This is a genomic window from Algoriphagus sp. TR-M9 (genome assembly GCF_027594545.1).
GTDB classification, from domain to species: Bacteria; Bacteroidota; Bacteroidia; order Cytophagales; family Cyclobacteriaceae; genus Algoriphagus; species Algoriphagus halophytocola.
Genome location: NZ_CP115160.1, coordinates 1,564,731 through 1,622,401, shown reverse-complemented (window position 1 = coordinate 1,622,401; position 57,671 = coordinate 1,564,731). Strand labels below are relative to the sequence as shown.

The window sequence follows — 57,671 nt, the reverse complement described above, 5'->3', positions numbered from 1 at the left end:
CCTTTTGATTCGCTCCTCGACTTCTTCAAATTTACCCGCAGCCACCAGGTCTTTACGGAATAATTGGGATCCCATACCCACACATAATACGCCCACATCAAACCATGACTTAATGCTTTCCATAGTAGGTTCCACGCCTCCAGTCGGAATGATCTCCACTTGCGGCAATACCGCGTGAACCGGAGGAACAAAACCCGGAGTAAGTACATTTCCCGGGTATAATTTAACCAGCTCAGCACCCAATTCGTAAGCTTCCCATATCTCCGAAATAGAACCACAACCGGGAATCCATGGGAGTTCAAACTTTTTACAGTACTCACCCAATTTTGGATTCATCACCGGTGCCACGATAAATTCCGCTCCCATATCTAGAAACTTCTCGGCTTCCTCAGGATGATAAATGGTACCGGCACCCAGTGTTAGTCCTGGCATTTCATCAGCTAGCTTGCGCAAAGCCGGGAAGTTGCCCATTGCTTCCGGGCCTCTATTGACCATTTCTATGACTTTCACGCCAGATTGGTAGGCGATTTCCAGAAGCTTTAGACAGGTTTTTTCTTCTGGATGAAAAAAAATGGGCATCACGCCCGCCTCATCCATTTTCTTGATAAAAGGCGTTGGGTTTCTCATGGTATATTATTTTATGGATATCCGCTTTATCACCAGCACAGAGACCAAAAGCAAGGTAGGATATTTTAAGCTTAATAGTATAGGACACTTTGGACTTCGCTCACTTGTCTACTGACCAGAAAAGCAAAGAGTTTAAGGCAACTGGCATCCTTGCGGATAATCATGTTAGGTTTCTATCAGCAAAAATTTAGCATCGGCAGCACCTGCTCTCACAGATTTCGCATGCTGATACTCTGGACAGTTATACCAAGCAATTGCTTTTTCACGGGTTGGGAATTTCAGCATCACGAGCCGCTCATGATTCCATTCACCCTCTAATACGGTGACAGGATTTCCTCTTAGCACAAATTTGCCTCCGAAGGCTTGTACTGTGGCAGGGGTCAGCTCCTTGTAAGCATTATACTTTTCTGGATCGGAGATATCCACTTCTACGATTACGTAAGCAGGCATTATAAAATTGGTTTATTGATCAAATCCTATCCCGGCAGCTACTCGCGCTTTTGCCTGAGCTACCTTTCTTTTCTTGATTAATTCATTTAGGGTAATCCTGGAATCAATTACTGAAACTTCTCTTGAATTTACTAGAAAAAGACTGCTTTCCCCAATCTCAAACCTTCGCATCTCTCCTGTCAGCAGTGCGTTAAGACTGGAAAGGTTTTTAGAAAAAATGGAAATCTGAGAAGTCAGGTTGCTAAAATTATTCAGCTCAGCCTCCAGTTTAGTCCTCAATTGCAATTCTTTTAAATCCCTGGTATTCTGCTTGACATCGATCTTGGCTTTGGCCATGCCCAGCTCCCCACGGGATTTCCTCCAAAATAAAGGCGTATAAATACTCACACCCCATTTATAGTCACTTTCGAAAAAACTGGAATTCTCAAAGTCATTCAGGTTTTCTGTGAGAAAATTGTACTTCAGCTTGACCACCGGGATGATCTGCTGCGCTTTGAGTTTTCGCTCCACGGCTAAGGTAGCCAATTCCAGGTCTGCGATCTGCAAACTGGGATGAGTGGAAACCATTTGTCTCAATTCAGCTTCGTTTAAAATGATATCCTCCTCCACAGTAATGGCTTCCGGGTATATATTTTCCTCCAAAATCATGGGCTCCCCTGATTCATTCCAGAGAAATGTATTCAACTCCTGCACCGTCTGAAAAAGCGTGTTTCTGGCTGCTTCGGCTTTATATTGGCGATTGAGCAGCTGTGAATAGGATTCCACAGTATCTATTGCAGCTACATCTCCCAGCCTAAATGAGCCTTTCACCGCCTGAAACCGGGTTTCTGCTAATTCCACCGCCTCTTCTATCACTTGCTGATTGGCATAAGCCAAAGCCCAACGCCAGTACATATCTGTGGCTTGTAAGTACAACTCATTCAGGTATTGCCTCCTCTCGAATTCGGTAGATTCCTGATACAGCTGAGCTTGACGTAGCGCTGCTCTTCGCTTGTCCAAAATCAAGCCTTGACCCAAGTTCACCGAAGCACCTACAGCTATCAAACCATCATCCGGAGTACCATATTCTGGATTTAAATACTGACCGGAGTTTTGCTCAAATGACCCATTGAGTTCCACTCCCATCCACGTGGGAATATCCACACCGGCTTGTCTCTTTTCATAGTAATCCGTCCCTCCGTAATTCTTACGGTCTAGATTGCCATAAATCAGGGGATCAAAACCTCCTCTGGCTGTTCGTACGGCCATATCTCCCATTTGAAGCTGAAGCTGAGCCTGCTGGGCTATAGGGTGATTTTCTTTCACCCAAAGCATAAAAGTCTCAAAATCCAGCTGGGTATCAGACTGACCGAAAGCGCAAAAGGTCCCAGTATAGATCCAAATAAATACGAGTAAAAGCTTTTTCATTCTTTCTTTGCTCCTATTTTATCTTTTTCAAACTGGGTATAATAATCAGCCGGGAAGCCATTTAGTTGTCGCCAGATTTCGTACCATACCGGCACATTATTGAGAAGAGCAATTCCCTCAGCACCAGAACCCATCCTGAGCTCTTTTGGCCAAGGTTCCTCTTCAGGGTCCTCAGTCACCAAAATTCTATAGAGGTTATTGCCTCCTGTATGCTGATCTATGGCAACGATTTTGCCGCCAAAGGTACCATTGGAAATTCTAGGCCATCCCGAAAACACAATGGCCGGCCAGCCGTCAAAAATAAACCGGACTTTATTACCGATCTCAATCAATGGCAAATCTACCGGCTGCACATATAGCTCTACAGCCAGCTGGGCATTTTCAGGTATGATATTGACGATCTCCGCTCCCTCTTTGATCGTCTCACCTATACCCACTTGAACAGCCCTGGCCAGGTAGCCATCTTGCGGTGCCAGAATATAGCGGAATCCAGCCCTGGATTGATAGTTTGAATACTGGTTTTCCAGTTTGGTGATCGCTGCCTCAGAATCGTACTGGGAAGAGAGCGCCGTGTAAATTTCAGACTGAACTTTCGCTACCTTATCCTTGAATTCATTATCTATTGCATTCAGGTTTATCCTGGACGATATAAAGGAGTTTTGGCTACTGAGATAAGTATTTTCTGCTGCCATTAGATTGGCCTGTACCTCCTGAAACTTCAATCTTCTGGCTTCCAGATCAGTCAAGGACCTCAAGCCTTCTTTGTACAACTGCTCGGCACGCTCCAGCTGCGTTTTTCCTACTTCAAAATTCACTTTGGCCTGCTGAAACTTGATACTGTCTGACTGTACTTTCAGCTCAGCCATCTTCAGGGTGTTTTCTGCCTGTTCCAGTCTCAGCACATTGTTTTGTCTGATAGCCTGAAGCTGCGCCTGAAGCGCGGTCACCTTTTCCCGGTATGATTCCGCAGTCAGCTCCTTGGCCTCTACTTGCATCTGTGTCCTTGGCAGGAGCATGGTATCAAAGTACTCATCTTTGATTTCAGAAATCTGGAGAATAGTGTCGCCTCTGGCCACGAAATCACCTTCTGCCACATACCATTTTTCTATCCGACCTGCGATAATAGAATGAATGGTTTGCGGTCGCTGATCTGGCCTAAGTGCGGTGACTTCCCCCTGGGAGCGAATGGTCTGGGTCCAAGGAAGAAAAAGGGAAAAAATCACTACAACAAGTAAACCTGCGAGGATTTTGACTTTTTTCTTGTTTTCTCTGGATGGCAAAGTCAAATCCAGACTTTTCATCGAAGCAAAATCCCGAAGATCTTTTATTCTTTGGTTGGTTATATTCAGCATGGGATTAAGATTTCTTGGATTGATAAGCGCTATACTCAGAATACGTCCCTTGGAAGTCGATTTTTCCGTCCTGAACAGAAATTATTTTGTCTGCCTTTTTCAGGATTTCGTCCTGTACGGATACTATCAACAAGGTCCAAGGACCTTCAAACAGGTGTTTCAATACTTTCTGCTGACTCTTCAGGTCTATTCTTTCAAAAGTATTCTCTATCATAATCGCTCTAGGCGAGCCCACTAAAGCCCGGGCGATCAATATGGCTAAAGCCTCTCTCTTGAACAGCCCTTTGCCTTCTGGCTTTAACATGGTGTTTGCCCCTTCGGGTAATTGGTAGATAAAATCCGAAATGCCGACCAACTCTAGAATGGCTTTAAAATGTTCCTTTGGACAGTCCCTCCCCACCAAAATATTCTCCTTGATCGTGCCATGAAACAGCTGGTCCAACTCAAGGCAAGCACCAACGGTACCTCTGTATTTCTCCAGATTTATCAGGTCCAAGGCGAGACCATTGATATTGATCTTGCCCGAGTAATCTGAATACAGTCCGGACAACATCGCCAAAATTGCGCTCTTACCTCCTTTTCCGGTTAGCACGACTTTTTCACCTGCTTCTATCTGCAAAGTCACTCCGTCCAATAGTGGCTTAAGCATATCTGAAGGCTGAAACACCACATCTTCCATCTTAAACTGCAAGGAATTACTTTGGGAATTCACCTTCTTTTTGGTGTTTTCATAGTTTTCTAACTCCAAGTCAGAAATCTGGCCTAGTTTCTCTACCGCCACTAAGGTGTCGTAGACGGACTCCAGAGAAAGGATCAATTTCTCCACGGAATTCACCACCATAACTATAATCACCTCCGCTGCGACAAATTGCCCCAAACTTATCTGACTATCTATCAGCAATAAACTACCCGAAATCAGCAAGGACATCACGATGAGGACTTTAAACACGATCATGATTTTGTATTGGAAAATCAATACTGAAAAGTGCTTGCTTCTGAACTCCAGGTAGCGCTGAATCAGCTTGTCCACTTTCAAGATGGGCAATTTGGTGTTTCCTACGAGTTTGAAAGTATTTACCGCTCTGCCCACTTCTTCCAGCCAATAGGCAGTTTCGTACTTATAGGTAGACTCCTTCATCGCTGTCTCCATCCCTCTAGGCCCCGTAAAATAGAAAATCAAGGCCAGCAGCACGATCAACACAAAACTGAATATAATGAAGGTAGGGTGGTAAAATGAAAGTAACAGCAACCCAAAAGACACCTGCAAAATGGCTGTTGAAAATTCTATGAGGATTTTTGCTATTCCCTTTTGCAAAGCCACCACCTCAAAAAACCTATTGATGAATTCAGGTGCATAATTACCATGAAAAACCTCAGATTTGATCTTCGGAAGCCTGTAAGCTACCGAAAGTCCTACCTTGGAAAAGAGTCTTTGCTGCAGTTTCTCCGCGATTTGCAATTGCGAGATTTGCATGTATCCGCCAAAGGCCACCCCCATGCCTACAATAAGCACTAAAATAACCCAGGAGGTAGATACTCTCCCACCAAGGATGAAGTTAAAGATCGCCTGGATTCCCAAAGGAAGCGAAAGTGTCACTATTCCATTCAGCACCGCATAAAAGTAAATGGAATAGACAGGGCTTTTCTCTTCACCCAAAAGCCTGAAAAATCGCTTTAAAGGCGTGATTGTATTATTGATGGCCATTGTGAACGGTATTTATTATGAGTTGTCTAAAGAATTCTTTGCGCTTTTGCACATTCAATACGTTATCGGTCATTTCGGGTAAATGCTGCACGTTAAATGCCTGCAATATGCTTGATTCCACGACTGTAAATGCGAGCGTCACTGGAAATTGATAGGAAGGGCTAATTTCCGAAATCACTTCGGAAATCCTATCACCAAACTTATAAACATCGGTGAAAAATCCTTTTTTATGCTCTTCATCTACAGACTTGGTATAGTACACCTTAAAGGATTCATTGATTATGATTTTATAGAGACAGACCGGATCCAAAAACTCATTTTTCTTGAAAATCGGTCCATTCACCATCAAGTCCAAGCCCACATCGAGTTTGGCATCTGCAGACGCTAAGTTTGCAGTAGCATAGACAAAATTAATCTCCAGCCATGCCCAGTACCAGCCCGTAAGGTATAGCAGCAGCATGTGCTTATTGTCAAAATACCGGTAAATAGCGGCCTCACTTACATCTATTTTTTGAGACAGCTTTTTAAAAGTAAAATTCTCCAATCCTAACTCATCTATCAACTTGGCCCCTTCCTTTACTATGGAGCAACCTATGTCTGAACTGATCGGGTCCTTCAAGAATAGATTTTTGTTTACATCTATTTTGGTCTTGGCAATGATTCTTTCCATACTTAAAAATGGTTTACGACGCGATAACGAGGTAGGTAGTAAAATGGTTTAGCAAAACTCTCATTATTGTAAGTATTACTAACAACCTAAAAACCTATATTTCATCTATAATTAGTTAGAATCATAAAATTATATATCAGGTATATTTATTAAAACAGAATTATACCTTACTATTAAACACAAAAACCAATTAATATTTTAATATAAAATTTATATATCCATAGAAATTAAATCCTCAGCTCAGACAGGAATCTTGCAATTCGTACTGAATTTTTGATTTACGGCACTTTTTAGCTTACTATAAATCTGGTACCTTAACTGGCCAATGGCAAAACTCAACTCCTCATTTTTAAAGATCCAAGTACGTCCTTGGGTATTTTGGCCGCCCTTTGGCTTACTGATTGTTGCAGTGATTCTAAGCCTGGTCTTTCCTGAAGAATTTGTAACCAATGCCAGGGGTATCCAGCAGATTATCCTGGAATCTTTTTCTTTGGGCTTTAGCTGGGTTTCCTTATTGATGTGTGTATTAGCGGCTGGGGTCATGTTTTCTCCACTTGGCCGGAGAAAAATCGGTGGAGCAAAGGCCCAGCCCAGACTGAAACTAGTAAGTTGGTTTGCTATAGTTTTATGCACTACCATTGCCGTAGGTATATTATTTTGGGCTAGTGCAGAACCTCTTTCACATTATTTGTTCCCTCCAGAGTTTTTAGCTCTGAATGCCGCAAGTCCAGAAGCAAAAAACTTCGCATTGGGTGCTTTGTACTTTCATTGGGGATTTACTCCCTATGCGATTTACGCTGTTCCCGCTTTGGTTTTTGCTCTTATGCACTATTCATCTGGGAGAAAAAGGTTAAGTCTTGGCGTCATGCTCATTCCCTTGACGGGCAGGCTTACCAACACAAAATTAGAAACAGGTTTAGACCTATTCAGCCTTTTTGCCTTGGTCACGGGAATGTCTGCAGCGCTCGGGGCCGGCATTTTAAGTTTAAGCGGAGGTGTAATGGCTTTTTTTCCAAATTTGAACAGCACCTACCTCACAGCTGCGGTGACAGGTCTGATATTGATCACCTTCATCATCTCCGCCTCTACCGGAATAGATAAGGGTATAAAAAGCTTGTCTCTCTTCAATTTGGTTTTTTTTGTTCTGATAGCTGTGCTATTTATTCTACTCGGGGAAAAAAGCCTAATACTTGGCAATATCACCCAGGGGTTTAAAGCTTATACTGGCAATTTCCTAGATCTCAGCATGCAGCTTAGCGGAGCTGGATCTAAATGGACTTACGACTGGTCTACTTTCAATTTTGCCATGTGGATGGCCTGGGCCCCTATGACTGCACTTTTTCTAGGCAAAATAGCCATCGGCAGAACGGTGCGGGAGTTTTTACTGGTCAATTGGTTTTTTCCTGCACTTTTCTGCTTGGTCTGGATGGGGATTTTTGGCGGAACGACTTTGGATTTTGCATCAAGCAAACCAGCTGTTTACGAAAAACTATTGGAAACTGTAGGTCCTGAATCAATCATCTATCAGGTATTCGCAGACATGGGCTACTTTAGTCTTTTTGCCAGTTTTTATGTGTTGGGGATTTTCATTTCCTACGTGACCGCCGCCGACTCCAGTACGGAAGCACTGGCCAGCATCAGCATGAAAAAACAAAACAAGGATGCATTTCGCTCAGACACCAACCTGAAAGTACTTTGGGGTACATTGATAGGATTTCTAGCCTGGGTGATGGTGACCTTCTCTGGTATAGACGGAGTCAGAATTCTCTCTATAATTGGAGGCCTACCAGCATTGTTTTTCTTATTACTGGTAAGCGTTTCGCTTTTACTAATTTTATTTCAACCCAGTAAATACCTTAGAAATTAATACCCACGGTACTTCAGTTTGCTCATTCCGTACAAATAGAACACCTTTGAATACCTAAGCATAAGCGGAAGTAAACCTATATTCAAAACTCCCACAGTAACCAGATACATCCAAAGTTCTGGCTCATCCAATAGCACATTCAGCGCTACCATAGTGGCTATCACCAATGCAACCGAGAAAGCATAGCTCACATACATGGCACCATAATAAAAATCAGGCTCCGGCACCAAACTGGCCTGGCAAACCTCACATCTCGCATTAATTTCCGTAAGTTTTCTAAAACCTGCTTTGGGTACAGAAAACAAATCACCTTGGTGGCATTGGGGACATTTTGCCTTCAACATCGCCTTTACAGTACTTTTTTCACTCATGATATGGAGGTATGGAACCTTAGGATTGGGATAGGTTTGAGCCATTTACCGGTACAGCTCATCGAGATCGTAATCTTTGCCTATGCCCCATTGAAGCAGTTCCTCTGTCGTGTAATATTCTAGGGTATTTAAGTCTTTAACTTTAAAATTCGTTCCTCTTAACCGGGAAATAATTTCCAATTCACGGATTTCGCCCATGTTTGTCAATAGGTACTTTCTTCCCACTCTCAAGTTGTCTAAAGCTATTGGCATGGATCAGGATTTTTCTTGAATGATTACACCTGTTGCTTCAAAAGTGATTTCCCGCTTGGGCTCGGTGATTGCTTCCACTTCATCCTTACTTTTGCCTTGGTCTTCTGCAAAATGCCGAAGCGTCTCTACATCGGTTTCGGTAAGTGTGGCTACCCCGTCCAAAATAATCGGAAAACCTTGAGAAGTAGTAGGTACAAAAAACCCGTAATCCTTAAAGGTCACACGCATGGACTCTCCATTTGGCAGATCCAAAGTAAGCCAGCAGCCTTTTTTGGTGCAGACTTCGACGATTTCACCGGAGATTTTGCCTTCAAAAGACCCGGTTTCATTCACGATTTGAATCATCTGGGCAGTGCTGGTAACAGAAGATGAGTTCACTTCATCCCCATAATTCCCAGGAACCTCAGTGATTTCATTTTCGATAAGAGCTTGTTCTTTCTCAGTTTTATTTTCCTGACATCCAGTACCCAGCATTAATCCAAATGCGAGGTAAAGTAAGATTGATTTTTTCATCTGTTTAAAATTTGTCCTTTTAAGTGGCCACCCCGAACTGTCCGAATACAGACTTGAGCACTAAGATTAGACTCAAGTATTCTATTTCAACTCATCCAGTAGGCCAACCCTTGATTTTGTAAAAATACATCAGGAATCCTAGGCATGAAAGCGTATTCATACGATTTCGCTATATACTTCCAATTCAAAATCTATCCTTAAACCCCAGCTATTTTGCGAAAAAATCGATTGCGAAAAAGATTTTAAACAAATCTTTCAATAAACCTTCAATTTTTTTAACAATCCTGTAATTTTACAGGCAAATTAACCTATTGACCCTGCACATGCCTAGTACTACTAAATTCATCATTGATTTTGACAGCACATTTACCCAGGTAGAAGCCTTGGATATTTTGGGAGAAATCAGTTTGAATAATGATCCAGAAAGAGAACGTAAAGTTCAGGCCATCAAAGACATTACAGATCAGGGGATGGAAGGAAGCCTTTCATTTAGAGACAGCCTGATACAGCGAATCGAAATACTGGAAGCCAACAAATCCCAGATCGATGACCTGATAGTGGCCCTGAAAAAGAGAGTTTCCAAATCCTTTGAGCGAAACAAGGAATTTCTTCAGGACCACTCTGAGCATATTTATATCGTCTCCAATGGCTTTAAGGACTTTATCATCCCTATTGTAAGTACCTATGGAATCAAGGAGGAAAATGTTTTTGCCAATGAGTTTGTCTATGATGAGTCTGGTAATATCATAGATTTCAATAGAGAAAACCCCCTATCGCAAAATAACGGCAAAGCCGAAACCATTCGGAAAATCAATCTGGAAGGTGAGGTCTATGTGATCGGTGATGGATACACCGACTATGAAATCAAAAAGTCCGGTCTGGCAAACAAATTTTACGCATTTACTGAAAACGTCAACCGTCCAAAGGTGACCAAGGAGGCAGATCACATCGCTCCCAGCCTAGACGAAATCTTATATATCAATAATTTGAATACAAAATTTTCCTATCCGAAAAGCAGAATTAAGGTTTTGCTCCTAGAGAATGTCCACCCCATAGGTGTGGAATTACTAAAAGAAGAAGGCTATGACGTAGAAGTCGTAAAATCTGCGATGTCCGAAGATGAGCTTTGCGAAAAAATAAAAACTGTGTCTATCCTAGGTATCCGATCCAAAACCAATTTGACCAAGAAGGTACTGGAAAATGCCAATAGGCTGATAGCCGTAGGTGCATTTTGTATCGGTACCAACCAAATCGATTTGGAGGCTTGCCAGGAGAAAGGAATCGCCGTATTCAACGCACCCTATAGCAACACCAGATCTGTGGTGGAAATGGCCATTGGCGAGATCATTTTCCTCATGAGAAACTTTGCTGACAAGGTGCCTGCTATGCATCAGGGCAAATGGAATAAATCCGCTACTGGTTCATTTGAAATAAGAGGTAAAAAACTCGGAATCGTAGGTTACGGTAATATCGGGGCACAACTTTCTGTACTGGCAGAAAATATGGGGATGAATGTGTTCTATTACGATGTAATCGAAAAACTTGCCCTTGGGAATGCTACAAAAGTAGACTCTCTGGATGAGCTAATGAGTACTTGTGATGTGATTTCGCTTCATGTGGATGGTAGAAAAGAGAACCAAAACTTCATTGACAGAGAGAAAATAAACCTGATGAAGAAAGGTTCATATTTAGTCAATTTGAGCCGAGGACATATTGTGGACATTCCGGCTTTGCGCGATGCAATCCTGGAAGGTAGACTGGCCGGATGTGCAGTGGATGTATTCCCTGAGGAACCTAAAAACAACAAGGAACCGTTTGAATCAGAATTAATTGGTCTGCCAAACACGATTCTTACGCCTCACATCGGAGGAAGCACACTGGAAGCACAGGTGAATATAGCTCGTTTCGTACCGGGTAAAATCATGGAGTACATCAACACCGGAAACACTTACAACTCTGTGAATTTCCCGAATATCCAATTGCCATTCCTCCAAAACGCCCATAGACTGATTCACATTCACTTGAATGAGCCCGGGGTGTTGGCAAAAATTAATCAGGTGCTGGCAAACTATGAAATCAACATCGTAGGCCAGTATCTAAAGACCAATGAGAAAATCGGATATGTAATCACAGATATTGACAAAGCATATTCCAATGAGGCAATAGAAGCTTTGAAAATGATTCCTGGCACGATCCGGTTTAGAGTTTTATATTGATTAGATAGCATTCCATACTTGGAATAAAAGTTAGCATCGGGCGTAGGCTCGATGCTTTTTTTGGATTGAGAGTTACCAGGGTTTTATCAGCCAGTATTGTGATCCAAGAGGACCGTAAGAAGAGTACCATTGCTGGGGTAAGCTTGTGCCCTTTATTTGTGATGGAGCTTTACATCATTCGCTACAGGATAATCAAGAGAATTTTCACGTATTGAAGCTTCGCAAAGGGTAAAAAAAAAACACTTGCCAATATTTCCGCCTGTGTACTTCCGGGAAGACTTGTGGGAACCCCTAGACTTTCAGAAAAAAAGGAACTGTCTCAAAAGGCTTCTAGGTATCCCCATGAGTGGAGTCGAATACCAATTCCTGTAAATCAGGATGTATTTCGACTTCGCTTAATGTGACAACCTATACTTTTGAAACAGCTCCCTATTGTACTATTTAGAGGGATTAAAACTCCTTCTTGTTATTATCTGGATTTATATCTGCCATTCGCTTAGACGGATCTATTTCTATTGATTTGATGGTATCAAGTGCTCTCGGGATGGTTACTTTTTTGACCAAGTTGGTCCAAGGCCAATCCTCCGAAAGTATTCTTGTAGGCATACCTTCTTCTACAGGTTTTTCACCTCTCATAATTTCAAGCGGCAAATAAACCATCTCCTGACTACCATCCTTATAAGTAATCACCAGGTCTATAGGCATTGGCATCAACCCTACTCTTTCTAAGATGATCTCCGTGGTGTTTTCCTTCGCATTTACCGCCTTGACTGCATAATCAATGGTTTTGGTAGTGTACACAAAGTACTCTTTGTACCAATCCAATTCCAAACCGCTTTGCTTTTCCATGATTCGAACAAAATCATTGGCATTTGGGTGCTTGAATTTCCAAGTGTTGAAATAATTCAACATACCTTGGTCTCTTGCTTCGTCCCCGATGATATATCCCATTTGCGCGACAAATACTGCGCCCTTGGAGTAGGATGCTGAACCATAGGCGGAGTTGGTGTGGTAATGATCAGCGTGGGTACTCATAGGCTCTTCAAGGCCAGATTTTGCTAATCGATAATAACCTGCATAGGATCCACGAGTTGGGTTTTCACTGGCTTTGAAAATATCTGACATGGTAAGCGAAGACACATAGCTGGTGAATCCCTCATCCATCCATGGATATAGCGCTTCATTAGTGGCCAGCACACCTTGGTACCAGCTGTGCGCCAGTTCATGAACCATCACTCCTACCAGACTACCTAAACTACGTCCACCTGTGATCAACGTGGACATCGGGTACTCCATACCTCCATCACCACCTTGGATCACAGAAAACTGCTTGTAAGGATACTGGCCATAGTGCTCAGAAATAAACGCTATCGCTTTTGGGGTGTATTCTTTCAATTTCTCCCAGTTGGCAGTGGTTTCTTCTGAAGGGATATACAAATGGTGTACAGTAATGCCATTTGACATTTCTACTTTGTCATGTCGGTATTTGGGATCTGCAGCCCACATGAAATCGTGTACATTCGGTGCCTTGAATTTCCAGGTCAACTTGTCACCGGCTGGTTCCGGTACCGAAACGCCCTGGTCTTCATATCCATGACCAATTTCATTTGGGTTTTGCAAATAACCTGTACCACCTACAGTGTAAGACTTATCTATGGTGATGTTCACCTCAAAGTCACCCCAAATTCCATAAAACTCCCGTCCAATGTATGGATTCGCATGCCAACCCTGCTCGTCGTATTCTGACATTTTAGGGTACCACTGAGACATGGAGTAGCGGACACCTTCTGCACTGTCCCTGCCTGATCTTCTGATTTGCACAGGCACTTGACCAGAAAAATCCATCTCAAAAATCACTGAGGTATTCGGTAAAATTGGCTCTGCCAGTTCTACTTCCAGGATAGTCCCGACTTCAGCATATTCCACAACTTTACCGTCCATGGTCAGACTATTGACGTGCATATAACCAATCTCGTCCGGCTTCAATTTGGAGATTCTATCCCCCACTCTTCGGTCTGGATCAGCAATGGTTCTAGAACGCTCATCCATCATGCTACCCGGCTGAAAGGCATTGTAGTAAAGGTGATAGAAGACTCGGTCTAGCGTATCAGGTGAGTTATTGGTATAAACCAGGACCTGGGTTCCTTGGTATTGGTTGGTATTGACGTCCATTTCGACGTCCATTTTGTAGTCAGCAGCTTGCTGAAATCTTCCCGTTTGGGCATTTCCTGCAAGTTGCAATCCCATCAAAAGAAAAAGCCCTAGTATAGGCTTTGCCAATTTTATCTGCATAACGATTAATTTTTCACAAAGAAACTCAAATTCAAAAAGCACCCCAAACCACCAATCAAAAAATAGGAAAATCTACCGATGGAGATAAGGAGGATAAATTCTGACTTACGATTGACGAATTACGATTGCCGAGGGGATGGATTGAGTTAAAGTGACCCTGTTTTCGCTAAGGCCGAATTTCGAATGATAAACGATGAAGTAAGCCGAAAGAAACTTTACAATTTTGCCGCCTTATCACCTTACCACTTTACGAACCTCCCCCAATATCAACTCTCGTAATGCTGGGAATAATATTCCTGGTATGCACCCGAAGTCACATGATCCAGCCAGTCCTGATTAGCCAAATACCAATCAATGGTAAGCTCTATCCCTTCTTCAAATTGTAAACTTGGCTCCCAGCCCAGCTCTTCTTTAATCTTGGTGGCATCGATCGCATACCGAAGATCATGGCCTGCTCTATCCTTGACAAAGGTGATCAACTGGGCAGAAGTACCAGGTTCACGACCTAGTTTCTCATCCATTTTGGCACATAGCAAGCGAACTATATTTATATTTTTCCACTCATTGAAGCCTCCTATATTGTAGGTTTCACCAGCTTTACCGTCATGAAAAACTGTGTCGATAGCTCGGGCATGGTCTTTCACAAAAAGCCAGTCTCGGATGTTCTCCCCTTTTCCATAAATAGGCAAAGGTTTATTGTTTTTGATATTATGAATGCAAAGTGGGATCAGTTTTTCGGGAAAATGGTTTGGACCGTAATTATTAGAACAGTTAGAAACCACAGTACGCATTTTATAGGTATTGGCATAGGCTCTTACAAAGTGGTCGGATGCTGCTTTAGATGCTGAATAAGGGGACTGCGGATCATAAGAAGTAGTCTCCAGGAAAAACCCTCCATCATGTAAAGAACCGTAAACTTCATCGGTAGAAACATGATAAAACAAGTGATCAGATAAGTTTTCCTTCCAATAATCCTTAGCAGTATTCAAAAGATTCACCGTTCCTATCACATTGGTCTTCACAAATGCCAGCGGATCTGTGATAGATCTATCCACATGGGATTCTGCAGCCAAATGAATCACATCCGTGATCTCATGCTTTTCAAAAACTGCCTTCAATGCATCTACATCTTGAATATCTACCTTTTCAAAGGCATAATTCTCCGCTCCTTCTACCGATTTAAGGTTTTCCAGATTGCCTGCATAAGTCAAAGCATCCAGATTGACGATTTTATAGGCTGGATACTTTTCCACAAAAAGCCTTACTACATGGCTACCGATAAACCCGGCTCCACCTGTGATCAATATTGATTTGGACATAAAGTTGATTTCTTATGGTGATTTTCCGCTACTTTTCCAGAAGGTTGAAATAATAACTTAGTACAGCGGAAAATCCTCGACTGACCACGGCAGGTAAATTTGAACTTCAACCATGGTGTTAATTATTATCTACTGGCAAGAAAACGGTTATTCATGTTTCTTATTTCTTGTAATAATCCAAGTACCACTCGGTAAACTTTTGCACCCCATATTGGACGCTTGTGTTGGGTTTATACCCAGTATCGGCCACCAGGTCCGTCACGTCTGCATGGGATGCAGGTACATCACCTGGCTGAAGAGGAAGCATATCCATGATGGCTTCCTTGCCTAGCCCTTTTTCTACTGCTTTGATATAATCCATAAGAAGCACTGGAGCAGAATTTCCAATATTATAGACTTTAAAAGGAGCTCTGCCACTTCCTGGATCTGGGTTTAGCGGGTCAAAGTTCGGGTTTGGACTGGCCACATGATCCGCCACTCTGATCACTCCTTCCACGATATCATCTATATAAGTGAAATCCCTCTTCATTTCCCCATGGTTAAACACTTGGATAGGCTTACCTGCCAAGATCGCTTCTGTAAACAAAAACAAAGCCATGTCCGGCCTGCCCCATGGTCCGTAAACGGTGAAAAACCTCAATCCTGTGGTCGGTATTCCAAACAGATGACTGTAAGTATGAGCCATCAGCTCATTGGATTTTTTGGAAGCAGCATACAGACTGATGGGATGATCTACAGAGTCGGAGGTGGAAAAGGGCAATTTCTCATTTGCGCCGTACACTGAACTGGAAGATGCGTACACCAGATGCTTAACCGGATGAAATCTGCAGGATTCCAGAATATTCAGAAAAGCGATGATGTTACTTTGGATGTACACCTCTGGGTTGGTCAAGGAATACCTCACGCCCGCCTGAGCAGCCAGATGGATAACCACGTCAAATTTCTCTTGGGCAAATAATGCTACCAAGGTATCCTTATCAGCCAGATCCATTTGGACAAATCTATAGGTGCTGAGTTTGTCTGATTGCACCAACTTATCCTTAGTGACATTAGCTCTGGCAATCCCCATTTCAGCTAGCCTGGCGTACTTTAGGTTGATATCATAGTAGTCATTGATAATATCCAAGCCTACGACTTCCTCACCTCTTTCCAGTAATTGTCGGGCTACATGAAATCCAATAAATCCTGCGGTTCCGGTGACCAGGTACTTCATAAAATTGAAAAGTAAGAGTTATTAAGGCCTAAATATAAGTTATTCCTCTGGACTGGCTTGCGCCAAAAGCCGCTGATATTGCTTGAATATTTCATCCTGAACTGCCTTTCTGTCAAAATCATTGACTACCTGCTGATGTAAGTTACTGGCTAACTGAGCCATTTTATCTCTTTTGACAAAAGCAAACTCCATCGCTTCCTTGAGGATTTCCACATTTTTCACCGGGAAAATCAAGCCTGTCTTCTGTTGGGTAATCAAATCTGTATTACCAATGATATCCGAACAAATCACCGGAAGGTCCATTGCTCCGGCCTCTAGCAATACATTAGGGAAGCCCTCCCGGTGGGAAGCATGTACCAAAACATCCGCCAAAGCCATGTAATGGGCTACATGATCTGACCATGCGATCTGAACGATGCGCGGGTGATCAGTGATGGTTTGTATGGTTTCCGGATCCAGTGGATTCAGATCCTGCTCAAAATCCCCAAGTAAAACCAGCTTGGTTTTGGCGACAATTTTCGAGGCTAAGAATGCAGTTACCAACTCTTCAATTCCTTTATCCTTAACCAGTCTGCCGACAGACAGCATCACAAAATCATCTTCCCCGGGAAGAATCCGCATGGTAGCGGCCACTAAGTGGTTTTCTTTCAGAGCCGCTCTGCTAAACTTCTCTAGATCCACTCCATTGGTAGAGCCCTTCCCTATCACATGCAGCTTTTCTCTACTGCACAGGTCATTTTCAAGTAGGTAATTTTTCAAGCCAAAGGAATTTGGCCAGACATCCGTAGCAGAATCGTAGGTCAGCTTTTCGGTAAACTGCAGGACACTTTTTTTACCACCTGCTGCAGACATCATAGGCAAACCTGCCAAAGTATGAATGCGGACTTTTACCCCTGCCAACTTTGCTGCGATCATTCCTAAAAGACCGGCTTTCGGCGTATGTGTATGGACTATATCTGGCTTTTCGTTTTTGAAAAGCCTATAGAGCATATACAAACATTTCAAGTCATTGAATGGAGTTATTTTCCTCGTGAAGGGAATGACATGATGCGGTACTCCTTCCGCCTTGGATAATAAGTGTATATCTCTGGAATCTGCACTGACCATCAGGACCTCCCATCCCTTTTCTTTCATGAATTTCATTTGCCCTGCAAGCAAAATCTTCAATGAAATAGGAACAGTGGTTATTCGTATGAGTTTGGGCATGAAAAAAACGGCTTCTTAAAAGCACGAAGTTAAGATTTTAAAGCATTTTATCCCTGCAAAAAAGCAAATGGTATTCCACTTCCATGGGCTTTGGAAGATTTAACCTTGCCAAAAGATATTACCAGTTTTGGAAACCCCTTCTCTACCTCTAATTACCACTTCTTCAATTGCGCATAAACCAGGTGCAGGGGAAATCCCATTACGGTATAATAGGAACCTTCGATACGCTCCACTCCCATATAGCCTATCCATTCCTGAATGCCATAGGCTCCCGCCTTGTCGAAAGGCTTGTAGCGATGGATGTAATGCCAGATTTCCTCTTCCTCCAGAAATCTAAAGGTGACCACCGTCTCATCCTCCAGCGTGATGCGTTTTTGTGGATCCCGTATGGTCACGGCCGTCATCACGGTATGAGTAGATCCAGATAGGCTTTTCAGCATATCAAAAGCCTCATTTTCAGTCCTTGGCTTACCCAGCACATGCCCATCTTCAATGACCACAGTATCTGAAGTGATCAATATCTCATTCTCCTTCAGCTCATCGGGGAATGAATCTGACTTTAATTTAGAAAGATAGGCCGCCACATAATTAGCTTCCAGATCTCCTGGAATATGCTCATCCACATCATTCGTCCTTACCTCAAAGTCTATTTCCAATCCTTTCAAAAGCTCCTGCCTTCTGGGGGAATTGGAAGCCAGAATGATGGTTTTGTCGTGTAGCTTACTTAAAAAAGGATCCATAGTCAAATTCAAATTCTTCTTGTTTAATACTGGCGAAAAGCAAACCTCCTAAAGCTTTTGGATAAAAGTAGGTGGATTTCTGAGGCATAAGCTCCCCACTTTTACACACCTGCATTACCTGATCCAGCTCCAGCTCACGTGTAATCATTGCAAAACTAGCCTTGCCAGAGCGGACCTCCTGAATACATCGAGCAAAATTTCGCTCATATGCAATCTGATCACTGCTGCGCTGTCGTGCTACAGGTATGTCCAAAATCTCAGCAAATAAAATCCTGTGCAACACTGTCAAATCCAGTGTCCTTACAATTTCTGGCAAATTTTGATTGATCTTTACTAGCTTTTCCTCGCGTGCTTGTAGCATAAAGCTCTCCTCGCCTATTACCAGCCCAAAGGTATGAGGTTTATGAAAAGCATAAGCACCTAACTCCTCTGGATCAGCAAATTTTTTCACCAAAAACCATTGCTGCAGTTCTTGTATCAAATGCTCTGCACTTATTTTCAATCCATAAAAAAGCCGATGGGTAGGCAGTATCTTCAGATGATTCCCACTGGTATTGGTCAGGTACATCAGGTGATAATCAAAGCCTTTCCAAATCCCTCCTTCGGCTTCAGGTTTCTTGGAATTCCTGTATGCAATCGACCCCTCCAAACGATGATGACCATCTGCAAGAATAATATTTTTACCTGCTAATACTTTCAAAAATTTTGAAATAATCGAAGGATCATCAATGATAGCCATCACTTCCCGTACGCCCTGATAATCCTCTAGGTCATAAATAGGCTGTGCGATGGCTTCATCCATATAAGGCTCAAGCTGCTCTAGCTTATCTTCGTAAAGTCCATGCGTTGGACTGGCTTGGATTTGCGTAGCCTTTAGTAAGTCTATCCGGTCATTCACGGCATTGACTATGGTATTCTCATGTCTCAAAATCACCTTCTCATCCCAATCGTAAGCTTTGATATGAGCCATAAAACCTTTGCGACAGCGCTCATGATGCTCTCCTGGCAGTCGAAAATACTGATAATACACATATATGCCCGGCTTGGAATCCTGAACTAGCACCTGTTCTTTTTTCCACTTCTCCATCCTGGCTTTAGCTTCCTGAGCGGGACGGATACCGGAAGGCACTGCCAAATGAATACTATTTAAAGGATTTTGATACAGTAAGTCTCGCTGTCTTTCTGATACCACATCAAACAGGGGAGCAATCAATTCCTCCATTTTGGGGAGAAATCTTGGAGCATACCTCCATGCTCTAATAGGAAGAATTTCTGCCATATTATTTCAACCTATTTCTCCATGCAGATTCTGAATCTTTGATGCGCCCTGAAGGTTTAGCGGAACCTTTTTTCTCCTTGGCTATAAACTCTACGGCTAAAGCAGCCAAGATCTCCTCTTCCAGCTCAGTAAAGTCCTGGCTCAAAACCTTCGGGTCAAAATATTCATCCACAAATTTGGTATCAAACTGTCCACTCACAAAAGCTTCGTGCTGTATAGCAAACTTGCAAAAACCCAAGGTAGTTTGAATTCCAGTGATCTTATATTCCTCGATAGCGCCCACCATGCGTTGGATCGCTGCGGCCCTATCAGAACCATACGTCACTAGCTTAGCGATCATAGGATCATAATAAATGGGAATATCCATCCCCTCCTCAAACCCATCATCTACCCTCACTCCTGGACCTTGGGGTCTTTTATAGGTGGTCAATTTCCCTATATCAGGCAAGAAATTATTCGCAGGATCTTCGGCATACACCCGAACTTCTAAGGCATGTCCATTGATGTATAGTTCATCCTGAGTGAATGAAAGGGATTCCCCTTCGGCAATTAGAATTTGCTCCCGGACTAAATCCTTACCCGTGATCATTTCTGTGACCGGATGCTCCACCTGAAGCCTGGTATTCATTTCCAGAAAATAAAAATCCAGGTTTTCATCCACAATGAATTCCACCGTACCTGCTCCATAATAATCACAAGCCCGGGCCACTCCTACTGCTGCTTCCCCCATAGCCCGGCGCATTTCTGGTGAGACTACGGCTGAGGGAGCCTCCTCTATCACCTTCTGGTGGCGGCGCTGAATAGAACATTCCCGCTCAAAGAGGTAAACCACTTTACCGTGCTGATCTCCCAAAATCTGAATCTCAATATGCCTGGGAGAAGTAATGTATTTTTCTATGAAAACAGCCGAGTCACCAAATGAAGATTGGGCTTCACTTACTGCTCTTTGCATCTGATCTTCAAACTCCGATTCGTCTTCTACTATTCTCATGCCCTTTCCCCCTCCACCAGCGCTGGCTTTGATAAGAATAGGATAGCCTATTTCGGAAGCTCTTGCTTTTGCTTCTGCTATATCTGTGATTGCTTCTTCGGTCCCCGGTACCAAAGGGATTTTGTATTTGGCCACTGCTTGTTTGGCGGCCAATTTACTCCCCATCACCTCTATGGATGAGGCAGAAGGTCCTACGAAAATAAGTCCTGCATCCATCACTTGCCGGGCAAAAGCCGCGTTTTCGGACAAAAATCCATACCCAGGATGGATGGCATCTACACCGAGCTCCCGGCAGGCAGCTATAATCTTGTCACCCAAAAGATAACTCTGGGCAGAAGGAGGTGGTCCTAGACATACTGCTTCATCAGCAAAAATCACATGAGGGGATAGTCTATCCGCTTCACTATAAACCGCTACCGTTTGAATGCCCATTTCCCGGGCAGTGCGCATGATTCTAAGGCTTATTTCACCTCTGTTAGCGACTAAAAGTTTCTTGATTTTGGGCATATATCTGGATTTATGGTCGATCATTAAGCTCAATCGAAAGATATAAATTAATCCCAGCAATGATAAGAAAGCCCCGAATCATCGAGGGAATTTTGCTTGGCAGGCTTTAAAGTTTTATTTTTGGCGGATTTTAATGATCAGATCATTAGAAATTAAGATTGTACGGAATCTTGCCAGTGCCCGTATTTTCATAGATTACTTGGACTAAAGACCTTACCCGTGAGGCAGGCTGTAGAAAGAAGAGGTCCCATTCCTGGAATTTTCCGAATCCTATGCCGCTTTAGTTGCTATGCTGGCAGAAATGCGTAACTATTTAAAAAATCACCTTTCACTAAAATTTGAAATACTTTGGATCTATTTGCAAAATTAAAAACGAATATGGGCCCCTTGGGCAAACACTCTGAGTTTGCAGACGGCTATTTCTCTTTCCCAAAATTAGAGGGGGAAATTGCTCCAAGAATGAAATTTCAAGGTAAAGAAGTACTGACCTGGAGTTTGAATAATTACCTAGGCCTGGCAAATCATCCAGAAGTGAGAAAAGCTGATGCAGATGCTGCAGCTGAATACGGTGCCGCCTATCCTATGGGCGCCAGAATGATGTCCGGTCAGACCAGCCTCCATGAGCAATTGGAGGATGAGTTGGCTGCTTTCGTAAAGAAAGAGAAAGCCTATTTATTGAACTATGGCTATCAGGGTATCATGTCCGTGATCGATTCCCTTTTGGATAGAAAAGATGTAGTAGTGTATGACTCAGAATGCCACGCGTGTATCATCGATGCACTCAGAATGCACATGGGCAAGCGCTATGTATTCCCACATAATGATATAGAAAACTGCGAGAAGCAACTTGAAAGAGCGACCAAACTAGCAAACGAAACCGGAGGAGGAATCCTGGTGATTACCGAAGGAGTATTCGGTATGACCGGAGACCAAGGCAAACTGAAGGAAATCGTAGCACTCAAGGAGAAATTTGAATTTAGATTGCTGATCGATGATGCGCATGGCTTTGGTACACTAGGAAAAACCGGCGCTGGTACTGACGAAGAGCAAGGGGTACAGGATCAAGTGGACCTTTACTTCTCTACTTTTGCGAAATCTATGGCCAGTATAGGTGCATTCATCGCGGGTGATGAGGAGGTGATTCTTTACCTCAGGTATAACATGAGATCACAGATCTTTGCCAAATCGCTTCCTATGCTTTTAGTAAAAGGTGCGCTTAAGCGTCTTGAGCTATTGAGAACTCAGCCTGAAATCAAGGATAACCTGTGGAAAATCGTCAATGCCCTTCGCTCCGGCCTTCATGAAAACGGATTCAGCACCGGTAAATCAAATTCTCCTGTGACCCCTGTGGTACTCAACGGTACTGTGGGTGAGGCGGCGGCACTGACCAGAGATCTCCGGGAAAACTACAGCATCTTCTGCTCGGTGGTAATTTACCCAGTTGTCCCTAAAGGCATGATTATCTTAAGGTTAATCCCTACAGCTGTACATACACTCGAAGATGTAAACGAAACCATTGCGGCATTTGCGGCTATCAAGGAGAAGCTTACCAGTGGTCACTATAAAAATTCAGAGCTGGCTATTTCCTTTGGCGAGTAAAAAAAGTAGGCAAAAAAACCGCTCTCAGGGTTGATTTAGCAAGTATTTGGACTATATTGAATGCTAAATAATCTAATTCATCAACCCAAAAACAACACTTTTACTATGAGCAAATTTAGTGAAGTAAGAGATCTGGTTCAATCACTTGAAGCCGACTTTGAAAAATTCTACGAAAAGGGAAACCAAGCTGCGGGTACTCGAGTGAGAAAAGGTATGCAAGACCTTAAAAATATCGCGCAGGATATCCGTAAGGAAGTTCAGGATATGAAAAATGCGGGATAATCTCTGCAACATTAAAAAAAGGCTGTCTAGATATAACTCTGACAGCCTTTTTTTTGCCCCTAGTTAAACCAGCGTTAATCCGGATCTATTACATTTCTACGCTTCCCATATTTGCTGGTCACTGGACTTTCAGGGCTGCTTTCTTTTTTGGGAGCTGGTTTGGCCGCTTTTTGAGCCTGCTCAGGCGACTTAGATTGTTTCTGCGTGTCTTTTTGAGGATCTACGCTATTTCTTCTAGGAGGCAGGTTGCCTTTTCTAGGTTTGTTAGGGGATTGTTTCTTTTTATTAAATCCTCCCTTATTGCTAGGGCCAGTTGATTTTTTAGAACTCTTGGCACCACGGGTGTAATCCGGTCCAGCTTCGAAACCATCCGGCAGGGGCATCTGCTCCACCTGCATTCCGATTAAGCTTTCTATTCTATCAAACTTATACTGGTCTTTAGGATTGACGAAGGTAATGGCCGTACCCTCTTTGTCAGCTCTGGCAGTACGACCCACCCGGTGCACATAGTCTTCAGGATCTCCTGGAGTATCATAATTGATCACCAACTCAATACCGACCACGTCTATGCCTCTGGAAATAATATCCGTACCGATGAGGATTTTAACAGACTTGTTTTTGAATGCTGACATGATTTTCTCCCGATCAATCTGCTCCAGATCCGAGTGAAAGGCCTCTATCTCAAACTGTTTGCGAAGCACCTTATACAAGGATTTCACCTTTTCCTTAGTAGAGGCAAAAATAATTACCGCTTCATAGGCTTTTTGGGATAGAATATGTCTAACCAATTCCTCCTTTTGGGTATCGTAAACCGAATACATGGACTGGGTAACTCCCTCAGCAGTTTTACCTATAGCTATGGAAATCTCCTCAGGCTTATTGAGCAGTTTCATGCTAAACTGACGGATTTTTGGAGGCATAGTGGCTGAAAACATCACCGTCTGCCGCTGCTTCGGTAGATAATTTACTATGGTGAGTATATCATCTGAAAACCCCATATCCATCATCCTATCGGCTTCATCCAAAATCAAATGCTCTAAGGAGTCCAATTTGATTTTGCCGCCTGCAAGAAGCGCTATCAAGCGGCCTGGAGTAGCCACCACGATTTCAGCTCCGGTTTCCAATGCACGCTTTTGCTGCTCCCATACTACTCCGTCGCCTCCTCCATAAATGGGAATGGAACTGATGCCCAGAAAGTAGGCAAAGCCCTGGATCTGCTGGTCTATCTGTATCGCCAGTTCCCGAGTAGGAGCCAAAATCAAGGTATTGAGATTTTGGGAACCAGATTTATTGATTTTATTGAGAATAGGTAAAATAAATGCAGCTGTTTTGCCCGTGCCAGTTTGCGCACAGGCAATTAAGTCCTTGCCGGCAAGAATCTCTGGAATTGCTTTTTCCTGAATAGGCGTGGGTTTTTCAAAGCCCATGGCATCCAATCCTTCTTGTAGTGAGGTCTCGAAATTAAATGATGAGAAGTCCAAATTTTGGTGAGTGTAGTGATATAAAAAGCAGTCGGGAAAACCTCCGACCTCCCCAAATATAGTCTCTAATTGTACAGAAACCCAAACAGATGCCTTTTCCTAAAGGAATATGCGGACTTTCTGGCCATGCATTTGCTTCCATTGGAAATCCTGGTTGACTTTGCGACCACTGTTAACTTACTATCGCTTCCCTATATTTGTGTGTTAAACTTTCAGCCTAAAAGCATGTTCCCAAGTCCAAAAATCAAAAACCTGCCTGTCACTGACCTGATTGGAATGAAGTCGGAAATGAGTTTAATAGCGAATAAAACAGGAGAGCTGTGGAGAAATTTTATGCCTCGGAGAAAGGAGATCCAAAACCCATCCAGTACAGCATTGTACTCCATAGAAATCTACCCAGGCCTGGAATATTTCAAAGAATTCAATCCAGCCCGAATATTTGAAAAATGGGCTGCCATTCCAGTGAGCAATACCGACTCAATCCCAAAGGGTATGAATGTGATACATTTGCCTTCTGGCGAATATGCTGTTTTCAACTACAAAGGTTATAGCTCTCAAGTAGGAGATTTCTATCAACAGATTTTTGAAAACTGGCTGCCCCAGTCCGGCTATGGTTTAGCCAACAGGCCGCATTTCGCAGTGATGGGAGAAAAGTACAAAAATGATGATCCGGATTCTGAGGAAGAAATCTGGATTCCTATCGGTAAATGAGCGCTATCCTGCTAAAAACAGAAATGGCTAAGCGGGTGCTTGCGCTTAGCCATTTCTGTTTCAGGTCTGCTTTAACCCAGTTTATACATTCGCCCTGATCATGTGGGCATTAGTTGCAATAGTTTGCCCACTGTGGAGCAGTAGTTTTTAAGCATCATGGGATTAAAGATCGTACTGCTTCATTTTATTGAACAGAGTTTTACGATCTATTCCCAATTGCTTTGCAGCTTGGGTTCTATTGTATTTCACCTCCTCTAAGACTTTGCGCAGCACCTCTGCCTCGGCTTCTGCTGCAGCATCCTTTAGATTCAAAGGCAGCTTAGGCTTAGATTTTCCGGAGGAGTCACCTTCTGAAGGCGATTCTGTGAAGTTAAATTTACGTGCATATACAATTTCTGGTGGCAAAGCTGCGCTCGATATTTTGCCCCCATCACTGAGAAGTGTGGCCCTACGGATTACGTTGCGCATTTCACGTAAGTTTCCAGGCCAAGGATATTCCATAAATATATCCATGACTTGCTGCTCAAAGCCAAAGACCTTTTTGTTGAGTTCGTCATTACTAAGCTCTAAGAAATGATAAGCAAAAGCCTCTATATCTCCTTGTCTATTGCGCAGAGGCGGCACGGTGATACTAAATTCATTGAAGCGGAAGTAAAGATCTTCCCGGAATTTCCCATCAGAAACTGCTTGCCTCAAATCCTCATTGGAAGCCACCAAAATTCTCACGTCTATGGATTTGTCCTTGGTACCCCCTATTCTTCTTAGCTTACGTTCTTGGACTAATCTTAGCAAACCCACTTGGGTTTCATAGGATAGATTGGCTATTTCATCTAGGAATATGGTACCTCCGTCAGCTACTTCAAACTGCCCCGCCTTTTCGGTCAGCGCTCCGGTAAAGGCACCTTTTTCATGTCCCCATAGTTCACTTCCTGCCAGTTCCTTAGTCAGTGCTCCACAATCAATGGCTACAAAAGGTTTTCCGGCCCGCTCACTTTGCTCGTGTATGGTTCGGGCAATATTCTCCTTACCTGCTCCACTTTCTCCATAGATAACTACACTTAGGTTGGTCGGGGCCACAAGGGCTACTTCTTTATATAGTTTCTTGGACTCCTTACCTGTTCCTTTCAGAAACTTGGAAGAATTAGTGTCTGAACCTGTACTTTTTTCACTCTTCAGGTTAGTTGCTTTGGTAAAAGTCTGCGTGTTGGATTTATTGGCTTTGGTAGAGGCTAAAGCACGCTCGATCAGGTTGATAATTTCATCAGGAATCAATGGCTTGGTCACGTAGTCAAAAGCACCGTTTTTGATTACTTCCACGGCGATCTTCACATCTGCATAACCTGTGATTATGGCCACCTGAGTACCTGGGGAAGTTTCACGTACTTTCATCAGCACATCTCGTCCCTCCATATCTCTGAGTTTGAAGTCACAAAAAATAAGGTCGTAGAAGGTCTTCTTGACCATTTCCAGACCAGTTTTTCCGGATATGGTCGTCTCCACATCATATCCTTTCTTAGTTAGAAATCGCTCTAAAAGCTGGCAGATGTCGATGTTATCGTCAATTACTAAGATCTTTGCCATGTTCGTTGTTGGGGTTGGATAAATTAATCAGCTGACTTTGAATCACTTGATCCAATCTAGCTATATTAAATGGTTTGCTTAGGAAATCCAGCGCACCAGACTGGATAGCTGCCAATTTCACTTCATTGTGATCAAAAGCTGACATCATAATCACTTTTGCTCGTTGGTCGGCTGAGTTTAGTTGTTTCAATTCATTCAGTCCATTACCATCTGGCAAATTGACATCCAAAAATACCAAAGAAGGATTAAATTCTTTGATCATATTTCTGCCTTCGCTGAGGGTTCCAGCCGAGTGGACGGTAAATCCTTTTTTGCCTAAGAATCGCACCAGTAAGGAACGGATTTCAGGCTCATCATCCACTACTAATATTAAGTTATTCGTCATCACATTTATCTGGTCAGCCCCCTCTTTCAGGTAATCTTTTGAAATAATTGAAATTAAGTGGTAAGAAGAAAGGTGAAACTGGGTCTCACCTTTCTTTTTGAGGTCAAGGTTATTTAACCTTGTCTACTTTTTCTTTGGCATTGTTGATGGCGGATTTGGTAGCATCCAGTCCTTCCTGCCCTACATGCAGCAGTCTACCTTTAAGGTCAACTACTACATTTTGCAATTCCCCCAAAAGCTTGTTCATTTTCTCTTTCTGAGGTCCGTACTGCTCTTTGTTCTTGTACAGATAAGCGCCCACTACTGCGCCTGTTAACAGTCCGCTTAGCCAAAGTGTTTTATTAATTGATGATTTAGTCATAGTCTTGAATAAATTTAAAGTTTAAAATTATTTCGGTTTTACTTGATTCCAGAAAGGATTTCCTCCTTGGTCTTTCCTACCTTCTTTTGAATTCTGCCCCACAGCTCATCTTCTTTTCCTTCAGTATAATTCAAATCATCATCAGTCAGGTCGGCGTATTGTTGCTTTAGCTTGCCTTTGATGATATTCCAGTTTCCTTCAATTTCCGTTGAATTCATTTTAATATTGGTTTAGTAGTTAAAAATTAATGTTTCTTTACAGTTCTCAGTAAGACTCCGAAGTTATACGGGTCTGCCGGAGATCAATCTAAAGAGCACTGCGATTACGGCTAGTACCAGCAATACATGAATTAATCCTCCTGCACTATAGGCAAATACTCCGACTAGCCATCCGATAAGAAGAATTACAGCGATGAAATACAATAGAGAACTCATAGTTTTGGTGTTTAGGTTGTTAGTTTTATTTGGTACTTTTAATCCAACAGTTATGCCTGAAATCCAAAATCTGGAAAAACCTGCTTTAAACCAATTCAAAGCGATTCTCTAAAATAAGAGTTAAAAAAAGACAGGAAATCACCTTGCCAACTGAGTAATAAATTCCCCAAATCAGGGAAAATTCAATGAAGAAAGATAAAAACCCATCCCTCTATAGAGCGAAGACCTATTCCGTTCTTACCCTAATTTTGATAGTAGTAGGAAGTGGTGTTTCCTACTGGACATCCGGGAGGATTGAATACTATACCCATGCTTTGATGCATACTGAAAATGTACTGCAGCGAACAGATGAACTTTATGCAAGTATTCTAGAGCGGGAAACCAGCATTCGCGGCTATGTGATTACCCATGATGAAGAATTTCTGACCAATTACCAGCAATCCAATATAGACTCCGAAATGCTGCTGGTGCAGCTACAGGAGCTCACTATGGATAATGCCCAGCAGCAAAACAACATAGAGGAACTGCGGGGATTGATCAACCTACGGATACGTACCTTCGAAAGTACCATAGCCTATCTAGAAACCCACGGTGACCTGGAGGGCTTTTTAGACCCAGGTAGAGTGAGCGGTGCACTGGATGCTTACCGCATGACCAAGGAAGTGATTCTGCGAATCAATGAAATAGAAAACAAACTCTTCTTGGAGCGAAATCAAAGCCTGATCAATAACATCAATGCCCTGCCTTTTATAGTCGGCTTAATTTCCCTCTTCTCTATCATCATGGGCTTTATCACCTTCTTTTCTATACACAAATACAACAGAGCCCAGCAGGCAGCCAATCTGGAAATCAAGGCTTTTCAGGAAAAATTGCGGGATCAAATTCAGCTTTTGGATGAATCAAACAAGGAATTGGAGCAATTTGCCTATGTAGCCTCACATGACCTGCAAGAGCCGCTGCGCAAAATCACAGCATTTTCTGATCTGCTCAATGAGCAATACCAAGAGCAGCTGGTAGGAGATGGTAAATTATATTTGAACAGAATCACAGCAGCCGCAGTACGGATGAGAAACCTCATTACTGACCTGCTTGAATACAGCAGAGCCGGCAGAGATAAAGATGAGGAAATCAAAGAGGTTAAATTAAAAAAGGTAGTCAAGGACATCCTAGATGATATTGAGATTGCCATCAAAGAAAAATCTGCCACCATCAGCTTCTCCAAACTCCCAAAAGTCATGGGACTGGAGACCGAGTATAGGCAGGTTTTTCAAAATCTCATCTCCAATGCATTGAAATTCTCCAAGCCCAATGAAGCTCCTGTGATCAGCATCAGCTCTGAAATAGCACCTGCAGCGCTGGTAAAAAAACTACCCTCCCTAGATCCGCGTGTGAGCTACCACCTCATCAAAGTGTCAGATAATGGCATAGGCTTTGAACCTGGCTATGCAGACCGGATATTTTCAATCTTTCAGCGGCTTCACGGCAAAAATGAATACGAAGGTACTGGGATTGGGCTTTCGATTACGCGAAAAATAATTGACAAAAGAGATGGAATTATCTATGCAGAAAGCAGTCCCGGGGAAGGCTCTACCTTCCATATTTTGCTACCGGCAATCCCAGGGTAAATCTATTTACTAAATATGTTTACACTTTAGCTTAACTTTACGAATTACTACCTATATTTTCAAAAATCAGACTTTCTCCCCTTTCAAAATCTTATATGAACATGTCCCTAGAGAAACCCATACAAATCCTAGTTGCTGAGGACGACGAAGATGATAAATTGTTGATTTTGAAGGCGTTTGAAAGAACTCTTCCAAAAGAAAATGTCACCTGTGTAGAAGACGGTGAAGCTTTGATCAAATACTTAAAGCGGGAGTCCCCTTATCATGATCTGGTAAAATACCCCAATCCAGATATTATCCTTTTGGATCTGAATATGCCCAAAAAAGACGGCAGGGAGGCCCTTTCAGAAATCAAGAGCAACGAGGACTTAAAGATGATTCCTGTGATCATTTTTACGACCTCAAATAACAATGACGACATAAGAGTAACCTACAAAATGGGTTCTAGTAGCTTTATAACAAAGCCGAGCTCCTTCGAAGGACTGGTGCAGGTCACAGAACAAATTGAAAATTATTGGTCGAAAACAGTATTGCTGCCGGCTTAAAAAAACAAAATGAGTAACCCTGAGAAAAACATTAGAATCCTATATGTAGATGATGATCCAGACGATTTTTTTCTGGTTTCATCACTTCTAAAAAGAATCACAGATACTACTTACGAACTAGAAAACGCCGAAAGCCTGGAAGAGGCAATGCCCCTACTGGAAAAATCCTTCGACGTATTTCTGGTAGATTACAAACTGGGCAAAGATACCGGTCTGGATCTTATCCAAAAGATCAAAAATATCCGAAAACATGCTCCGGTCATCATGCTCACCGGCATGAGTACTGGACTGATAGACCAAGAGGCTCTGGTATTGGGAGCATCAGATTACCTGATCAAAGGGGAGTTTGATGCGAATACCCTGGACCGAACGCTTCGCTACGCCATCCGGGATGCGCAGCTTATGGAATCGCTGGATGACTCTGCGCGTAAGTTCCGCTCCATTTTTGAACTGGCCGGGGACCCATTCCTGCTCATAGATGATGAAGGACAAATTCTGGTTTCCAATCCTGCCTTTCAGCGAAAATTTGGCAAAAAAGCCTTTGATCCCAATTCCCAAGAATCTTTTTACTTCAAGGATCTACTGCTAGATGATCATTCCAAAATAGCCTTGGATGAGCTTTTCAAAAAACAAAAAGAGGTCTATGACATGGAGGCTATGATGGCTATAGAAAAAGGGCATACCATCACCAGTTTGATCAGCATAGTCAAACAGGACTCCAATACTTTCCAGGTATTGATCAAAGATCTGACAGCCATCAAGGCTAAAGAAGAAGAAGAACTCAACCTGAAAAAGTTTTCCTCCACAGGGCGCATCGCAAGGCTGCTTGCACATGAAGTAAAAAACCCACTGACCACTATCGTACTATCTGCAGATCAACTGCATATGGAGCTTCCAAAGGAAGTCCTGGAGGAAAGTGGAGACCTCATAGATGTCATCCGGCGTAACTGCGATAGGATCAATCACCTGGTGACTCAACTCCTGGACAGCACCAGATTTACTGAGCTGGATACCAAATCCCATTCGATCAATGAACTACTGGACGAATCACTGCAGCATGTCAGCGACCGCATAGAATTCAAGGGAATCGAGGTACAGAAACAATATGACACAGATATCTGCGACATCCATGTAGATGGGGAAAAAGTAAAAATCGCACTGATAAACCTCATCGTAAATGCCATAGAGGCTATGCCGGAAAAAACCGGAAAACTGCTGCTAAAAACCAGTATCAAAGGAAAGCAGTGTAAAATAGAAATTCGTGATAATGGAGAAGGCATCCCCAAAGAAAACCTGGAACGGCTTTTCGAACCTTTTTTCACCAGTAAAGACACCGGATCCGGTCTGGGACTGACCAACACACAAAACATAATTCTGAGTCATGGCGGGGCTATCCGGGTAAAAAGTGAAGTAGGCAAAGGCACAAGTTTTTTCATCACTTTCAATCTTCCCGACTGATCAGCAACAGCTAGAAAATTGAATTCCGGATGTCAATCCCCTGCCATATATTCGATTCAGCGCTTTCAGCATTTGATTTTAATCACTGGCAGTATCATTTTCCGGTGCCAGATGAGTGCAGTGCAAAGCTCCTGGAAGGAGATCACCGGAGAGTTTTGGTATGGATAGAAAATGAAGGCCCATACCCTATGGCGCTGATGAAGTCCAAAACCTACTGGTATGTGCTCATCAATCAAGACTTGAGAAAGAAATTCAAGATGCAGCCTGAGCAGGTTTTTACCTTAAAAATGGAAAAAGACCACAGCGACTATGGTCATGAAATGCCTGAGGAACTGCAGGTGCTGATGGATCAGGATGAAGAAGGAGAAAAATACTTCAAATCTCTCACTCCCGGCAAGCAGCGTATGATGGTCTATACCGTCACCAAGGTAAAAAATCCAGAAAGTAGGATGAAAAAGGCTTTGGCAATAATCCATCACCTGAAATTAGTCAAAGGAAAGCTGGACTATAAACAGCTCAACGAACAAATCAAGTATTACAATAACTTGTGATCAGGTATATAAACATGAAATCCTCAGCATTCACTGAGGATTTCATCACTCTTATTTTTTAGATTTTTTCGGTTCAAGCTGGGCTGCATGCGCTTTCTTGTTGATTTCTCTTTTTGGTCTGCTTACGCCAAAAGTACCTCTGTTAACTTTTCCTTTTTTGGTTTTCATGTCTCCTTTTCCCATAGTTATATAGTATTAGTTGATGAATTTCGAAACTATCAAAAACATCAGGAAATATCAAATGGGGACATTTACCTCCAAATACCTCCATTTGTTACCCTCAAAAGTCAAAAGCATTATAGAATTTGGTCTCTGGACTAGTTTTGCAAAGAGGTTTTGGCTACTGACGCATTGCGGATAATCAGATTTTTTTAGGTAGTATGGGAGGATTAGGCCTGCATTTTCTTGCGGGTTTAAGCTGGATTTTTGATCTTCAATACCTATGCGAAAACTCCCTGAAATAAACTGCGATTTAGGCGAAGGAATGGCTGATGAATGTCAGATTTACCCATTGATCGATTCTGCCAGCATAGCATGTGGCGGGCATTACGGGGATGAAGACAGTATGAATGAAAGCCTTTCCCTGGCCAAGCAGCACTGCAAAAAAGTAGGCGCTCACCCCTCCTATCCTGACAAGCAGCACTTTGGGAGAAAAACGATAAAAATCTCCGCCAAAGATTTGACGAAATCCATTCTGGTTCAGATAGTTAAGTTTGAGCAACTGGCAGAAAAAAAAGGAATGCAAATGGATCATATTAAGTTTCATGGCGCCTTGTACAATGACGCAGCAGCACATAGTGAAGTGGCTGATTTGCTTACAGACTTTATAGCAGATCACTTTCACAATACCCCCATCCTGGCACCTCCACATTCCCAGTTGGAAAAGCATCTAAATCAAAAAGGACTGAATTGTAGGACAGAGGTTTTTGGGGACAGAGGTTATCTGGACAATTACCTACTGATGCCGCGTAATATTTTTGGTTCACATATGACCACAGAGCCGGAAATCTCCTCCCATTTGGAAAATCTATTGAAAAATGGCTACCTACTTTCACATCAAGGCAAAAAACTAAAAGTAGCCGCCGAAACTATTTGTTTCCATGGCGATAATCCCGGAATCGGTGATTTCCTACCAACTATTCGTAAGAAATACTGGAAGTGAATATGAAGCCAAAAATCAGGGAAATCAGCCCTAGGCTCCTAGAGGCAAAATGGGATCTGCCTATTAACGACACGTTACTACAACAGCAGCTAGCGCTCAAAAAACAGCTTCAGGAGCACTTTCTACAGGAAAAAGTGGAGATCAGACAGGGATTTGATTCCCTATGCATCATGTTGGATCGACCAGCCGCTTCGCCAAGCATTGTGCAGTTTATTTCAAGCCTGCCACCTGTAGAAAAGGTACCGGATTTGCCCGAAAAAACCTGGAAAATCCCGGTTTGCTATTCCCTAGAGACCGGTAGAGATCTACATGCTTTGGCAGCATCAAAAAACATCTCTCCGGACGAATTGATCCATATTCATTCCACTGCGATTTATAGAATCCACTTTTTTGGCTTTCTACCCGGATTCATGTACCTCCATGGGCTGTCGGAGCTTCTATTTACCCCTAGAAAGAAAACTCCAGACCTGAAAGTGCCAAAAGGTGCGGTGGCTATCGGCGGCTCACAAACTGGAATTTATCCATGTGAAAGTCCAGGTGGTTGGCATTTGATTGGGCAAACTCCTATTGAGCTTTTCAATCCAAAGTTTAAAATTCCAATTTTTGCGGAAGTTGGTGAGCGGATAGAATTTACTCCTATCAGTTTTCAGGACTTTGAGCGCTTGAAAAGGCATCCAAAACAACCCAACTTCAGATGATACGGGATATTGGCTATTTGAAAATCCTCAAAACGGGGCCAGGAACTTCCGTTCAAGATAGCGGGAGAACAGGTGTTGCTTATTATGGGGTTCCAATTTCCGGAGCGTTGGATCAGCGATCCTACGGCTGGGCAAATCACCTCCTGCAAAACCAAACAGGTGATGCTGCGCTAGAGATATGTCAGCCCGGTCTGAAAATCCAATTTGACACGCCTACCCTTATTTGTCTTGCCGGAGCAAAAGCGGAAGTCAAACTCAATGGAAATTCAATTTCAAGCTACGGACTTATTGAAATACAAGCATACGATCAATTGGAAATCGGCGCATTTCACCAAGGATCAGTGCTTTATCTAGCGATTAAAAATGGTTTTCAAACTGAGCCAGTATTGAATTCCAGAAGTTGGATGGAAGGAATCACTCCTAATGCTTACGCAAAAAAAGGAGATCAAATTCCTTTTTTCACCCACACTGCAAGCCCAAAATATACCGCAGCAAAACCCAGATGGGATTTTCGCTGGGCTCAGCGTATGAGTCTTGAAGTATATCCCGGTCCAGAGTGGGACTTGCTAGACCTAGAAACACAGGGAAATATTCAATCAAACAGTTTCAGCATTTCCAGTCATAAAAACAGAATGGCAATTCAACTCACCGAATTGCAGCCACATTCCCTCCCAGAAATGCTCACAGCCCCCGTGTATCCTGGCACGGTGCAATTGACTTCAGGAGGAAAAATGATCGTTCTGATGAAAGATGCTCAGGTCACTGGAGGATACCCAAGGATATTGCAACTGACCGAGCAAGCTATTGATCAGATTTCTCAAAAATGCCCTTCAGATATAATTAGGTTTGAACTCAAAAAGCCCTGAATAATCAGAGCTTTTTGAATTAATTAGGTGTTTAATAATTACCTACCTGTAGTTGGATCGGTGTGATGTTTGTCCCAGAATTTTTCCCACAGTAGATACATTTCAAACTCAAATTTCTTTCTATTTAACTGGATAGCAGCCCAATCCACATCTCCTTCAGAGTCGTAATCCTCACTTGCAAGTAAGCCTATAGCTCCCATTCCGCCTATTTGATACATGGCACTTAAGTCAGCCTCAGGATCTAGCCCATAATTCGATAAACTTTCAATTAGAATATCTGCTTTTCCTCTTGACTTAGGATTTGGCTTCGCTGCTTCGCGTACTTTTTGAATAGCAGGAAGTAAAAGGGCAGCTAACACAGGATCCATTCCAGAATCAATTTCAAGTTGGTTTAGACCTTCATTTAGACTTTGAGGATCACTATTTCTCGGACTAAGACCCAAAATAAACTCACCAAGGCCAGCTGCTTCCGGTGCTTTTACAGGTGGTATGCTATCATTCCAAGGGTTACCTTTTCTTCCAGCTTTGCCATTGCCTATCCATTCAAAAATTTCAGCCACTGGGTAAGTATGATCTGTGGATTCTCCTTTGATATCTCCAATTTTAAGGTATCCAGAAGCAGCTCTCAAGGCACCAGCAGTCAGGTCATACTCTATTTCGTGCTCGTCTCCCGCCAAGGCAGCATGGTTCCTTTTGGCTAAGTCACTTATCTTATGTCCATTATCCATCACCGTTTCGTCAAAAATTTTCATTGAGGATATGATCACATTTTTCAGTACATAGGCTTGGTCATCACTTGATGCCATGATGGCTTTAACTTTATTCGGCGGTAATTCTCTCATCACCGCATAATAGGCCTTCTCGGCAACTTCATAATTAATGGCAAGCTTCTGCTGAGCAAACCCATCGTTTCTTCCTAACCTGGCATTTGGGTCACCTTCCTTACTTTCTAGTACTGCCTGATCTACGTCAGAAAATAAAGATTCTTCATTCTGTGGATCACATGATGTGCTGATTAACATGGCTCCCACTCCGATAATAAAAAGATACTTTTTCATGATTTTATAAAATTTAATTGGTTGCTTTTACTGAAGAGCTTTTCTCTTCGAACACTTCAAACTTAGCTGCAGGCCAACCAATAATTTTTGCCAAATCGATGAATTAGCTATTCGGATTGATGAATACACGATTCTGATTGATAGCCGAAAAAATCTGATAAAACACTGATTTAAAGGGATTTTAAGCCAAAAATCAGGCTATCAATTGAAAACCTAATTTCATCAATCGAAAAGCACCATTCATTAATAGTCTTACTTTTTGACAAGTGGAATAAGTAGATTTCAATTCTTAGCCCCGGTAAAATTCTTACCAGAAGTTTAAATTGATTACTTAGTGAAAAATCGCAAAACACCTATCAGTCCTGCTGAAATCGAAGAGATTCTACTTCACTTTTCCGATTCAATAACCGAGTTGGAGACTGAGGAAGAAATTCTTTGGGATATGGTAAAAAATTGTATTTCCATCCTAGATTTTGAAGATGCTGTGGTCTATTTGTTAGATCGTACCGGTGAATACCTAGAGCAGAAAGCTGCTATTGGCCCCAAAAATCCAGAAGGTAAAAAAATACTGAATCCCCTAAGAATAAAAATAGGAGAAGGTATTACTGGACAGGTAGCATCTACAGGGATTCCAAGACTAATAGCTGATACCCGACTCGAACCCAACTACATCAAAGACGATGTTTGCAGACTTTCTGAAATTGCCGTCCCTATCTTACTCATGGGAAAGGTGATTGGGGTAATTGACAGTGAAAACTCCCAGCCTGATTTTTTCACCAATCAACACCTGAAAATACTCCTTGCGGTGGCTTCCATTTACGCTGGGAGAATAGCACATATTAGAGCACTGGAAACTATCAAAGAGTCTGAATTGGAACGATGGAAAATCAAACAAAAAGCCACCAAACTACAAATGGAAGTGCTTTCCGCGCAGCTTAGCCCCCATTTTGTATTCAATTCTCTGAATGCGATTCAACACTATATTATATTGGAGGACAAGATAAAGTCCTTACGGTTCCTGAGTGTATTTGGGAAGCTTCTCCGCTATTTCATGGGTCAGATAGACAAAGAATCTGTATTAGTAAAGGAAGAGCTACAAATGCTAGATTGGTATCTACAGCTCCAAAAATTGCGATATGAAAACAAGCTCATCTACAAAATTTCATCTGGAAACATAAAGAATCATCCTCAGGCAAGAATCCCTGCTATTATAGTCCAAAGCCTAATCGAAAACTTATTAGAGGAAAACATTTCCAAATCAAATGGAAATTCTGAAATAGAATTAGGTTTTCATATCTCGCCAACAGAAGTTAAATTCAATGTAATGATCAATAATTTGAGCTCTTTGAACCATCAGGATGAGACTTCAAACTATTTCAAAAGCTTAACTCCTTGGCAAGAATATGTGAGTTTATTAAATGAAATACGACCGTTCGAAATACGATCAGAGGTAGTAGAAAGAACTGCCCAGGATAAGAGTAGTACTTTAAAGTCTGTAAAACTTATTTTTCCCAATCTAGCCCATAAATGAAGGCATTTTACATTTTTCTGCTTTTTTACTTTTTGATTGACCATGCTATTCTTGCGCAAGAAAAACCGATAATCCATCAAGAGCCTTTACACCCAAAAGTCCTTCAAATTGACTCCGTTATTAAAATCAACGAGGCGGTTGATTTTGGTCGTAGGGGAATGTATGGATCAACAGAAAATCTGGGTATTGCGAAATCAGGCATTCAGTATTGGTTTGAAATCGATCTAAGTGATCAGCAGAGCAAAATCTCTGGACACGATTCTATCTATTTTTATCCCTATGGAGTGGAAAAAGGGGCAGTTTATATTGATAGAAATGGAGTACTCCTGCCCTTGGTTTACAGTACCTTGGAACAAAATGCGCTTCAACGAACTAACCTGGAAAGTCCATTTTATATCCCACTGGCAGTCAAAGATTTAATTGATGGGACAAAGATTTATGTGCTGTCCGAGTTTCTAAGAGCGACTCCCAATCTTTCCAATAAAACTTTTGCCTTCAGCACTCCCGAAGACCATCTGTTATTTTCTACTTTTTTGAGTATTAGCTCTTTCAAAAGTCAAGTTTTGGCATTTTTCTTTTTGGGAGTAGCCTCAGTGCTGATGGTGTTCAACTTGATTTTATTTTTCAATATGAAAGAGCGCCAATACATTTATTACGGCCTTTTTCTCTTGTTCCAACTAATTTATTATTCCAGAATAAGCCCTTACCTAGCTGCAAATTTCGGTTACGAACACAGTCATTTTTTCTTTTGGTTCACCACTGTTGCTCAGGTTTGCATCAATACTTTCTATCTACTTTTCATTCGGCATTTTCTTGAATTCCCAAAGCATCTGCCAAAATTTGATCGCGTTGTCAAAGGCATAATAGTTTTACTTTGCACTTTTCTCGTAGTAGTAAGTTTAATTATCATTTTCAATCCTTATAGTCCGCTGCAGGCTACACTTATGAATTGGCAAAGGTATTTCATGGCCACTTTTGCCTTTGTTGGAGTAGGATATTTGTGGAAATTCTACAAAGGAAAACTGGTATATTTCGTGATTGCGGGCACCATAGTTTTCACGACGGGAGCGTTGCTGACTATGTTCTTATTGGATTTGGACTATATGGTCACTGGATCCGCAATCGAGAGCACCATTTTCGCACTAGGCCTTTCTTATAAAATCAAGACTATTATTACAGAAAAAAGAGAAGCAGAGCGGGAAACGTTTCAGACTAAACTCGGTGCACTCCGGGCACAAATCAATCCCCACTTTATTTTCAACAGCCTGAGCTCCATCCAATACTTAATTAGCAGCGGACAAAAAGAGGCCGCTTTAAAATACCTCTCTAAGTTCAGCAAGTTTGTACGTCAGGTTTTGGAAAATTCTATAGATGTTCATGTCACTTTAGAAAAAGAGATAGAGCTATTGAAAGTTTACCTGGATCTGGAATCGTTGCGATTTGACCATGCTTTTTTATATGAAGTTATCGTGCCAAAAGACTCTAATTTGTGCTATGAAGAGGTGCCAATGATGATTGTACAGCCCTTCGTAGAGAATTCCATCAAACATGGACTCATGACGAAAAAGTCTCCTGAAAAGAAACTAACAATCCGATTTTTCGATCAAAAAGAATTCATCCTCTGCGAAGTAGAAGACAATGGAATAGGAAGAAAAGCCGCCGCAGCACTGAAAGGGACAAACTACCGACCTTCCCGAGGAATGAACCTTACCTTCGAAAGATTGCGGCTGGGGAATAAATGGACTTCTTCAGAAGATTACATACAAATAGAAGATCTAGAACAAGGAACAAAAGTGAGCATCAAAATTCCAAAACAATGAAAACATTGCAAGTGATCATCGTAGAGGATGAATTCCATAGCAGGGAGACCCTCAAAGCATTTTTGACAGAATACTGTCCTCAGGTGGAGCTAGTAGAAACGGCCTCCAATGTAGAAGAAGCAATAGAAAAGATCTCTTCTTTACGACCCAACTTGGTGTTCATGGATATTGAGCTTCAGACTGGCACCGGATTCGACGTGATCCAACAGGTAAAACATCTGGATTTTCACTTGATATTCACGACGGCTTTTGAGCACTATGCCATCAGGGCAATTAAATACAGTTCAATAGACTACCTTCTGAAACCGATCGACTTGGATGAATTGTTAGCGGCAGTTCAAAAAGTAAATGCACTGATAGCGTCAGAGTCCAGACAGCATATGCTGGAGAATCTTCTTATGAATTTTCAAATATCAAATCCTGAAAACCGGAGGATTTGTCTTTCTACGGCTGAGGGGATGGAATTTATCCCTGCCAATCATATCAGCTATTGCGAAGCGAATGGCTCCTACACGGACTTTCATTTGACTGACAACCGCAAATTGGTGGTCAGCAAGAATCTCAAAGAGTATGAAACCCTTCTTGCTGACATGAATTTCATGCGGGTTCACAATAGTTTTCTGATCAATCTGGATGAGGTTAAAAAATTTATCAAATCAGAAGGAGGCTACATCGTGATGAATAATGATAAGCAGGTAAGTATATCGAATTCCAAACGAGAAGAATTCATGAAAAGGATGGGGATTTAGTAAGATGATTTGAAAATAAATCTCAAAAAGTAGCGCTCAAGTTTGAGCAAAGTAAATTAGCCTGCTATCTTGAGTTATCATTTTTACAACCCAAAAACCATGGACGCAGCCTTAAAAACAAAGATTTTGTCTCAGGGAATGAACCCTGACACTGTAGCACAACAAATACAACATTTCGAGAATGGCTTTCCATTTCTAAACATTACCGCCCCTGCCACACCTGGAAATGGAATAAAAGTTTTGAGCGATAAGGAGTTAAGACATTACTTAATGACCTATCCGGAAAAAGCCTCTAAAGTAGAAGTCTTAAAGTTCGTTCCTGCTTCTGGAGCCGCTTCCAGAATGTTTAAAGATTTATTTGCCTTCTTAGATGGTGACGGAGACCTCTCCAAATCAGCTTTTGTGCAAAAGTTCATGAACAATATCGAGAACTTCGCCTTTTACGATGATCTGAATGAGGTGCTGGAAGCTGAAGGGAGCAGCATCAACTTGAAACTTGACACCAAGGATTACAAAGGTATTTTAGCAGCCTTGCTTTTGGATGAAGGCTTGGGGTATGGCAACTTACCGAAAGGCTTACTAAAATTTCATAGCTATACGGATCAGCGTAGAACTCCCGCCTATGAGCATTTGATTGAAGGCATTCAATATGCCAAAGGCAAAGGGAACACAGTGAAAATCCACTTCACCGTTTCTCCAGAACATGAGTCCAAATTCAAAGTTGAAATAGACGCCATCCTTCCCGCTCTTGAAAAAGAACATGGATGTACTTTCCAGATATCATATTCCCAACAAAAGAAGTCCACCGATACCATTGCGGTAAATATGGACAACACACCCTTTACCGAAGATGACGACAGCATACTTTTCAGACCTGCCGGTCATGGAGCTTTGCTAGAAAACCTGAATGATATCTCGGCAGATCTTATTTTCATCAAAAACATAGACAATGTAGTGCCGGACCGTTTGAAGCCCACTACGGTAGATTACAAAATGGCCATTGGCGGATTGCTGCTGGAAGCTCAGGAAAAAGTTTTTGAGGCACTACGCAGATTAGAAAGCCAACAAGATGAAGAATGTGTAAGTTTCGCAGCGAATGTTTTCACGAATGAATTGGGCGGCAAACTACCGGAAGGCTTTTCTTCCTTGTCTGAGGAGGCCAAATCGGCATTTCTCAAAATGAAACTGAACCGACCAATTCGTGTCTGTGGTATGGTAAAAAATACAGGAGAACCTGGAGGCGGACCTTTCTGGGTGATGGAAGATGATGGTTTCCAGTCGCTACAAATATTAGAAACTGCCCAGATCGATTTAAATGACCCATCCTCCAAAGACCACTTCAATAAAGCGACCCACTTCAATCCTGTGGATTTGGTCTGCGGTACCCGGGACTACAAGGGTGAATCCTTTGATTTATTGGAATTCAGGGATATGATGACAGGATTTATCACCGAGAAATCTAAAAGTGGTAAAAACCTGAAAGCCTTGGAATTACCTGGTCTTTGGAATGGCGCAATGGCCGGTTGGAACACCATCTTCGTGGAAGTGCCTCTGATTACCTTCAATCCAGTGAAGACAGTGAATGATTTGCTGAGAGAGGAACACCAGTAAGGTAAAGTGTTTCCCGCTGATTTTCGCTGATTAATTCGCAGATTTACGCTGATTCACAATTCATAGATCTGCGCTAATCTGCGTTTCTTTTCTGCGAATAGCAGCGGGAAAACTACCTCCGAAATTCCTAATCTTTTTTCCCCGCATACAAATCGTACTTGAGTAAGCGACAGTCAATCGTGCCGTTCCAAAACTCGATTCTACGGCTTGCTTTTAGACCAATCTTTTTAGCCAACTCCATATTGGCTGAGAGAGGATCATCAATAACGTAAAGTGTTTCCCGCTGATTTTCGCTGATTAAATTCGCAGATTTACGCTGATTCACAATTCATAGATCTGCGCTAATCTGCGTTTCTTTTCTGCGAATAGCAGCGGGAAAACTACCTCCGAAATTCCTAATCTTTTTTCCCCGCATACAAATCGTACTTGAGTAAGCGACAGTCAATCGTGCCGTTCCAAAACTCGATTCTACGGCTTGCTTTTAGACCAATCTTTTTAGCCAATTCCATATTTCCCGTGAAAATATAGCCACGGTACCCGGCGCATTCCTGCTTCATGAAATCCCCCATTCTCCTGTAGGTTTCTTCCAGCTCAGCATTCTCCCCTAGCCTTTCCCCATATTCAGGATTGAACATGATTACGCCTCTAGGTCTTTCTGGAATGGGAGTTTCTGCAAAATCACACACCTCAAATTCAATCATGTGATCCACACCTGCCGTGATGGCATTTTCCTGAGCAAAGGAGATTGCCTGAAGCGAAATATCTGAGGCAATGATTTTTAACTCAGGGATTTCTTCAATTTTATTTTCAAGCTTTTTCTTTTTGGCCAAAAATGCCTGCTCATCATATCCTAAAATATGCTGAAATGAATAGTGATCCCTAAACAGCCCGGGATATCGTTTGGTCGCCATCAAAGCTGCTTCTATAGCCAGAGTTCCTGATCCACACATAGGATTGATAAAGGGCACACGGGTATTCCACTCAGTAGCATAAATGGTGGATGCCGCCAAAGCTTCCATCATAGGCGCCTTGCCCGGTATCTTTCTATACCCATGCTTGGCTAAAGTCTCGCCGGAGGTATTGATGTAAACGGAGCATTGGGTTCCCTTCCAAAAAACCTGAAACACCAATCCATCAAAGTCTGACCCAGAGTCAGGCCTTCTCCCCTTCAGTTCACGAAACCTGTCCACAATGGCATCCTTAGCCTTCACATTCACAATAAGCGGGGTAGTAACACTCTCATTATCAGCAACAGAACTCACTGAAAAATACCCATCCACATCCAAGTAATCCTCCCAAGGAATAGCCTTGAATCTTCTGTAGATATCGTTGGCATGGCGCAGGTAGAAAGATTTAATTTCATATAGAACCTGAGAGGCAGTTCGCAAGTGCAGGTTAAGATCCATGCACTCCTCCATACTGGCCGAGATTTCTAAGCCTGTTCTGCTGACAGATTCAGGCACAAAACCAAGTTCACGAACTTCCTTTTCTAGGTAAGAAACGGAGCGATCCTTACAGGTGATAAAAACTTTTCCTTTGAGATTAAAATCAAGCATGCGCAAAAGTAAGAAAGATCAGGGATACTTACCCGCTCTTCCTCCATGCATGGCCACTCATCAGTATTGAATAAGATTACTTGCAAACGATTGCGTAAATTAGAAGAATACTCTTTGGTGCAATGCACCTAAATCTTGAATTTTATAGCAAATAACTATACCTCAAATCATGAAAAACACCCGAAACCTTTTCGCGGTTTTAATCTCTTCACTAGTCCTTTTTAGTTGCTCAGCTGAAAAGAAAGCAGAAGATGGTTGGACAAATTTATTCAACGGAAAAGACCTCACTGGCTGGAAGCCGGTAGCAGGAACTGCCACCTTTGAAGTAGTAGATGGTGCCATTGTAGGCGCTGCGGTAGCAGGTTCTCCAAATACCTTTTTGATCACCGAAGAAACCTATGGAGATTATATTCTTGAGTTGGATTTGAAAATCGAACACGAATCCAGCAACTCAGGAGTGATGACCAGAGGACAGTATGACCCTGCGGCCAGGGATGGCAAAGGCTTGGTATATGGATACCAAATCGAAGCAGATCCATCAGAAAGAGCTTGGTCCGGCGGACTGTACGATGAGGCAAGAAGAGGCTGGCTGTACCCACTAGACCTCAATCCTGATGCTAAATCTGCCTTTAAAATGGGAGAATTCAACCATTACAGAATTGAAGCCATAGGGAATGAAATCAAAACCTGGGTCAATGGCCAAGAAGTAGCCTATGTGGTAGATGATATGGACCAGGAGGGTTTTATAGGCCTGCAGGTACATTCCATCAGAAACCCTGAAGATGCAGGAAGAAAAACTACATTTAAAAATGTAAAAATCCAGACGGAGAACCTGCAGCCAAAGCCTTTTAACAAAGATGTGTTTGTAGTAAATAACACTTTGAATTCATTGACGGAGTATGAGAAAGCCAATGGGTGGAAACTGCTCTTCAACGGTCAGAATTCTGAAGGCTGGAGAGGCGCCAGAATGGAAACCTTCCCGGAGTCCGGCTGGACCATCAATGATGGAATCCTGACCATAGAAGCTTCTGACGGAGGAGAATCTACCAACGCTGGCGATATTGTTACCACAGATCTTTATGCGGCATTTGATTTGGCTTTTGAGTTTAAGCTTACTGAAGGAGCCAATTCAGGAGTCAAATACTTTGTGACTTTGTCCGAAGGCAATGTAGGCTCTGCCATTGGTCTGGAATACCAGCTTTTGGACGATGAAAAACACCCTGATGCCAAAATGGGCAGAGAAGGCAACAGAACGCTAGCATCACTTTACGACCTGATCAAAGCCGACAAGCAGGGAAGGTTTATCAAGCCAATCGGAGAATGGAATAAAGGCAGAGTAGTAGTAACTCCGGATAATAAGGTGGCGCATTACCTCAACGGAGTGAAAGTAGTAGAATATGAAAGAGGGTCCCAGGAATATAGAGACTTGGTAGCGATCAGTAAATATGCCAAGTGGGACAATTTCGGGGAAGCAGAAGAAGGTCATATTTTACTTCAGGATCACGGCAATAAAGTGAGCTTCAAGAATATTAAAATCAAGAGCTTAAAATAAAAACCATGAAGAACAACAGAAGAGACTTTATCAAAAAATCAGCGGCAGCATCTTTAGGCCTTTCGGCTCTAGGTACTGCGGCTTTTTCTGCCAAGTCTTACGGTAGAATAATCGGAGCAAATGAGCGCTTGAATGTAGCCATAGCAGGATTGGGAAGAAGACTGGGAGCCTACTATCAACCTATAGGATTGAAATCCAGCAATGTGAACCTCCTGTACCTTTGCGATGCCATGGAGTCTCAGATGCCAAAGGCAGCCAAAAACTTTGCGAAGCATATAGATTACGCCCCCAAACTAGAGCAAAATGTCATGAAAGTGATGGATGATCCAGAGGTGGACACCATGATTATAGCCACGCCGGATCATTGGCATGCGCCAGGTACTTGGATGGCACTGGAGCGTGGTAAACACGTGTACGTTGAAAAACCCTGTTCTCATAATCCCCATGAGGGAGAGTTGCTGATTGCCTTGCAAAAAAAATACGGCAAGGTGGTGCAAATGGGTAACCAACAGCGGTCAGCACCTGAAAGCCGTGAAATTATCGAAGCCATACATAATGGGGTAATCGGCAAAGCCTTTATGGCCAAGGCATTTTATAGCAATAGACGTGGTGCTGTGCCACTTCAAAAAGCAGCACCTGCTCCGGAAGGATTGGACTGGGAGCTTTTCCAAGGACCGGCCCCAAGGCGGGATTACACCTCAGAAACCTGGGACTACAACTGGCACTGGTATGGGTGGGATTACGGCACGGCTGAAACCGGAAACAATGCCACGCACGAACTGGATGTAGCTCGCTGGGCACTGCAAGTAGACTATCCAAGCCAAGTTGAGGTGATTGCTGACAAAAGACATTTTCAGGATGACGGATGGGAAATGTATGACACCATGGACGCCAGTTTCATATTCGAAAATGGATCTGTCATCCAATGGGATGGAAAAAGCAGAAATAGCTACAGTACTTACGGTTCGGATCGCGGAACTATCATTTATGGTACAGAAGGCTCAGTATATGTAGACCGAGGTGGATACAAACTATTTGATCGATCAGGAAAAGAAACCAAAAGAAATCTTTCCGGTGGAAATGAAGCAGGAACAGCCCTGGGCGGTGGTGGAGATATGAGCACCATTCATATTGTAAACTTCTTTAACTCCATCAGAGGGTTGGAAAAGCAAAACTCCAATATTGAAGAGGGAGCGGTAAGTACCCTGCTTTGCCATCTGGCCAATATCAGCTATAGAACCGGGGAAAATCTTACCTGTGATCCAAAAAATGGACACATTAAAAATTCTAAAAAAGCTGCTGCCCTATGGACTCGATCCTATGAAAAAGGCTGGGAGCCACCAAAGATTTAATTTTTTTCCGAAGAGGAAGGAAATTTCAGAACAAATATTTGCACAATCAGCGGTACATGAATTTTGTATCGCTGATTTTTTTATGCCTTTAAAAATGAAATAAAAGGCTCCAATAATGAATCACAGCACATCCAAATCGTATAAAATAAGCTAACAAAATAGAGTTAATTAATTTTTTTAACTAACTAAAAATCAGAAATTACCTATTTGCGCAATCGATTGCGTAATTCGATCTACTCCAGCCTTGGCACCAAATCAAAATAGGATTATCTTGATAGCTAGTATCAAATTTTTTACTAGAGGTCAAATCACTTGCACTATCGGTAAAAAATAAGGTGCTAAAAAATAAATCAATAACAATAAACCCATCGTACTATGTTAACAAAAATTTACACGCGATTTACCGCGTTGCTGTTACTGTGCTTTATTACCTCGGTCAGCTGGGCCCAGGATGCACAGGTCAGCGGCACGGTCTATGACGAGACTGGCACTCCCCTTCCCGGAGCCACAGTTTTACTCAAAGGTACCACCACTGGTGCTACTACTGATCTAGATGGCCAATACTCCATCGCTGTTCCTTCGGGAGGAGTCTTGGTTTTTTCATTTATCGGCTATACTCCACAGGAAATAGAAGTGGGGAATCAATCCAAAATAGATATTAATCTACTCCCCGATCTTGCTGACTTAGAAGAAGTGGTGGTTGTAGGATATGGTACAGCCAAAAAGAGCCAGCTGACCGGGGCAATCTCCTCAGTCGGGTCCAAGGAAATCGCCGAACTGCCTATCACAGATGCCAGACAGGCATTACAGGGTAGAGCTGCCGGGGTGGATGTGACCCAGCCAGGTTCCAAACCAGGATCTGCTCCTCAGGTGAGAATCCGAGGAAGAAGATCTTTCAATGCATCAAACGAGCCCCTGTACGTAGTGGATGGTATTCCTATTGTAGGCGGATTGAACGATATCAACCCGCAGGATATCACCTCCATGGAAGTACTGAAGGATGCGTCTGCCACAGCGATTTATGGATCTAGAGGGTCCAACGGTGTAGTATTGGTGACCACCAAGAGAGGTACAAAAGGGAAAACCACAGTTTCCTTCGATGGATACTACGGAATCAACAAATCATTGGGTAGAATCGATGTGTTCAATGGACCTGAATTTGCCGAATACAAAAGAGAATCCAGAAGAACTTCAGGGGAATACCCAGCAGGGCCGGCCACGCCAGAAGCTGATGCAGCCCTTTTTGAGCCGGTGGAGCTAGAGAGTTTAGAACTAGGCAGAAGCACCGACTACCCTTCTGCCCTGACCCGAAACGGAGCTATTCAAAGTTATCAGGTAGGCGTAAGCGGCGGTAGCGACAAGACCACCTTCTTTGTTTCTACTAATTACTTTAAGGACAAAGGTGTGATCATCAATCAGGATTACACGCGCTATACTTTCCGTGCAAACATCGACCATGCTATCAATGACAAGATCAAATTTGGTACTTCCACTTTGGTTTCTTATTCAGAAAGAAATGGTGAAAACTTCAACCCCATGGGAGGAGCCTTGGCTGAAAACCCATTGGGCAAGCCCTTTGACGAAGAAGGCAACCTAATCTTCCTGCCTACTTCGGATGGTTTAAGAACTAATCCATTTGCTGAAATAGTACCCGGTGCCCAGGAAGATCTGACTAAAAATTACCGTATTTTCAACAGTATTTTTGCCAGCTGGGAAATCACCAATGGACTAACCTACAGAGTGGTATTCGGGCCGGATTTCACCATCAGCCGAAACGGGAGATTTACAGGATCGCAGACCAATGCCCGTAGAGGTGGAGATGCCACAGGAAGCATTTTCGAAGAATTCCGCTTCAATTACACATTGGAAAACATCCTGACTTATAACAAGACTTTTAATGAAAAGCATAATTTGAATCTAACTGCATTGCAGTCGGTTCAAGAGGACAATTTGGAGCAAAGCTCTATCAGTGTTTTGGGGATTCCGGCAGAAAGCCAATTGTTTCATAGACTAGGTGATGCTTCTCAAATCACCGGTGCCAATACCAATTTGGTACAGTGGAGCCTGATGTCCTTTATGGGTAGATTAAACTATGATTTTGATGGCAAGTACCTGTTCACGGCGACATTGAGAGCAGATGGAAGTTCTAGATTTGGTGAAAACAACCGCTTTGCCTACTTCCCTTCTGTAGCTTTAGGCTGGAATATTGCCAAGGAAGATTTTCTGGCAAATTCCAATTCTATTGATCAATTGAAGTTGAGAGTTTCTTACGGGTCTATCGGTAACCAAGCGATCAATCCATACCAGACGCAGGCATTGCTCGGAAGGACTTCCTATGCTTATGACAACTCCCCTGCTTTTGGCTACAGACCCAATACGATTGGCAATCCTGATTTGAGATGGGAAACGTCGACCACATTCAATTTAGGTTTGGATTTCGCGATTTGGAAAAGCAGAGTATTCGGTTCATTGGAATATTACATCACCAATACCAGCGACCTGCTAGCTCCTCAGCCATTGCCTAATTCCATTGGATTTGGTGGTTATACCACAAACATTGGTGAAACCCAAAACAGAGGAGTGGAACTTACCCTATCTACACTCAATATTGAGAAGGGTGATTTTGTCTGGTCCACTGATTTTGTATTCACTAAAAACACGGAGGAAATCATAGACCTTCCAAATGGAGATGACATTTCTGCTGGCAGGTTCATCGGACAGCCCTTGACTGTTTTCTATGATTTGAAGAAAATAGGAATCTGGCAACTGGATGAGCTAGATGAAGCTACTGCTTATGGCAGTGTACCCGGTGAAATCAAAATCGAAGATCTAAACCAGGATGGAGTGATCAACTCCGAAGACCGACAGTTCCTGGGCTCCGCTGTTCCTGACTTTGCGATGGGAATCACCAACAGATTCAATTTCAAAGGATTTGACCTTTCATTCTTCCTATATGGTAGATTCGGCTACATGATTAGGTCACAGTTCCATACTGGAAACAACAGCTTGGCTGGCCGATACAATAACCTGGACATCAACTATTGGACACCGGACAATCCTACCAATGATTATCCTAGACCAAACGTAAACCAGGAGAGTGCCAAGTATGCCAGTTCTATGGAATACTTTGATGGGACTTTCATCAAGGTCAGAAACATCAACTTCGGTTACAATTTCACACCAGAAGCGGCAGAGCGAATCGGTATGACCGGGCTGAGAATTTACACCAGTATCCAGCAGCCGTTCATTTTTGCCAACTATAGATCTGAGCATAAGGGTATAGATCCAGAAGTATATCTAGACGGTGAGCAAGGTGTGGGAGCCGGTGCAGTAAACGCAAACGTCTCTCCTGCTGTCACTTCTTTCACATTTGGTATCAATGCAAAATTCTAATCAGCAATGAAAAATTTAGCAAATAAAATCACAAGCTGGGGTAAGAAAACCGGCATTATATTAAGTATTATAGGAACAGTATCCTGTAGCGGCTTTTTGGATGAGGATGTTACTTCACAGATTGGCAGTGACTACCTGAATTCCCCAAAAGGCCTCAATGATGGCCTCAACGCTGCCTACAGCACCATGCGTGCCTGGTATGGCACAGAGCGGGGCAACAACTTCACCATCTTTGGTACAGATATCTACACCAATGGGGCTGATGGTTCATGGAAATTTATGAACACCTATACCAATCAGTTTGATTCTCAAAACGGCCATGTACGGGAGCTTTGGGATGAGTTTTACCGAGGGATCAACACCTGTAATGCTGTAATCGACAGATCTGCGGAAGTTACCGGAATCAGCCAGGAAGCAGTCGCAAAGATCGTAGCTGAGGCTAAATTTATCAGAGCTCACCATTACTTTATCATGGTGCAGCTTTTTGGCCCGCTGGATTTGCAGCTGAGTGAGACCATACTACCTACCAAGGAAGTGAGCAGAGCTTCTGTGGAGACAGTTTATGCGGCCATCATTGCCGATCTAGAGTCTGCTATTCCTAGTCTGGAAGCCAGCGCAGCAGCTTCAGATTATGGTAGAGCTACCCGGGCTGCCGCTGAGCACTTATTAGGCAGGGTTTACCTAACCAAAGCCACCTCAGAGGCAGCTTCCTCTTCGGACTATGCTGATGCAGAGCGAAACCTACAGAGTGTCATTGATAACTATGGTTTAGAATTGCTACCTGATTTTGGTGACGTGCATGCCTTTGGCAATGAAATCAATAATGAGGTAATCTGGTCAACCCAATACACCCGGGACCCATTGACCAACGGCGGAGGAAACAATTCCCATGTGTTCTTCTTGATGGAGTACGATGTACAGCCAGGCATGCAGAGAGATACAGAAAACGGAAGGCCTTTCAAAAGATATAGACCTACCGATTATACACTGAACACCATCTTTGCGGATCGTACAAATGACTCCAGGTACAAAAAATCCTATCGGGATGCTTTCCTTTCCAATAAGCCGGGTACTTATAATACCACTTTTGACAAGTCCAAGGAGACGGTAACTTTCGCACAGGGAGATACTACCATGTGGCTGCCTGGCTACAATATGTCCGAAGCTGAAAGAGCACAGTATCCGTATCAGGTGCTGACACCGGAACTTTATACAGAGCGTTTGTTTCCGGCCCTGCGAAAGCAAATGGATCCAGGAAGAGCTGACCGTACCCAGTTTGAAGGAGGTAGAGACTATATCGCGATGCGACTTGCAGACACTTACCTGATGCTTGCCGAAGCACAATTGATGCAGGGAAAAGTAGCTGAGGCTACCGATAACATCAATGTGGTGAGGAGAAGAGCCGCCTTCCCTGGCAAAGAAGCTGAAATGGAGATATCCGAATCAGAAATGACCTTTGAATTCCTGACCGAAGAGCGTGCAAGAGAGCTGATAGGTGAGCAAACCCGATGGTTGGATTTGAAGCGCTGGGGTATATTGGTAGAACGGGTAAAAATGTACAATCCGCAGGGAGCTCCTAATATCAAGGACTTCCATGTTTTGAGACCTATTCCACAGAATCAAATCGACCGGGCAGAAGGAACGTCCAGCGGATTCCCTCAAAACCCCGGCTATTAAAAAATAGTAAGTTGGGTAATGCTAAAAGCTGCTCTCCATTTGGAGGCAGCTTTTTTATTTTGCTTGATACGTAAATCCGCTTTCTTACCAGTAGCGAGAGAAATTATGGCTAAGGTTTCTTTCTACGTGCTGTGGGCAGTGGGCTGTCGTCGGTGAACGGTTATCTGCTACTATACAGCCACATTCTTTAACTACTGGCATCATTGTGGATAATCATATTGCTTAAAATAGTAATGAAGCAAATACTATCTTTTTATTATTATATGTTTTAGACAGAAATAAAACACAGTAAATTAATTTAAATAGCTTTTTTTCCAGAAGTTTAATCCAAATAAATATACCTTCATTTTTACACATTGAAATACTAAAATTGAATTTTATACAGCAACCATATCTTAACAATAGCCTACTCTAAAACTACATACAAGACACTACAGGACACTTATTTGAAGAGAAATTATAACCATTTTTCAACTTAAATCATAAGAGAATTTTAAACACAAAACCGCCCTTAGACTTCACGAAATCGATTGCGTTAAAATCTGGGCAAACAATTAGGCCATTTGTATCATATTCTTTTAACTTGAAATGTTAATATATCATAAATGAAATTATTAACACATTAGTCAATTTAACAATAACTATTACCCCCCTACTTATGCGGTACAAACTTTACAAAAGCCTCTGGTTGATTGTATTCTATTTGTGCATCGGGGTCAGTACGACCTATGCCCAAAATGTACAAATCAGCGGAACAGTTTTAGATGAAACCGACATGCCTTTACCAGGCGTCACGGTTTTGCTAAAAGGAACGACAACAGGAACCACCACTGACCTGGACGGAAAATACTCCATCAGTGCTCCAACCGACGGAGTCTTGGTTTTCTCTTTTATCGGGTATGATCCCGTAGAGAAATTAATCGGTAACCAAACCGTAATTGATCTCAAAATGAACCCTAACACTTCTGACCTAGAAGAGGTAGTTGTGATTGGTTATGGTTCGGCAAAGAAAAGAGATGTAACAGGAGCAGTTTCATCTGTAAATCCAAACAAGCTAGAAAATGAAAACCCCAATTCAGTACAGGATATCCTGAGAGGTAACGCTGCCGGTCTGAATGTGGGACTGAGCACTTCTGCCAAAGGTGGTGGATCGCTACAAGTGAGAGGTCAAACCTCCCTGAATGCGGGTAACTCCCCACTATTGGTACTGGATGGAGCCATTTATTATGGAGAACTAGCTGACATCAACCCAAATGATATAGATAACCTAGAGGTACTTAAGGATGCCAGTGCAGCTGCAGTATTTGGAGCAAAAGCAGCTAACGGCGTAATCCTAATCACTACCAAAAAAGGAACTATTGGCAAGCCTACTATCAAGTTCAACGCGAATGCCGGCCTGGCTACCATGGCTACATTTCCTGAGGTATATAGCCCAGATGGATTCGTTAGCTGGAGAGAGGATGTCTTCAAAAGTATCAATGCCGGTGGGTACGATCCGTATGAATTCTCTGACCCGAGAACTCTTCCTAGCGAAATTTCTCTAGAGGAATGGATGGCATACGATGGGTCTTCGGGAGATCCTATTACGGTTTGGCTTCAGCGATTGAACATGCAGCCTGCTGAGATTGAAAATTACCAAAATGGAAATTCAGTAGACTGGTACGATAAAATCTTCCAGACTGGTTTCCGTCAGGATTACACCGTGAGTTTATCCGGAAGAAATGAAAATTTCAACTACTACTGGTCAGTTGGATATTTGAACAATGAGGGCATCATTATAGGTGATGAATTTGAAACCATCAGAACCAGATTAAACCTGGAAGGAAAAGTGAATGATTGGTTATCTGTAGGTACCAATATTCAGTTTGCGCATCAGGATGAAAGCCAGGTTACAGTTGATTGGAATCTTCTAAGAACACTATCTCCTTGGGGTTCTGAATATAATGAAGATGACACTTACAAATGGAGACCAAATGACGAGCAAAGTGGTGGCACCCACCCTTTCTACGACAGAAGCCATATCGATCGAGTAGATAGAGATCTAAATATCAATGCTACCCTTTATGCAAACATCAAGTTGCCATTTGGATTCAACTTCCGAACTAACTTTACGCCAAGGTTTACTTACTACGAATATTTCAATCATCAATCTGCAGAACATGCAGAATGGGGTCAAAGAGGAGGAATTGCTAGCAGAAGACAAAACAAAACTTACTACTGGCAATTAGATAACATTCTTACCTGGCAAAAAACTTTTGCTGAAAAGCACGACTTCAATGCGACTTTCCTAGTGAATGCGGAGAAATTCCAGTCTTGGGATAACACCATGACCAACAATGGCTTTGAACCTCATGACCGCTTGGGATATCATAACATAGGTGGTGGTATCAACCCCATCATCTCCAGCAATGACGAGTACAGTACTGGTGACGCTCTGATGGGTAGAATGATTTACTCCTATGATGGCAAATATTCCACTACCGTATCCGTAAGAAGAGATGGCTACTCTGCGTTTGGCCAAAGTAACCCGAGAGCACTATTCTATTCTGCAGCTGTGGGATGGGTATTCTCAGATGAGAATTTTGTCAATATAGACTGGCTAGACTTCGGTAAGCTTAGACTTTCTTGGGGTAGCAATGGTAACCGTGATATCGGTAGATATGTAGCGCTTTCTGATTTGAATACCGGGAAATACTTCTACGAGAGACCTAGTGGAGAACTGTATTTGGTTAATCAGCTATATGTAAACAGAATGCAGAATTCCAACCTTCAATGGGAAAGAACAGAATCCTTCAACTTTGGACTTGATTTCTCTGTACTGAAAACCCGACTGACTGGTACACTAGAGATGTACAAAATGTCCACTAGGGACTTGCTAGTAGAGCGAAGCTTACCGGATTTCCTGGGATTCAATTTTGTATGGGATAACCTAGGCCAGGTGGACAACAAAGGTTTTGAGCTTACGCTAAACTCCACCAACTATGAAAGAAACAATTTCATCTGGAGATCTACAGCCAACTTCCAATTGAATAGAAATGAAATAGTAAGTCTTTACGGGGACTTGGATGAGAACGGCGAAGAATTAGATGACCCGAGTAACGGATGGTTCATCGGACGCGCAATTGATCAAATCTGGAACTACAAAACCTTAGGAATCTGGCAATCAGATGAAGCAGATGCTGCTGCAGATTACGGTGTAAAACCAGGTGATTTCAAAATTGAAGATGTAGATGGCGATGGTCTTTTCACCAATGCTGACCGTCAGTTTCAAGGTTTTACCGAGCCTAGATTCCGTTGGAGTTTGAGAAATGAGTTTGTTTTGTTCAAAAACTTTGACGTATCATTCATGATCTACTCCTACTGGGGTCATGACGGAACCTTCAATCAAAGAAAGAACAGAGATGGTTTCCTAGACAGAACCAGCTCATACATTACTCCTTACTGGACTGAAGAAAATCCTAGCAATGAGTGGGCTAGGCTAAACTCCAGTGAAGGTGGAGCCGGTGGATTCAATGTGTATCGTAAGAGATCCTTCATCCGACTGGAAAACATCTCCATGGGATACAATTTCCCTAAGCAGCTGACTGAAAAGGCAAATATCACAAATCTACGTGTGTACGGTAATATCAGAAACGTAGGGCATTATGCTCCACAGTGGGACTTCTGGGATCCAGAAAACTCCGGACCAATCCCAAGATATTTCACACTAGGAATCGATGTTACACTGTAAGCCTAAAAGAACTTTAAAATGAATATTAGAAGTAAAATGAACTCCATAAAAATCCTGATGACAGGATTGATTGTAGCCGTCACTTCTGGTTGTAATGAAGACTGGTTAGAGCCGCAGCCGCTCTCCTTCTTTTCACCGGAAAACACCTACAATGAAGCAAGTGGCTTATGGGCTGCACTAGTGGCCTGTGAGCGTAATATGCGCCACGAATACACTGGAGATGGCTCTCCTATTCTTACTGAGCACATTTTCACGGAAGTAGCGGTTGAAGGTACTACTGATAAATCAGGACCTGCTCAGGACATGAACCTACTAATTACCCCTGATGCAAATCTAAATTCAGTAAATACCAACAGAATCGGGTGGTACTGGTATGAAGGATATAAGGGTATCAAATATGCAAACACTGTAGTATCCCGTATCGACGAGCCTCAGGACTATGAATCAGATGCAGAAAGAAACCACCTTTTAGCGACAGCATATTTCCATAGATCTTTGCGTTACTATAGACTCACGCAACAGTTTGGTGATGTTCCTTTGATATTGGAGGAAATTATAGAACCAAAACTTGACTTCTACTCTACAGAACGTACGGTCATATTGAGAAAAATGAAAGAAGATCTAGAATGGGGTGAGGAGTGGATTCCGGAAGTAATGGACCGTGGACGAGTGCCAAAGGGAGCCCTTCAGCACCTCTTGATCAAAATCAATCTAGCCTTGGGAGAATTTCAAGATGCCCTGGACGTTGCTAATCGTCTGATAGACGGCGGTCCTTACTCACTTATGACGGAACGATTTGGTGTAGATGCCGGAGACCCTACTAAAAATGTGATCTGGGATCTTCACAGACCCGAAAACAAGGCTCCTTTTACCAATACTGAAGCAATTCTTCTGGTAATGGACAGAGTAGATACAGATGGTAACTCTGGTGGTATCATCACCATGCGTAATGCGGTTCCTTTCTGGGGAAGTAACATCAATACCCCTACTGGTAACAAAGGCACATCGGATAGATCAGGTATTGAAATCGATCAGGTAACTGAATTCGGTCGAGGTATCGGAAGGTTGAGAGGTACCTGGTATCACCAAAGCATGATCTGGGATGATGAAAATGACCTTAGACATGCTCCTGGCAACTGGATGGACATGGAAGATCTGGTATATAACAATCCGGACATCAAGGAAAACGACCCCTATTACAACCAAAATCTGGAATTCAGAAATGAGGAAGGAGTAGTTTTAGTAGTAGACACCATCAGAAGCTGGTTCTCATGGCCACACTATAAGTTGTTTGTGCCAGATGCACAGCGTAATCAGCCTCAGGGTGGACCTACCGACTGGTATATATTCAGACTGGCCGAATCCTACCTGCTGAGAGCAGAAGCTAAGTTTTGGCTAGGCGATCTGGCAGGTGCAGCTTCGGATATCAATGCAGTAAGAACCAGAGCAGGTGCCGCTCCATATACCGCTGATGAAATCAATATTGGAACTGTACTGGACGAAAGAGCTAGAGAGCTATATTATGAAGAGCCAAGAAAAACTGAACTGACTAGAATTGCGAGAATCTTTGCAATGACAGGCAAAACAGCTTACAATGGCAAAAGCTATAATGAGGCAGACTTCTCCAAGGATAATTTCTACTATGATAGAATCATGGAAGTGACCGACTATTACAATAAGGGAGTATTTACCAGGCATGGGGATACCTATACCTTGAGTCCTTATCATGTTTTGTGGCCAATTCCTCAAAATGCCATTAACTCAAATACCAAAGGGCACCTCAATCAAAATGAGGGATATAATGGCTTTGAAAATAACATTCCACCTCTTACCACCATTGAAACAGAGGAAGGTGAATAATTTTAATCTTATTGCATAAGTGAAAGGCCGGTGAAAATTCACCGGCCTTTCTTTTTTATTCAATTCTGAAAGCAATTTTTACTGTATTTCCGCTTCTCTATCAGTAAGGAGGCTAAAGCAATATAGGACATGGTAAACTTTAGAATTGAGGCCACTTGGGCCTGCCCACCTGCTAAGGCAGATCTTCATTCACTTGTGTTAAGCGAAACCGAAGCATAGTTCTTTTTACCAGGTGAGCAAGGAGATATTAATTACTGGAACCACTCCGTATATCCATGAAACTTTTTCTACAAATCTATCACCCCTTACTAGTAGACTCCCTCACCGTAATCTTCGAAGGTATAGTAATCACCTTGTCCATCAACTCATAATACTTAGGCTTGGCCAGCTTTCGGATCAGCATATTAGCACATTCATTCCCCATCTCAATCGCCGGCTGCGTGATCGTGGTCAAGGAAGGGTTCAATAGCCCAACAATGGAGCTATTGGAGAAACTGATGACTTTTAAATCTTTGGGGACCGAAAGATCAGTATGTCTCACTGCCTCATAGGTAGCAAAAGCTAATTTTTCTACGGAGGCCATGATTCCATCAGGGCGATCTTCAGAACTGAGTAGTTCGCGGATTAGCTCCACATTATTTTTCTCATCGTAGCAGCAATTCAGGGAGAAAGCAGGTTTTGGCTCCCATCCAACTTCCTTGATTGCATCCAGATACCCCCTGTACCGCTCTTTGGTAATGGAGAGTTCTTTGCTCAGCATGAGAAACGCAATTTTCTTACATCCCTGCTGTATCAAATGCTTGGTACCTTCATAGGCACTCTGATGGTCATTGGTAATAAACTTGGTAGTGGCTATCTCATCACAAATCCTATCAAAAAAGATAATAGGAAGCCCTCGGTCATGCAGCTTCTTCAAATGCGAAACATCACTGGTCTGACTGGAAACTGACATAGCGATGGCATCAGCTCTCCCGTTTAACAGCAAATTGACGATTTTCTTCTCTTTTTCTACGTCCTCCTTGGTATTATAAACCAGCAGATGATAGCCATGCTCCTGAGCTATTTC

The 57,671-nt window shown here is 42.5% G+C and carries 48 protein-coding genes and 1 pseudogene (2 of these 49 cut by a window edge); 22 read left to right on the top strand and 27 right to left on the bottom strand.

The features are described 5' to 3' along the window. The 6 genes from PBT90_RS07110 to PBT90_RS07085 all read right to left on the bottom strand — a co-directional run. Positions 1–627: the 5' portion of a beta/alpha barrel domain-containing protein gene (locus PBT90_RS07110; RefSeq protein ID WP_264809694.1), read on the bottom strand. Its footprint begins 39 nt before the window's first position; only the first 627 of its 666 coding nucleotides appear in the window; its start codon is at positions 625–627; the stop codon falls past the left edge of the window. Positions 628–792: 165 nt separating this feature from the next. Continuing rightward, positions 793–1,077: a DUF1330 domain-containing protein gene (locus tag PBT90_RS07105; protein ID WP_264809693.1), complete on the bottom strand. Its 285-nt coding sequence runs from the start codon at positions 1,075–1,077 to the stop codon at positions 793–795. Between the two features lie 12 nt (positions 1,078–1,089). Continuing rightward, the gene (locus tag PBT90_RS07100) at positions 1,090–2,484 is read right to left on the bottom strand and encodes a TolC family protein (RefSeq protein ID WP_264809692.1); all 1,395 of its coding nucleotides are present in this window, start codon (positions 2,482–2,484) and stop codon (positions 1,090–1,092) included. Continuing rightward, complete coding sequence (locus PBT90_RS07095; protein ID WP_264809691.1) at positions 2,481–3,836, bottom strand: HlyD family secretion protein; 1,356 nt, start codon at positions 3,834–3,836, stop codon at positions 2,481–2,483. The genes PBT90_RS07100 and PBT90_RS07095 overlap by 4 nt, the downstream gene beginning before the upstream one ends. Before the next feature lie 4 nt (positions 3,837–3,840). Further along, the gene (locus PBT90_RS07090) at positions 3,841–5,541 is read right to left on the bottom strand and encodes a peptidase domain-containing ABC transporter (RefSeq protein ID WP_264809690.1); all 1,701 of its coding nucleotides are present in this window, start codon (positions 5,539–5,541) and stop codon (positions 3,841–3,843) included. Continuing rightward, complete coding sequence (locus PBT90_RS07085) at positions 5,528–6,211, bottom strand: TetR/AcrR family transcriptional regulator (protein ID WP_264809689.1); 684 nt, start codon at positions 6,209–6,211, stop codon at positions 5,528–5,530. Before PBT90_RS07085 ends, PBT90_RS07090 begins: the two co-directional genes overlap by 14 nt. Before the next feature lie 325 nt (positions 6,212–6,536). On the opposite strand from PBT90_RS07085, the gene PBT90_RS07080 reads away from it, so the two are divergent. Next, positions 6,537–8,078 (top strand): BCCT family transporter, encoded by a 1,542-nt coding sequence (locus PBT90_RS07080; protein WP_270132398.1) that lies wholly within the window; start codon positions 6,537–6,539, stop codon positions 8,076–8,078. On the opposite strand, the gene PBT90_RS07075 is transcribed toward PBT90_RS07080, so the two are convergent. Genes PBT90_RS07075 through PBT90_RS07065 form a run of 3 tightly spaced genes read right to left on the bottom strand, consistent with a single transcriptional unit; the run spans position 8,075 to position 9,214 of the window. Next, positions 8,075–8,449, bottom strand: a complete 375-nt coding sequence (locus tag PBT90_RS07075; protein WP_264809687.1) for a DUF983 domain-containing protein — start codon at positions 8,447–8,449, stop codon at positions 8,075–8,077. The two genes, PBT90_RS07080 and PBT90_RS07075, sit on opposite strands and share 4 nt — an antisense overlap. A gap of 45 nt (positions 8,450–8,494) precedes the next feature. Further along, positions 8,495–8,701, bottom strand: a complete 207-nt coding sequence (locus PBT90_RS07070) for a hypothetical protein (protein ID WP_264809686.1) — start codon at positions 8,699–8,701, stop codon at positions 8,495–8,497. 3 nt (positions 8,702–8,704) lie between these two features. Beyond that, positions 8,705–9,214 (bottom strand): DUF4920 domain-containing protein, encoded by a 510-nt coding sequence (locus tag PBT90_RS07065; protein ID WP_264809685.1) that lies wholly within the window; start codon positions 9,212–9,214, stop codon positions 8,705–8,707. A gap of 323 nt (positions 9,215–9,537) precedes the next feature. On the opposite strand from PBT90_RS07065, the gene serA reads away from it, so the two are divergent. After that, positions 9,538–11,430 (top strand): phosphoglycerate dehydrogenase, encoded by a 1,893-nt coding sequence (gene serA, locus PBT90_RS07060; RefSeq protein WP_264809684.1) that lies wholly within the window; start codon positions 9,538–9,540, stop codon positions 11,428–11,430. Between the two features lie 450 nt (positions 11,431–11,880). On the opposite strand, the gene PBT90_RS07055 is transcribed toward serA, so the two are convergent. From PBT90_RS07055 to PBT90_RS07025, 7 genes are all read right to left on the bottom strand, one after another. Further along, the gene (locus tag PBT90_RS07055) at positions 11,881–13,722 is read right to left on the bottom strand and encodes a M1 family aminopeptidase (protein ID WP_264809683.1); all 1,842 of its coding nucleotides are present in this window, start codon (positions 13,720–13,722) and stop codon (positions 11,881–11,883) included. Between the two features lie 266 nt (positions 13,723–13,988). Further along, positions 13,989–15,041 carry a dTDP-glucose 4,6-dehydratase gene (gene rfbB, locus PBT90_RS07050; RefSeq protein WP_264809682.1) on the bottom strand — a complete coding sequence of 351 codons (1,053 nt, stop codon included), beginning with the start codon at positions 15,039–15,041 and terminating at the stop codon, positions 13,989–13,991. Positions 15,042–15,201: 160 nt separating this feature from the next. Continuing rightward, positions 15,202–16,254, bottom strand: a complete 1,053-nt coding sequence (locus tag PBT90_RS07045) for an NAD-dependent epimerase (protein ID WP_264809681.1) — start codon at positions 16,252–16,254, stop codon at positions 15,202–15,204. Between the two features lie 39 nt (positions 16,255–16,293). After that, complete coding sequence (locus PBT90_RS07040) at positions 16,294–17,460, bottom strand: glycosyltransferase family 4 protein (RefSeq protein WP_270132384.1); 1,167 nt, start codon at positions 17,458–17,460, stop codon at positions 16,294–16,296. Between the two features lie 152 nt (positions 17,461–17,612). Next, complete coding sequence (locus PBT90_RS07035; RefSeq protein WP_264809679.1) at positions 17,613–18,200, bottom strand: Maf family nucleotide pyrophosphatase; 588 nt, start codon at positions 18,198–18,200, stop codon at positions 17,613–17,615. Beyond that, on the bottom strand, positions 18,181–19,479 hold the full coding sequence (locus PBT90_RS07030) for a DUF1015 domain-containing protein (protein WP_264809678.1): 1,299 nt from the start codon (positions 19,477–19,479) through the stop codon (positions 18,181–18,183). The genes PBT90_RS07035 and PBT90_RS07030 overlap by 20 nt, the downstream gene beginning before the upstream one ends. A gap of 1 nt (position 19,480) precedes the next feature. Next, positions 19,481–20,977, bottom strand: coding sequence for an acetyl-CoA carboxylase biotin carboxylase subunit (locus PBT90_RS07025; protein ID WP_264809677.1), 1,497 nt, complete (start codon positions 20,975–20,977; stop codon positions 19,481–19,483). A 348-nt stretch (positions 20,978–21,325) separates the two neighbouring features. Between PBT90_RS07025 and PBT90_RS07020 the strand changes: the two genes are divergently transcribed. Then, on the top strand, positions 21,326–22,576 hold the full coding sequence (locus PBT90_RS07020) for an aminotransferase class I/II-fold pyridoxal phosphate-dependent enzyme (RefSeq protein ID WP_264809676.1): 1,251 nt from the start codon (positions 21,326–21,328) through the stop codon (positions 22,574–22,576). Between the two features lie 105 nt (positions 22,577–22,681). Beyond that, entirely contained in the window at positions 22,682–22,858 is a 177-nt protein-coding gene (locus PBT90_RS07015; protein ID WP_264809675.1) for a histone H1, read from the top strand. A 74-nt stretch (positions 22,859–22,932) separates the two neighbouring features. Here PBT90_RS07015 and PBT90_RS07010 read toward each other — a convergent pair whose 3' ends face one another. Next, the gene (locus PBT90_RS07010) at positions 22,933–24,339 is read right to left on the bottom strand and encodes a DEAD/DEAH box helicase (RefSeq protein WP_264809674.1); all 1,407 of its coding nucleotides are present in this window, start codon (positions 24,337–24,339) and stop codon (positions 22,933–22,935) included. Positions 24,340–24,408: 69 nt separating this feature from the next. On the opposite strand from PBT90_RS07010, the gene PBT90_RS07005 reads away from it, so the two are divergent. After that, entirely contained in the window at positions 24,409–25,050 is a 642-nt protein-coding gene (locus tag PBT90_RS07005; protein ID WP_264809673.1) for a GyrI-like domain-containing protein, read from the top strand. 162 nt (positions 25,051–25,212) lie between these two features. Here PBT90_RS07005 and PBT90_RS07000 read toward each other — a convergent pair whose 3' ends face one another. From PBT90_RS07000 to PBT90_RS06980, 5 genes are all read right to left on the bottom strand, one after another. Next, entirely contained in the window at positions 25,213–26,631 is a 1,419-nt protein-coding gene (locus PBT90_RS07000; RefSeq protein WP_264809672.1) for a sigma-54-dependent transcriptional regulator, read from the bottom strand. Beyond that, positions 26,609–27,016, bottom strand: a complete 408-nt coding sequence (locus PBT90_RS06995; RefSeq protein ID WP_264809671.1) for a response regulator — start codon at positions 27,014–27,016, stop codon at positions 26,609–26,611. The genes PBT90_RS07000 and PBT90_RS06995 overlap by 23 nt, the downstream gene beginning before the upstream one ends. Before the next feature lie 109 nt (positions 27,017–27,125). Continuing rightward, on the bottom strand, positions 27,126–27,377 hold the full coding sequence (locus PBT90_RS06990) for a hypothetical protein (protein ID WP_264809670.1): 252 nt from the start codon (positions 27,375–27,377) through the stop codon (positions 27,126–27,128). A gap of 38 nt (positions 27,378–27,415) precedes the next feature. Next, positions 27,416–27,595: a CsbD family protein gene (locus tag PBT90_RS06985; protein WP_264809669.1), complete on the bottom strand. Its 180-nt coding sequence runs from the start codon at positions 27,593–27,595 to the stop codon at positions 27,416–27,418. A 63-nt stretch (positions 27,596–27,658) separates the two neighbouring features. Beyond that, positions 27,659–27,811, bottom strand: coding sequence for a lmo0937 family membrane protein (locus PBT90_RS06980; RefSeq protein ID WP_264809668.1), 153 nt, complete (start codon positions 27,809–27,811; stop codon positions 27,659–27,661). 185 nt (positions 27,812–27,996) lie between these two features. On the opposite strand from PBT90_RS06980, the gene PBT90_RS06975 reads away from it, so the two are divergent. The 4 genes from PBT90_RS06975 (at position 27,997) to PBT90_RS06960 (ending at position 31,990) form a co-directional block, all read left to right on the top strand. Next, on the top strand, positions 27,997–29,436 hold the full coding sequence (locus PBT90_RS06975; protein ID WP_264809667.1) for a sensor histidine kinase: 1,440 nt from the start codon (positions 27,997–27,999) through the stop codon (positions 29,434–29,436). 101 nt (positions 29,437–29,537) lie between these two features. Next, a complete protein-coding gene (locus PBT90_RS06970) occupies positions 29,538–29,981 on the top strand; it encodes a response regulator (protein ID WP_264809666.1) in 444 nt (147 codons plus the stop codon). A gap of 9 nt (positions 29,982–29,990) precedes the next feature. Further along, positions 29,991–31,439, top strand: a complete 1,449-nt coding sequence (locus PBT90_RS06965) for a hybrid sensor histidine kinase/response regulator (protein ID WP_264809665.1) — start codon at positions 29,991–29,993, stop codon at positions 31,437–31,439. A 29-nt stretch (positions 31,440–31,468) separates the two neighbouring features. Further along, positions 31,469–31,990 carry a YdeI/OmpD-associated family protein gene (locus tag PBT90_RS06960; protein ID WP_264809664.1) on the top strand — a complete coding sequence of 174 codons (522 nt, stop codon included), beginning with the start codon at positions 31,469–31,471 and terminating at the stop codon, positions 31,988–31,990. A gap of 51 nt (positions 31,991–32,041) precedes the next feature. Here the strand turns inward: PBT90_RS06960 and PBT90_RS06955 are convergent, their stop codons facing one another. Continuing rightward, positions 32,042–32,158 carry a 30S ribosomal protein THX gene (locus tag PBT90_RS06955; RefSeq protein WP_396127666.1) on the bottom strand — a complete coding sequence of 39 codons (117 nt, stop codon included), beginning with the start codon at positions 32,156–32,158 and terminating at the stop codon, positions 32,042–32,044. Between the two features lie 274 nt (positions 32,159–32,432). Between PBT90_RS06955 and PBT90_RS06950 the strand changes: the two genes are divergently transcribed. The 3 genes from PBT90_RS06950 to PBT90_RS06940 are packed head-to-tail and all read left to right on the top strand — an operon-like array spanning position 32,433 to position 34,716. Further along, entirely contained in the window at positions 32,433–33,152 is a 720-nt protein-coding gene (locus PBT90_RS06950; RefSeq protein WP_264809661.1) for a LamB/YcsF family protein, read from the top strand. A 2-nt stretch (positions 33,153–33,154) separates the two neighbouring features. Then, entirely contained in the window at positions 33,155–33,850 is a 696-nt protein-coding gene (gene pxpB / locus PBT90_RS06945) for a 5-oxoprolinase subunit PxpB (RefSeq protein ID WP_264809659.1), read from the top strand. Then, a complete protein-coding gene (locus PBT90_RS06940) occupies positions 33,847–34,716 on the top strand; it encodes a 5-oxoprolinase subunit C family protein (RefSeq protein ID WP_264809658.1) in 870 nt (289 codons plus the stop codon). The genes pxpB and PBT90_RS06940 overlap by 4 nt, the downstream gene beginning before the upstream one ends. A 38-nt stretch (positions 34,717–34,754) precedes the next feature. On the opposite strand, the gene PBT90_RS06935 is transcribed toward PBT90_RS06940, so the two are convergent. Further along, on the bottom strand, positions 34,755–35,774 hold the full coding sequence (locus PBT90_RS06935) for a hypothetical protein (protein WP_264809657.1): 1,020 nt from the start codon (positions 35,772–35,774) through the stop codon (positions 34,755–34,757). Between the two features lie 334 nt (positions 35,775–36,108). Between PBT90_RS06935 and PBT90_RS06930 the strand changes: the two genes are divergently transcribed. From PBT90_RS06930 to PBT90_RS06915, 4 genes are all read left to right on the top strand, one after another. Beyond that, positions 36,109–37,305, top strand: a complete 1,197-nt coding sequence (locus tag PBT90_RS06930; RefSeq protein ID WP_264809656.1) for a histidine kinase — start codon at positions 36,109–36,111, stop codon at positions 37,303–37,305. Then, positions 37,302–39,125: a sensor histidine kinase gene (locus PBT90_RS06925; protein ID WP_264809654.1), complete on the top strand. Its 1,824-nt coding sequence runs from the start codon at positions 37,302–37,304 to the stop codon at positions 39,123–39,125. Before PBT90_RS06930 ends, PBT90_RS06925 begins: the two co-directional genes overlap by 4 nt. Continuing rightward, positions 39,122–39,874, top strand: a complete 753-nt coding sequence (locus PBT90_RS06920; protein WP_264809653.1) for a LytR/AlgR family response regulator transcription factor — start codon at positions 39,122–39,124, stop codon at positions 39,872–39,874. The genes PBT90_RS06925 and PBT90_RS06920 overlap by 4 nt, the downstream gene beginning before the upstream one ends. Positions 39,875–39,973: 99 nt before the next feature. Then, the gene (locus tag PBT90_RS06915; protein ID WP_264809652.1) at positions 39,974–41,485 is read left to right on the top strand and encodes a DUF4301 family protein; all 1,512 of its coding nucleotides are present in this window, start codon (positions 39,974–39,976) and stop codon (positions 41,483–41,485) included. Positions 41,486–41,612: 127 nt separating this feature from the next. Here PBT90_RS06915 and PBT90_RS20485 read toward each other — a convergent pair. Both PBT90_RS20485 and PBT90_RS06905 read right to left on the bottom strand, forming a co-directional pair. Continuing rightward, positions 41,613–41,735 (bottom strand): annotated as a pseudogene (locus PBT90_RS20485) (class I SAM-dependent RNA methyltransferase); the annotation flags it as partial. Positions 41,736–41,880: 145 nt separating this feature from the next. Next, positions 41,881–43,041: a THUMP domain-containing class I SAM-dependent RNA methyltransferase gene (locus PBT90_RS06905; protein WP_264809651.1), complete on the bottom strand. Its 1,161-nt coding sequence runs from the start codon at positions 43,039–43,041 to the stop codon at positions 41,881–41,883. 169 nt (positions 43,042–43,210) lie between these two features. On the opposite strand from PBT90_RS06905, the gene PBT90_RS06900 reads away from it, so the two are divergent. From PBT90_RS06900 to PBT90_RS06875, 6 genes are all read left to right on the top strand, one after another. Then, the gene (locus tag PBT90_RS06900) at positions 43,211–44,593 is read left to right on the top strand and encodes a 3-keto-disaccharide hydrolase (protein WP_270132330.1); all 1,383 of its coding nucleotides are present in this window, start codon (positions 43,211–43,213) and stop codon (positions 44,591–44,593) included. Positions 44,594–44,598: 5 nt separating this feature from the next. After that, a complete protein-coding gene (locus PBT90_RS06895; RefSeq protein WP_264809649.1) occupies positions 44,599–45,945 on the top strand; it encodes a Gfo/Idh/MocA family protein in 1,347 nt (448 codons plus the stop codon). A gap of 375 nt (positions 45,946–46,320) precedes the next feature. Next, on the top strand, positions 46,321–49,338 hold the full coding sequence (locus PBT90_RS06890) for a SusC/RagA family TonB-linked outer membrane protein (protein WP_270132327.1): 3,018 nt from the start codon (positions 46,321–46,323) through the stop codon (positions 49,336–49,338). A 6-nt stretch (positions 49,339–49,344) separates the two neighbouring features. After that, positions 49,345–51,015, top strand: coding sequence for a RagB/SusD family nutrient uptake outer membrane protein (locus PBT90_RS06885; protein WP_264809647.1), 1,671 nt, complete (start codon positions 49,345–49,347; stop codon positions 51,013–51,015). Between the two features lie 658 nt (positions 51,016–51,673). Next, positions 51,674–54,745 carry a SusC/RagA family TonB-linked outer membrane protein gene (locus PBT90_RS06880; protein WP_264809646.1) on the top strand — a complete coding sequence of 1,024 codons (3,072 nt, stop codon included), beginning with the start codon at positions 51,674–51,676 and terminating at the stop codon, positions 54,743–54,745. Positions 54,746–54,763: 18 nt separating this feature from the next. Beyond that, positions 54,764–56,605 carry a RagB/SusD family nutrient uptake outer membrane protein gene (locus tag PBT90_RS06875; protein ID WP_264809645.1) on the top strand — a complete coding sequence of 614 codons (1,842 nt, stop codon included), beginning with the start codon at positions 54,764–54,766 and terminating at the stop codon, positions 56,603–56,605. Between the two features lie 298 nt (positions 56,606–56,903). On the opposite strand, the gene PBT90_RS06870 is transcribed toward PBT90_RS06875, so the two are convergent. Continuing rightward, a protein-coding gene (locus tag PBT90_RS06870; protein ID WP_264809644.1) for a LacI family DNA-binding transcriptional regulator crosses the window boundary here: on the bottom strand, positions 56,904–57,671 show its 3' portion. The gene runs 255 nt beyond the window's last position; only the last 768 of its 1,023 coding nucleotides appear in the window; its start codon lies off the right edge, out of view; its stop codon occupies positions 56,904–56,906.

Excerpts from the sequence above, each read along its gene's own strand:
- PBT90_RS06950 (WP_264809661.1), top strand. The coding sequence starts at position 32,433 with ATGCGAAAACTCCCTGAAATAAACTGCGATTTAGGCGAAGGAATGGCT.
- PBT90_RS07030 (WP_264809678.1), bottom strand. The coding sequence starts at position 19,479 with ATGGCAGAAATTCTTCCTATTAGAGCATGGAGGTATGCTCCAAGATTT.
- PBT90_RS06940 (WP_264809658.1), top strand. The coding sequence starts at position 33,847 with ATGATACGGGATATTGGCTATTTGAAAATCCTCAAAACGGGGCCAGGA.
- PBT90_RS07065 (WP_264809685.1), bottom strand. The coding sequence starts at position 9,214 with ATGAAAAAATCAATCTTACTTTACCTCGCATTTGGATTAATGCTGGGT.
- PBT90_RS07015 (WP_264809675.1), top strand. The coding sequence starts at position 22,682 with ATGAGCAAATTTAGTGAAGTAAGAGATCTGGTTCAATCACTTGAAGCC.
- PBT90_RS07025 (WP_264809677.1), bottom strand. The coding sequence starts at position 20,977 with ATGCCCAAAATCAAGAAACTTTTAGTCGCTAACAGAGGTGAAATAAGC.
- PBT90_RS07070 (WP_264809686.1), bottom strand. The coding sequence starts at position 8,701 with ATGCCAATAGCTTTAGACAACTTGAGAGTGGGAAGAAAGTACCTATTG.
- PBT90_RS07035 (WP_264809679.1), bottom strand. The coding sequence starts at position 18,200 with ATGGATCCTTTTTTAAGTAAGCTACACGACAAAACCATCATTCTGGCT.
- PBT90_RS06995 (WP_264809671.1), bottom strand. The coding sequence starts at position 27,016 with ATGACGAATAACTTAATATTAGTAGTGGATGATGAGCCTGAAATCCGT.
- PBT90_RS06900 (WP_270132330.1), top strand. The coding sequence starts at position 43,211 with ATGAAAAACACCCGAAACCTTTTCGCGGTTTTAATCTCTTCACTAGTC.
- PBT90_RS07085 (WP_264809689.1), bottom strand. The coding sequence starts at position 6,211 with ATGGAAAGAATCATTGCCAAGACCAAAATAGATGTAAACAAAAATCTA.
- PBT90_RS06895 (WP_264809649.1), top strand. The coding sequence starts at position 44,599 with ATGAAGAACAACAGAAGAGACTTTATCAAAAAATCAGCGGCAGCATCT.
- PBT90_RS07040 (WP_270132384.1), bottom strand. The coding sequence starts at position 17,460 with ATGCCCAAACTCATACGAATAACCACTGTTCCTATTTCATTGAAGATT.
- PBT90_RS06965 (WP_264809665.1), top strand. The coding sequence starts at position 29,991 with ATGAGTAACCCTGAGAAAAACATTAGAATCCTATATGTAGATGATGAT.
- PBT90_RS07105 (WP_264809693.1), bottom strand. The coding sequence starts at position 1,077 with ATGCCTGCTTACGTAATCGTAGAAGTGGATATCTCCGATCCAGAAAAG.
- PBT90_RS06975 (WP_264809667.1), top strand. The coding sequence starts at position 27,997 with ATGAAGAAAGATAAAAACCCATCCCTCTATAGAGCGAAGACCTATTCC.
- PBT90_RS06960 (WP_264809664.1), top strand. The coding sequence starts at position 31,469 with ATGTCAATCCCCTGCCATATATTCGATTCAGCGCTTTCAGCATTTGAT.
- PBT90_RS06915 (WP_264809652.1), top strand. The coding sequence starts at position 39,974 with ATGGACGCAGCCTTAAAAACAAAGATTTTGTCTCAGGGAATGAACCCT.
- PBT90_RS06980 (WP_264809668.1), bottom strand. The coding sequence starts at position 27,811 with ATGAGTTCTCTATTGTATTTCATCGCTGTAATTCTTCTTATCGGATGG.
- PBT90_RS06955 (WP_396127666.1), bottom strand. The coding sequence starts at position 32,158 with ATGAAAACCAAAAAAGGAAAAGTTAACAGAGGTACTTTTGGCGTAAGC.
- PBT90_RS07080 (WP_270132398.1), top strand. The coding sequence starts at position 6,537 with ATGGCAAAACTCAACTCCTCATTTTTAAAGATCCAAGTACGTCCTTGG.
- PBT90_RS06985 (WP_264809669.1), bottom strand. The coding sequence starts at position 27,595 with ATGAATTCAACGGAAATTGAAGGAAACTGGAATATCATCAAAGGCAAG.
- PBT90_RS07100 (WP_264809692.1), bottom strand. The coding sequence starts at position 2,484 with ATGAAAAAGCTTTTACTCGTATTTATTTGGATCTATACTGGGACCTTT.
- PBT90_RS07090 (WP_264809690.1), bottom strand. The coding sequence starts at position 5,541 with ATGGCCATCAATAATACAATCACGCCTTTAAAGCGATTTTTCAGGCTT.
- PBT90_RS07055 (WP_264809683.1), bottom strand. The coding sequence starts at position 13,722 with ATGCAGATAAAATTGGCAAAGCCTATACTAGGGCTTTTTCTTTTGATG.
- pxpB (WP_264809659.1), top strand. The coding sequence starts at position 33,155 with ATGAAGCCAAAAATCAGGGAAATCAGCCCTAGGCTCCTAGAGGCAAAA.
- PBT90_RS07045 (WP_264809681.1), bottom strand. The coding sequence starts at position 16,254 with ATGAAGTACCTGGTCACCGGAACCGCAGGATTTATTGGATTTCATGTA.
- PBT90_RS06920 (WP_264809653.1), top strand. The coding sequence starts at position 39,122 with ATGAAAACATTGCAAGTGATCATCGTAGAGGATGAATTCCATAGCAGG.
- PBT90_RS06970 (WP_264809666.1), top strand. The coding sequence starts at position 29,538 with ATGTCCCTAGAGAAACCCATACAAATCCTAGTTGCTGAGGACGACGAA.
- rfbB (WP_264809682.1), bottom strand. The coding sequence starts at position 15,041 with ATGTCCAAATCAATATTGATCACAGGTGGAGCCGGGTTTATCGGTAGC.
- PBT90_RS06880 (WP_264809646.1), top strand. The coding sequence starts at position 51,674 with ATGCGGTACAAACTTTACAAAAGCCTCTGGTTGATTGTATTCTATTTG.
- PBT90_RS07000 (WP_264809672.1), bottom strand. The coding sequence starts at position 26,631 with ATGGCAAAGATCTTAGTAATTGACGATAACATCGACATCTGCCAGCTT.
- PBT90_RS07075 (WP_264809687.1), bottom strand. The coding sequence starts at position 8,449 with ATGAGTGAAAAAAGTACTGTAAAGGCGATGTTGAAGGCAAAATGTCCC.
- PBT90_RS06890 (WP_270132327.1), top strand. The coding sequence starts at position 46,321 with ATGTTAACAAAAATTTACACGCGATTTACCGCGTTGCTGTTACTGTGC.
- PBT90_RS06885 (WP_264809647.1), top strand. The coding sequence starts at position 49,345 with ATGAAAAATTTAGCAAATAAAATCACAAGCTGGGGTAAGAAAACCGGC.
- serA (WP_264809684.1), top strand. The coding sequence starts at position 9,538 with ATGCCTAGTACTACTAAATTCATCATTGATTTTGACAGCACATTTACC.
- PBT90_RS06905 (WP_264809651.1), bottom strand. The coding sequence starts at position 43,041 with ATGCTTGATTTTAATCTCAAAGGAAAAGTTTTTATCACCTGTAAGGAT.
- PBT90_RS06875 (WP_264809645.1), top strand. The coding sequence starts at position 54,764 with ATGAATATTAGAAGTAAAATGAACTCCATAAAAATCCTGATGACAGGA.
- PBT90_RS06990 (WP_264809670.1), bottom strand. The coding sequence starts at position 27,377 with ATGACTAAATCATCAATTAATAAAACACTTTGGCTAAGCGGACTGTTA.
- PBT90_RS07095 (WP_264809691.1), bottom strand. The coding sequence starts at position 3,836 with ATGCTGAATATAACCAACCAAAGAATAAAAGATCTTCGGGATTTTGCT.
- PBT90_RS06935 (WP_264809657.1), bottom strand. The coding sequence starts at position 35,774 with ATGAAAAAGTATCTTTTTATTATCGGAGTGGGAGCCATGTTAATCAGC.
- PBT90_RS06925 (WP_264809654.1), top strand. The coding sequence starts at position 37,302 with ATGAAGGCATTTTACATTTTTCTGCTTTTTTACTTTTTGATTGACCAT.